This is a genomic window from Streptomyces sp. NPDC002835 (assembly GCF_053591995.1).
In genome coordinates, this window is record NZ_JBSFUW010000011.1 from 57,672 (window position 1) to 112,428 (window position 54,757).

55 protein-coding genes and 1 pseudogene (2 of these 56 only partly in view) are annotated in these 54,757 nt (G+C 73.2%); 16 read left to right on the forward strand and 40 right to left on the reverse strand.

Translation table 11 applies throughout. The annotated features are described in order from the left end of the window. The 9 genes from ACWD01_RS14580 to ACWD01_RS14620 form a co-directional block, all read right to left on the reverse strand. Positions 1–912 carry the 5' portion of a glycine C-acetyltransferase gene (locus ACWD01_RS14580; protein ID WP_451161621.1) on the reverse strand. Its footprint begins 282 nt before the window's first position, so the window shows 912 of its 1,194 coding nt (coding positions 1–912); it begins with the start codon at positions 910–912; its stop codon lies beyond the left edge, outside the window. Between the two features lie 54 nt (positions 913–966). After that, on the reverse strand, positions 967–1,995 hold the full coding sequence (tdh, locus tag ACWD01_RS14585; RefSeq protein ID WP_451161623.1) for an L-threonine 3-dehydrogenase: 1,029 nt from the start codon (positions 1,993–1,995) through the stop codon (positions 967–969). 145 nt (positions 1,996–2,140) lie between these two features. Further along, positions 2,141–3,115, reverse strand: coding sequence for a DUF6397 family protein (locus tag ACWD01_RS14590; RefSeq protein WP_451161625.1), 975 nt, complete (start codon positions 3,113–3,115; stop codon positions 2,141–2,143). Positions 3,116–3,240: 125 nt separating this feature from the next. Then, entirely contained in the window at positions 3,241–3,645 is a 405-nt protein-coding gene (locus tag ACWD01_RS14595) for a roadblock/LC7 domain-containing protein (RefSeq protein ID WP_451161627.1), read from the reverse strand. A gap of 102 nt (positions 3,646–3,747) precedes the next feature. After that, positions 3,748–4,368, reverse strand: a complete 621-nt coding sequence (locus ACWD01_RS14600) for a GTP-binding protein (protein WP_451161629.1) — start codon at positions 4,366–4,368, stop codon at positions 3,748–3,750. A gap of 97 nt (positions 4,369–4,465) precedes the next feature. Continuing rightward, positions 4,466–4,885 (reverse strand): DUF742 domain-containing protein, encoded by a 420-nt coding sequence (locus ACWD01_RS14605; protein ID WP_451161631.1) that lies wholly within the window; start codon positions 4,883–4,885, stop codon positions 4,466–4,468. Next, positions 4,882–5,313, reverse strand: coding sequence for a roadblock/LC7 domain-containing protein (locus tag ACWD01_RS14610; RefSeq protein ID WP_451161633.1), 432 nt, complete (start codon positions 5,311–5,313; stop codon positions 4,882–4,884). Before ACWD01_RS14610 ends, ACWD01_RS14605 begins: the two co-directional genes overlap by 4 nt. Next, positions 5,310–7,904, reverse strand: coding sequence for a nitrate- and nitrite sensing domain-containing protein (locus tag ACWD01_RS14615; protein ID WP_451161635.1), 2,595 nt, complete (start codon positions 7,902–7,904; stop codon positions 5,310–5,312). The genes ACWD01_RS14610 and ACWD01_RS14615 overlap by 4 nt, the downstream gene beginning before the upstream one ends. Positions 7,905–8,020: 116 nt before the next feature. Beyond that, positions 8,021–8,848, reverse strand: coding sequence for an MHYT domain-containing protein (locus tag ACWD01_RS14620; RefSeq protein ID WP_451161637.1), 828 nt, complete (start codon positions 8,846–8,848; stop codon positions 8,021–8,023). A 195-nt stretch (positions 8,849–9,043) separates the two neighbouring features. Here ACWD01_RS14620 and ACWD01_RS14625 point away from each other — a divergent pair, with 195 nt between their 5' ends. Then, on the forward strand, positions 9,044–9,670 hold the full coding sequence (locus ACWD01_RS14625) for a class I SAM-dependent methyltransferase (RefSeq protein ID WP_451161639.1): 627 nt from the start codon (positions 9,044–9,046) through the stop codon (positions 9,668–9,670). Between the two features lie 28 nt (positions 9,671–9,698). On the opposite strand, the gene ACWD01_RS14630 is transcribed toward ACWD01_RS14625, so the two are convergent. Further along, positions 9,699–10,454, reverse strand: coding sequence for an alpha/beta fold hydrolase (locus ACWD01_RS14630; RefSeq protein WP_451161641.1), 756 nt, complete (start codon positions 10,452–10,454; stop codon positions 9,699–9,701). 114 nt (positions 10,455–10,568) lie between these two features. On the opposite strand from ACWD01_RS14630, the gene ACWD01_RS14635 reads away from it, so the two are divergent. From ACWD01_RS14635 to ACWD01_RS14645, 3 genes are all read left to right on the forward strand, one after another. Then, complete coding sequence (locus tag ACWD01_RS14635; RefSeq protein WP_451161643.1) at positions 10,569–11,102, forward strand: PadR family transcriptional regulator; 534 nt, start codon at positions 10,569–10,571, stop codon at positions 11,100–11,102. Between the two features lie 85 nt (positions 11,103–11,187). Further along, entirely contained in the window at positions 11,188–11,520 is a 333-nt protein-coding gene (locus ACWD01_RS14640; RefSeq protein WP_451161645.1) for a hypothetical protein, read from the forward strand. A 75-nt stretch (positions 11,521–11,595) separates the two neighbouring features. Beyond that, positions 11,596–12,408 carry a hypothetical protein gene (locus tag ACWD01_RS14645; protein WP_451161647.1) on the forward strand — a complete coding sequence of 271 codons (813 nt, stop codon included), beginning with the start codon at positions 11,596–11,598 and terminating at the stop codon, positions 12,406–12,408. Between the two features lie 80 nt (positions 12,409–12,488). Here ACWD01_RS14645 and ACWD01_RS14650 read toward each other — a convergent pair whose 3' ends face one another. Together ACWD01_RS14650 and ACWD01_RS14655 are read right to left on the reverse strand one after the other, a co-directional pair. Continuing rightward, positions 12,489–12,671 (reverse strand): hypothetical protein, encoded by a 183-nt coding sequence (locus tag ACWD01_RS14650; RefSeq protein WP_451161649.1) that lies wholly within the window; start codon positions 12,669–12,671, stop codon positions 12,489–12,491. A 96-nt stretch (positions 12,672–12,767) separates the two neighbouring features. Then, complete coding sequence (locus tag ACWD01_RS14655) at positions 12,768–13,844, reverse strand: fatty acid desaturase family protein (protein ID WP_451161651.1); 1,077 nt, start codon at positions 13,842–13,844, stop codon at positions 12,768–12,770. Between the two features lie 331 nt (positions 13,845–14,175). On the opposite strand from ACWD01_RS14655, the gene ACWD01_RS14660 reads away from it, so the two are divergent. The 3 genes from ACWD01_RS14660 (at position 14,176) to ACWD01_RS14670 (ending at position 19,110) form a co-directional block, all read left to right on the forward strand. After that, positions 14,176–17,034, forward strand: coding sequence for an SNF2-related protein (locus ACWD01_RS14660; protein ID WP_451161653.1), 2,859 nt, complete (start codon positions 14,176–14,178; stop codon positions 17,032–17,034). Continuing rightward, on the forward strand, positions 17,031–18,320 hold the full coding sequence (locus ACWD01_RS14665) for an SWIM zinc finger family protein (RefSeq protein WP_451161655.1): 1,290 nt from the start codon (positions 17,031–17,033) through the stop codon (positions 18,318–18,320). The genes ACWD01_RS14660 and ACWD01_RS14665 overlap by 4 nt, the downstream gene beginning before the upstream one ends. Positions 18,321–18,528: 208 nt before the next feature. After that, the gene (locus ACWD01_RS14670) at positions 18,529–19,110 is read left to right on the forward strand and encodes an N-acetylmuramoyl-L-alanine amidase (protein WP_451161657.1); all 582 of its coding nucleotides are present in this window, start codon (positions 18,529–18,531) and stop codon (positions 19,108–19,110) included. Between the two features lie 54 nt (positions 19,111–19,164). Here ACWD01_RS14670 and ACWD01_RS14675 read toward each other — a convergent pair whose 3' ends face one another. The 7 genes from ACWD01_RS14675 to ACWD01_RS14705 form a co-directional block, all read right to left on the reverse strand. After that, on the reverse strand, positions 19,165–19,758 hold the full coding sequence (locus ACWD01_RS14675) for a GTP-binding protein (protein WP_451161659.1): 594 nt from the start codon (positions 19,756–19,758) through the stop codon (positions 19,165–19,167). Beyond that, on the reverse strand, positions 19,739–20,116 hold the full coding sequence (locus tag ACWD01_RS14680; RefSeq protein WP_451161661.1) for a DUF742 domain-containing protein: 378 nt from the start codon (positions 20,114–20,116) through the stop codon (positions 19,739–19,741). Before ACWD01_RS14680 ends, ACWD01_RS14675 begins: the two co-directional genes overlap by 20 nt. Further along, complete coding sequence (locus ACWD01_RS14685) at positions 20,109–20,540, reverse strand: roadblock/LC7 domain-containing protein (protein ID WP_356893462.1); 432 nt, start codon at positions 20,538–20,540, stop codon at positions 20,109–20,111. Before ACWD01_RS14685 ends, ACWD01_RS14680 begins: the two co-directional genes overlap by 8 nt. A 19-nt stretch (positions 20,541–20,559) precedes the next feature. Further along, positions 20,560–23,160, reverse strand: a complete 2,601-nt coding sequence (locus tag ACWD01_RS14690) for a sensor histidine kinase (RefSeq protein ID WP_451161663.1) — start codon at positions 23,158–23,160, stop codon at positions 20,560–20,562. Between the two features lie 222 nt (positions 23,161–23,382). Beyond that, entirely contained in the window at positions 23,383–24,567 is a 1,185-nt protein-coding gene (locus tag ACWD01_RS14695; RefSeq protein ID WP_451161665.1) for an NAD(P)/FAD-dependent oxidoreductase, read from the reverse strand. A gap of 85 nt (positions 24,568–24,652) precedes the next feature. Further along, the gene (locus ACWD01_RS14700) at positions 24,653–26,209 is read right to left on the reverse strand and encodes an amino acid adenylation domain-containing protein (RefSeq protein WP_451161667.1); all 1,557 of its coding nucleotides are present in this window, start codon (positions 26,207–26,209) and stop codon (positions 24,653–24,655) included. Beyond that, the gene (locus ACWD01_RS14705; RefSeq protein ID WP_451161669.1) at positions 26,206–28,167 is read right to left on the reverse strand and encodes a beta-ketoacyl synthase N-terminal-like domain-containing protein; all 1,962 of its coding nucleotides are present in this window, start codon (positions 28,165–28,167) and stop codon (positions 26,206–26,208) included. Before ACWD01_RS14705 ends, ACWD01_RS14700 begins: the two co-directional genes overlap by 4 nt. 842 nt (positions 28,168–29,009) lie before the next feature. On the opposite strand from ACWD01_RS14705, the gene ACWD01_RS14710 reads away from it, so the two are divergent. Continuing rightward, positions 29,010–30,029, forward strand: a complete 1,020-nt coding sequence (locus tag ACWD01_RS14710) for a GAF domain-containing protein (RefSeq protein ID WP_451161671.1) — start codon at positions 29,010–29,012, stop codon at positions 30,027–30,029. Between the two features lie 84 nt (positions 30,030–30,113). Here the strand turns inward: ACWD01_RS14710 and ACWD01_RS14715 are convergent, their stop codons facing one another. The 14 genes from ACWD01_RS14715 to ACWD01_RS14780 form a co-directional block, all read right to left on the reverse strand. After that, positions 30,114–30,560 carry a nitroreductase family deazaflavin-dependent oxidoreductase gene (locus ACWD01_RS14715; RefSeq protein WP_451161673.1) on the reverse strand — a complete coding sequence of 149 codons (447 nt, stop codon included), beginning with the start codon at positions 30,558–30,560 and terminating at the stop codon, positions 30,114–30,116. A gap of 86 nt (positions 30,561–30,646) precedes the next feature. Continuing rightward, positions 30,647–30,841 (reverse strand): hypothetical protein, encoded by a 195-nt coding sequence (locus ACWD01_RS14720; RefSeq protein WP_356893476.1) that lies wholly within the window; start codon positions 30,839–30,841, stop codon positions 30,647–30,649. A 120-nt stretch (positions 30,842–30,961) separates the two neighbouring features. Continuing rightward, positions 30,962–31,834: a phosphatidylinositol-specific phospholipase C/glycerophosphodiester phosphodiesterase family protein gene (locus ACWD01_RS14725; RefSeq protein WP_451161675.1), complete on the reverse strand. Its 873-nt coding sequence runs from the start codon at positions 31,832–31,834 to the stop codon at positions 30,962–30,964. A 124-nt stretch (positions 31,835–31,958) separates the two neighbouring features. Next, the gene (locus ACWD01_RS14730) at positions 31,959–32,630 is read right to left on the reverse strand and encodes an ABC transporter ATP-binding protein (protein ID WP_451161677.1); all 672 of its coding nucleotides are present in this window, start codon (positions 32,628–32,630) and stop codon (positions 31,959–31,961) included. Further along, positions 32,614–33,522 (reverse strand): ABC transporter ATP-binding protein, encoded by a 909-nt coding sequence (locus ACWD01_RS14735; protein WP_451161901.1) that lies wholly within the window; start codon positions 33,520–33,522, stop codon positions 32,614–32,616. Before ACWD01_RS14735 ends, ACWD01_RS14730 begins: the two co-directional genes overlap by 17 nt. Before the next feature lie 89 nt (positions 33,523–33,611). Then, the gene (locus ACWD01_RS14740) at positions 33,612–34,478 is read right to left on the reverse strand and encodes an ABC transporter permease (protein ID WP_451161679.1); all 867 of its coding nucleotides are present in this window, start codon (positions 34,476–34,478) and stop codon (positions 33,612–33,614) included. Beyond that, positions 34,471–35,463 carry an ABC transporter permease gene (locus tag ACWD01_RS14745; protein WP_451161903.1) on the reverse strand — a complete coding sequence of 331 codons (993 nt, stop codon included), beginning with the start codon at positions 35,461–35,463 and terminating at the stop codon, positions 34,471–34,473. The genes ACWD01_RS14740 and ACWD01_RS14745 overlap by 8 nt, the downstream gene beginning before the upstream one ends. After that, positions 35,460–37,046, reverse strand: a complete 1,587-nt coding sequence (locus ACWD01_RS14750; RefSeq protein WP_451161681.1) for an ABC transporter substrate-binding protein — start codon at positions 37,044–37,046, stop codon at positions 35,460–35,462. The genes ACWD01_RS14745 and ACWD01_RS14750 overlap by 4 nt, the downstream gene beginning before the upstream one ends. Before the next feature lie 106 nt (positions 37,047–37,152). Next, positions 37,153–38,226, reverse strand: coding sequence for an acyl-CoA dehydrogenase family protein (locus ACWD01_RS14755; protein WP_451161683.1), 1,074 nt, complete (start codon positions 38,224–38,226; stop codon positions 37,153–37,155). Continuing rightward, positions 38,223–39,410 carry an acyl-CoA dehydrogenase family protein gene (locus tag ACWD01_RS14760; protein ID WP_451161685.1) on the reverse strand — a complete coding sequence of 396 codons (1,188 nt, stop codon included), beginning with the start codon at positions 39,408–39,410 and terminating at the stop codon, positions 38,223–38,225. Before ACWD01_RS14760 ends, ACWD01_RS14755 begins: the two co-directional genes overlap by 4 nt. Continuing rightward, positions 39,407–40,375, reverse strand: a complete 969-nt coding sequence (locus tag ACWD01_RS14765; protein ID WP_451161687.1) for an NADPH:quinone oxidoreductase family protein — start codon at positions 40,373–40,375, stop codon at positions 39,407–39,409. Before ACWD01_RS14765 ends, ACWD01_RS14760 begins: the two co-directional genes overlap by 4 nt. Before the next feature lie 79 nt (positions 40,376–40,454). Beyond that, complete coding sequence (locus tag ACWD01_RS14770) at positions 40,455–41,069, reverse strand: helix-turn-helix domain-containing protein (protein WP_451161689.1); 615 nt, start codon at positions 41,067–41,069, stop codon at positions 40,455–40,457. A 64-nt stretch (positions 41,070–41,133) separates the two neighbouring features. Further along, the gene (locus ACWD01_RS14775) at positions 41,134–41,880 is read right to left on the reverse strand and encodes a PIG-L deacetylase family protein (protein WP_451161691.1); all 747 of its coding nucleotides are present in this window, start codon (positions 41,878–41,880) and stop codon (positions 41,134–41,136) included. Between the two features lie 32 nt (positions 41,881–41,912). Beyond that, positions 41,913–43,211: an alpha/beta fold hydrolase gene (locus ACWD01_RS14780; protein ID WP_451161693.1), complete on the reverse strand. Its 1,299-nt coding sequence runs from the start codon at positions 43,209–43,211 to the stop codon at positions 41,913–41,915. Positions 43,212–43,396: 185 nt separating this feature from the next. Between ACWD01_RS14780 and ACWD01_RS14785 the strand changes: the two genes are divergently transcribed. Further along, positions 43,397–44,368, forward strand: coding sequence for an acetylxylan esterase (locus tag ACWD01_RS14785; protein WP_451161695.1), 972 nt, complete (start codon positions 43,397–43,399; stop codon positions 44,366–44,368). Between the two features lie 132 nt (positions 44,369–44,500). Here the strand turns inward: ACWD01_RS14785 and ACWD01_RS14790 are convergent, their stop codons facing one another. After that, on the reverse strand, positions 44,501–45,004 hold the full coding sequence (locus tag ACWD01_RS14790; protein WP_451161697.1) for a metallophosphoesterase family protein: 504 nt from the start codon (positions 45,002–45,004) through the stop codon (positions 44,501–44,503). A gap of 485 nt (positions 45,005–45,489) precedes the next feature. Here ACWD01_RS14790 and ACWD01_RS14795 point away from each other — a divergent pair, with 485 nt between their 5' ends. Continuing rightward, a complete protein-coding gene (locus ACWD01_RS14795; protein WP_451161699.1) occupies positions 45,490–45,807 on the forward strand; it encodes a hypothetical protein in 318 nt (105 codons plus the stop codon). Positions 45,808–45,904: 97 nt separating this feature from the next. Here ACWD01_RS14795 and ACWD01_RS14800 read toward each other — a convergent pair. Then, positions 45,905–46,126 (reverse strand): annotated as a pseudogene (locus ACWD01_RS14800) (DUF6296 family protein); the annotation flags it as partial. 190 nt (positions 46,127–46,316) lie between these two features. Here ACWD01_RS14800 and ACWD01_RS14805 point away from each other — a divergent pair. Further along, the gene (locus ACWD01_RS14805) at positions 46,317–47,273 is read left to right on the forward strand and encodes an aldo/keto reductase (RefSeq protein ID WP_451161701.1); all 957 of its coding nucleotides are present in this window, start codon (positions 46,317–46,319) and stop codon (positions 47,271–47,273) included. 214 nt (positions 47,274–47,487) lie between these two features. Here the strand turns inward: ACWD01_RS14805 and ACWD01_RS14810 are convergent, their stop codons facing one another. Beyond that, positions 47,488–47,658, reverse strand: a complete 171-nt coding sequence (locus ACWD01_RS14810; RefSeq protein ID WP_451161703.1) for a CsbD family protein — start codon at positions 47,656–47,658, stop codon at positions 47,488–47,490. Positions 47,659–47,801: 143 nt separating this feature from the next. On the opposite strand from ACWD01_RS14810, the gene ACWD01_RS14815 reads away from it, so the two are divergent. Beyond that, entirely contained in the window at positions 47,802–48,089 is a 288-nt protein-coding gene (locus ACWD01_RS14815; RefSeq protein WP_451161705.1) for a hypothetical protein, read from the forward strand. A gap of 129 nt (positions 48,090–48,218) precedes the next feature. Then, positions 48,219–48,575, forward strand: a complete 357-nt coding sequence (locus tag ACWD01_RS14820) for a PRC-barrel domain containing protein (protein ID WP_451161905.1) — start codon at positions 48,219–48,221, stop codon at positions 48,573–48,575. Positions 48,576–48,613: 38 nt separating this feature from the next. Here ACWD01_RS14820 and ACWD01_RS14825 read toward each other — a convergent pair whose 3' ends face one another. After that, a complete protein-coding gene (locus ACWD01_RS14825; RefSeq protein WP_451161707.1) occupies positions 48,614–48,859 on the reverse strand; it encodes a WhiB family transcriptional regulator in 246 nt (81 codons plus the stop codon). Positions 48,860–49,105: 246 nt separating this feature from the next. On the opposite strand from ACWD01_RS14825, the gene ACWD01_RS14830 reads away from it, so the two are divergent. Continuing rightward, entirely contained in the window at positions 49,106–49,654 is a 549-nt protein-coding gene (locus tag ACWD01_RS14830) for a tellurite resistance TerB family protein (protein WP_451161907.1), read from the forward strand. Between the two features lie 105 nt (positions 49,655–49,759). Here the strand turns inward: ACWD01_RS14830 and ACWD01_RS14835 are convergent, their stop codons facing one another. Both ACWD01_RS14835 and ACWD01_RS14840 read right to left on the reverse strand, forming a co-directional pair. Beyond that, positions 49,760–51,700: a DUF2264 domain-containing protein gene (locus tag ACWD01_RS14835; protein ID WP_451161909.1), complete on the reverse strand. Its 1,941-nt coding sequence runs from the start codon at positions 51,698–51,700 to the stop codon at positions 49,760–49,762. Between the two features lie 266 nt (positions 51,701–51,966). Further along, positions 51,967–52,230 carry a hypothetical protein gene (locus ACWD01_RS14840; protein WP_451161709.1) on the reverse strand — a complete coding sequence of 88 codons (264 nt, stop codon included), beginning with the start codon at positions 52,228–52,230 and terminating at the stop codon, positions 51,967–51,969. A 156-nt stretch (positions 52,231–52,386) separates the two neighbouring features. Between ACWD01_RS14840 and ACWD01_RS14845 the strand changes: the two genes are divergently transcribed. Together ACWD01_RS14845 and ACWD01_RS14850 are read left to right on the forward strand one after the other, a co-directional pair. Then, positions 52,387–53,310, forward strand: coding sequence for an NADP-dependent oxidoreductase (locus ACWD01_RS14845; protein ID WP_451161711.1), 924 nt, complete (start codon positions 52,387–52,389; stop codon positions 53,308–53,310). Positions 53,311–53,433: 123 nt separating this feature from the next. Further along, positions 53,434–54,264 carry a class I SAM-dependent methyltransferase gene (locus ACWD01_RS14850; protein ID WP_451161713.1) on the forward strand — a complete coding sequence of 277 codons (831 nt, stop codon included), beginning with the start codon at positions 53,434–53,436 and terminating at the stop codon, positions 54,262–54,264. Between the two features lie 219 nt (positions 54,265–54,483). On the opposite strand, the gene ACWD01_RS14855 is transcribed toward ACWD01_RS14850, so the two are convergent. Next, a protein-coding gene (locus tag ACWD01_RS14855) for a glutamate--cysteine ligase 2 (protein ID WP_451161715.1) crosses the window boundary here: on the reverse strand, positions 54,484–54,757 show its final stretch. It continues 827 nt past the right edge of the window; only the last 274 of its 1,101 coding nucleotides appear in the window; its start codon lies beyond the right edge, outside the window — the gene reads right to left on this strand; the stop codon is at positions 54,484–54,486.

The window sequence follows — 54,757 nt, forward strand, 5'->3', positions numbered from 1 at the left end:
GGTGAGCTTCTCCCGCAGGTCGCCGGCGGACTCCAGCAGGTCGAGGACCTTGAGGGAGGCGGCGGCGATCACCGGGGCGAGGGAGTTGGAGAACAGGTACGGCCGGGAGCGCTGGCGCAGCAGCTCCACGATCTCCGCGCGGGCGGCGACGTAACCGCCGGAGGCGCCGCCGAGGGCCTTGCCGAGGGTGCCGGTGATGATGTCGACGCGGTCCATCACACCGTGCAGTTCGGGGGTGCCGCGGCCGCCGGGGCCGACGAAGCCGACGGCGTGCGAGTCGTCGACCATGACCATGGCGTCGTAGCGGTCGGCGAGGTCGCAGATCTCGGCGAGCGGGGCGACGTAGCCGTCCATGGAGAAGACGCCGTCGGTGACGATCAGCCGGCGGCGGGCGTCCTGCGTGTCCTTGAGCTGCTGCTCGAGGTCGGCGAGGTCGCGGTTGGCGTAGCGGTGGCGGCGGGCCTTGGACAGGCGGATGCCGTCGATGATGGAGGCGTGGTTGAGGGCGTCGGAGATGACCGCGTCCTCGGGGCCGAGGAGGGTCTCGAACACGCCGCCGTTCGCGTCGAAGCAGGAGGAGTAGAGGATCGTGTCCTCCTGGCCGAGGAAGGCGGCCAGCCGCTGCTCGAGCTCCTTGTGGATCTCCTGGGTGCCGCAGATGAAGCGGACGGACGCCATGCCGTAGCCCCAGCGGTCGAGCGCGTCCTTGGCGGCGGCGACGACCTCCGGGTGGTCGGCGAGGCCGAGGTAGTTGTTGGCGCAGAAGTTGAGGACGTCGCCGGGGGCCCCGCCGGCGGTGACGGCGACGGAGGCGCTCTGCGGGGTGCCGATGACCCGCTCGGGCTTGTAGAGACCGGCGTCGCGGATCTCGTCGATCGTGGCGCGCAGGTCGTCGCGGACGGACGCGTACATGAGGCTTCTCCTGGGTGCGTGAGCGCGGGGGCGCGGACGGTCAGACGGTCACGGTCAGACGGTCCAGTCGAGGATGATCTTGCCGCTGCGGGCGGTGGCGGCCTCGTCGAAGGCCGCGTCGAAGTCCTGGTAGCCGTAGCTTCCGGTGATCACCGGGCTGAGGTCGAGGCCGCCTTCGAGCAGGACCGTCATCGCGTACCAGGTCTCGAACATCTCGCGGCCGTAGATGCCCTTGATGGTGATCATCGAGGTGACGATCTTCGACCAGTCGACGGCGAACTCCTGCGCGGGCAGCCCGAGCATCGCGATGCGGCCGCCGTGCGTCATGTTGTCGACCATGTCGCGCACGGCCTCCGGGCGGCCGGACATCTCCAGACCGATGTCGAAACCCTCCTTGAGGCCGAGCTGCCGCTGCGCCGCCGCGATGTCGGTCTCAGAGACGTTGACCGCGAGGGTCGCTCCGACCTTGCGGGCGAGCTCGAGCCGGGACTCGCTGACGTCGGTGATGACGACGTTGCGCGCGCCGGCGTGCCGGGCGACGGCGGCGGCCATTATCCCGATGGGGCCGGCGCCGGTGATGAGGACGTCCTCGCCGACGAGGGGGAAGGACAGCGCGGTGTGCACCGCGTTGCCGAACGGGTCGAAGATGGCGGCGACATCGAGGTCCACCTGGGTGCGGTGCACCCACACGTTGGACGCGGGCAGTGCCACGTACTCGGCGAACGCGCCGTCGCGGCCGACGCCGAGGCCGATGGTGCTCCGGCACAGGTGGCGGCGGCCCGCCAGGCAGTTGCGGCACTTGCCGCAGACCAGATGGCCCTCGCCGCTGACGATGTCGCCGACCGCGATGTCGTTCACGTCCGCGCCGACCGCAGCGACCTCGCCCACGAACTCGTGGCCGAGAACCCTCGGCGTGGAGACGGCCTGCTGGGCCCAGCCGTCCCACGACCTGATGTGCAGGTCGGTGCCGCAGATGCCGGTGCGCAGCACCCTGATGAGCACGTCACCGGAGCCGGTCTCCGGCTCGGGGACGTCCATGAGCCACAGGCCGGGCTCGGCATGCTGCTTGACAAGTGCCTTCATCGATGCGGCTCCAGGCATGGGGTGACGGACGGTCGCGGTGACCGGATATCGAAAATACGGCCCCGGTCAGTGGACGGGCTCCAATTTGCCCAGCTCGGAGCGTCACGTCCATCGAGGTTTTCTTAAGCGGGCCCACAGCGCAGCTTCATGCCCGCGCCGGCCGTCTGCTCAGCAGCCGCCCGAGCAGGCTCCGGACCCTCCTCCGCGAGGGGCCCGGCCCGGCCTGGCGGCCGGGTGCGTGGCGGGGTGGGCGGCCCGGTGGATGGGCGAGTGAGCGGCCGGGTGGGTGCCACCGGCCGGAGCCCTCAGCCGCCGGCGCAGGCTCCGGCCGGTGGCCGGGGGCGGGGCGTGGGGCGGGGCGTGGGGCCGGGGAGTGTTCGCGCGCCTGCCGCAGCGCGTCGGCGAGGCTCGTCCGGTGCCACAGGATCTCGTCGGGGTCGTCGGCCCGCAGCAGCCGCTCCACGATCTCCTGCCCGGCGGGCGACTTGGGCCGGGCCGCTGCGAGCTCGGGACGGAGCACCCGCAGATACGAGCGTTCGTACGGATCGGGGACCACCTCGGCGATCGTCACCGGATCGAGCAGGGCCGCGATCGCGGCGGCCTGCTGCCACGGGTCGGCGGCGAGGCGCAGCAGTTGGCCGAGCCGCCGGCCACGCCAGTTCCGCGGGCGCCGGTCCTCGCCCGCCTCCAGTGCCGCGCGGGCCTGAGGCGGCGTCGCTCCCGTCAGCAGCGCCGGGTGGTCGCGGGCGAAGTCCCTGACCTCTTCGGCGAGGTAGAGCCACACCACGGCGTGGTAGCGGTTGACATAGAAACGGACCGGGGTGAGGTGGCCCGTGCGGGCGAGCCTGAGGAACCTGCCCGGACTGATCGAGGCGAGGGCCGCGCCGTCCGCCGTGCCGACGGTCCGCAGCCGGTCCCGGAGCGTGTCGGGAAAGCCCTGCCGTCCCCGGAGCCGCTCGATCTCCCTCCGGTCGAAGCGTGGTGGCCGGCCCCGCCCGTCCGGCAGCGCGGGCACCTGCCCGAGCTGGACCGCGAGGTCGAACTCGCCGCGCCGCAGGCCCAGTTCCTGGGCGGCCCGGCCGGACGCGAAGCTGGTCGTGACTGTCTGTCGTACCGTCATGTCGGTCTCCCCCGTGAGCGGTGAATACTCTCGGTGACGACCGTAGCCCGGGACGGGGACATCCCGCCGCGGCCTGTGGACAACTCGTTCCTGCCCTGTTCAAACGTGTCAGAGCTGTTCAAACGTCAGAAGGGACTGCCGCCCGGCTGTCGCGCGTCGACCGCCAGGTGCTCGCCGACCCGGTTGACCATGAGCGTCATCTCGTACGCGACCTGGCCTATGTCGGCCTCGGCGTCGCTGAGCACACACAGGCAGCTGCCCTCGCCCGCGGCGGTCACGAAGAGCAGCGCGTCGTCGAACTCGATCATCGTCTGGCGTGCCCGGCCGGCCCGGAAGTGGCGGCCCGATCCCCTCGCGAGGGAGTGCAGACCGGAGGAGACGGCGGCGAGGTGTTCGGCGTCCTCCCGCGCGAGGCCCGAACTCGCGCCGGTCACCAGGCCGTCGTTGGACAGCACGAGTGCGTGCCTGATGTGGTCGACCCGTTCCGTCAGGTCGTCCAGCAGCCAGTCGAGTCCCTTGTCCAACGCCATGGTCGATCGTCCTCCCCGCTGTTCCGTTCCCCGTGGCCTCGCGTTCGCCTCGCCAGCCTTTCGCACGCGGCGGCGCACGGCAAGGTGCCCCGGTCGGCGCTCTCATTGCTGCGGCCGCCCGCAGGCGTCGAGCATGCGGGTGGTGTGGACCCGCCCGGCGTACTCGACGAGGCGTACGAGGACCTCCTTGCCGGAGTCGCGTTCCCTGGCGTCGCACAGGACGACGGGTGTTCCGCCGTCGAGGTCGAGCGCGCGGGCGACGTGGTCGGCGGTGAACGTCCGGGCGCCGGGGAAGACGTTCACGGCGACGACGAACGGGATCCGGCGGTGCTCGAAGTAGTCGACGGCCGGGAAGCAGTCGTACAGCCGCCGGGTGTCGGCGAGGACCACCGCGCCGAGGGCGCCCTGCGCCAGCTCGTCCCACAGGAACCAGAAGCGGTCCTGGCCCGGTGTCCCGAACAGGTACAGGGACAGTCCGGAACGGATGGTGATGCGGCCGAAGTCCATGGCCACGGTCGTCGTGGTCTTGCGGTCGACCCCGTCCGTGTCGTCCACGGTGCGGCCGGCGCTGCTGAGCCGTTCCTCCGTCCGCAGCGGCCGGATCTCGCTGACCGCGCCGACCAGGGTGGTCTTGCCGACGCCGAAGCCGCCGGCGACCAGGATCTTCAGCGCAAGGGCGGTGGTGTCCTCACCGGTGCCGTGGTCGAGGGTCTGGGAGTCCATCGGTCGCTTCTCTCGTGTCGAGGGGTGAGGGTCGAGGGGTGAGGGGTGGCGGGAAGTGAAGGTGGCGGGGAGGGCACGGGCCCCGGTCGACGTGGCGTCACAGCGCTCTCAGTCCCTCGATCACCTCCCGGAGGATGCGCTCGTCCGGCAGCTGCGCCGGCGGCACGGGCCGGCTGACCTTCACGAACCCGGCTTCGAGCAGGTCGCCGAGGAGCACCCGTACGACGCCGACGGGCAGATCGGCGTCGGCGGCGAGCTCCGCCACGGACTGCGTCTCGCAGAGGCACAGCTTCAGCAGTACCCGGTGCTCGGGGCCGAGCAGGGACTCCTCGCCGGGCCGGGGGCCGTCGGGCTCGACGACGACCAGGGCGATGAGGTCGAACCGCACGTTGCTCGGTCCCGGTATCGTGCGCCCGCCGGTCATCGCGTACGGGCGGACCAGCGGGCCGGCCTCCGCGTCGTACCACTGGCTTCCCGTGGGCCCGGTTCCGCCGGGCCCGGTGTCCGTGCCGCTCATGTCGCGTCGACGCGCGGTGGGGTGCGCAGGTGTTCGCCGACACGTTTGACGAGGCGGGCCATCTCGTAGGCGACCAGGCCGATGTCGGCCGTGACGGAGGTGAGCACGGCGAGGCAGGACCCGTCACCGGCGGCGGCCACGAACAGGAAGCCGTCGTCCATCTCGACCATCGTCTGGCGCACCCCTCCGGCGTGGAAGTGCCGCCCTGCGCCCTTGGCCAGGCTGTGGAAGCCGGAGGCGACGGCGGCCAGGTGCTCGGCGTCCGCACGGCTCAGCGCGTGGGACGCTCCCACCGGCAGGCCGTCGTTGGACAGCACGATCGCGTGCCGCACCTCCCCGGCGCGCTGTACGAGGTCGTCCAGCAGCCAGTCCAGGTCGCCGAACCGGTGGTGGTAACGGTGCGCCGCGGCCGTGTCGTACTCGGTCATGCGTGGTCTCCTTCGATGCCTGGGGCCGCCGGACCCGGCACGCTGCCGCCGCCTCTGGTCCAGCCGTTGCGGTACGCGGTCATCCGGTCGCGGACCAGTTCGGGGGTGCGCTCCGCGGGGCCGTCGTCCGCGGGCGCGGCACTGCGGGGCTCCTCCCGGCGAGGCGCTTCGCGCAGCTGCGGGACGAGGTGGGACTGCCGCACCCGCCGGGGGAGTTCGCCGTCGCCGGCCTCTGCCGCCGACTCCCGCAGCCGCAGCGCCCGCAGGGTGGGGGGCGCGGTCGGCGGGGAGCCGATGGCAGAGCGGGCCCCGCTGACGGAGTGGGGCAGTGACGGGACGGTGGGCGTGGGGGCGGGGTGCCGTGGCTCCGGGCTCCGGGACACGTCGTAGGGACGGGGCAGGTCGCGGGGCCCGGGCACGTCGTGCGGCCAGGTGTCCGGGGCGTGGGCTCCCTCGGCGTGGAGGACGGCGCGCGTGTCCGGGACGTCCTGAGCGTCGTCGGCGGCGACGGGCAGCGCACTCTGCAGCAGCGCGGTCGGCAGCAGGATCACCGCGGTGCTGCCCCCGTACGGCGAGGCGCGCAGGTGGACCTTGATGCTGTGGCGGGCGGCGAGCCGGCTGACGACGAACAGGCCGAGCCGGTCGCTGTCGAAGAGATCGAGGGCCTCCGACTCCTCCAGCCGGCGGTTGGCCTCCGCCAGGACGTCCCTGCCCATGCCGAGTCCCCGGTCCTCGATCTCCAGGACGTAGCCGTTCCCGACGGGCTCGCCGTTGACCCGCACCTTGGTGTGCGGGGGCGAGAACTGGGCGGCGTTCTCGATCAGTTCGGCGAGCAGGTGGGTGATGTCGGCGACGGCGGCGCCGGTGACGGCGGTCTCCGGCAGCTGCGGCACCTCGACGCGTGCGTAGTCCTCGATCTCCGAGACCGCGGCCCGGACGACGGCGGTCAGCGGCACGGGCCTGCTCCAGGCCCGGCCCGGGGCGGCGCCGGAGAGGATGATCAGGCTCTCCGCGTGGCGGCGCATCCGGGTGGTGAGGTGGTCGAGCCGGAAGAGGTCGCCCAGTTCGCCGGGGTCGTCGGCGCGGCGTTCCATGGCGTCGAGCAGGGTGAGCTGGCGGTGGACGAGGGTCTGGCTGCGGCGGGCGAGGTTGACGAAGACGCCCGAGATGCCGTCGGCGAGTTCGGCGCGCTCGACGGCGGCGCCGAGGGCCGCCCGGTGCACGGTGGCCAGCGCCTCCGAGACCTGTCCGATCTCGTCCTCCGCCGGGAAGCCGGGCGGGGCCTCCGCGTGGATGTCGATCTGCCGGCCGGTGCGCAGCCGGCGCATGGCATGGGGCAGTTTGCGCCGGGCTATCTCCAGTGCGCTGTTGCGCAGGGTGACGAGCTCGACGACGAGGCCCCGCCCGATGCGTACGGAGATGACGAGCGAGGCCACGACGGCGACGAGGCCGAGGAGGACGGCGCCGCCCGCGCCGGTGAGGACTCCTCCGCCGAGCGGGTCGGAGCGGTCGGCGGCGCCGCGGCGCGCCCGGTCGGCGATGGCACGCATCCCGTCGGCGACGGCCGTGTACGCCTGGTCCCAGGCGTCGGCGGGGACTGCCGTGGCCGCCTTGCGGCCGGGCGGGGCGGCGACCAACCGGTCCTCGGCGGCGCGCAGTCGCCGGTACTCGGACCGTGCGGTGAGTTCGCGCCAGGCCGCTCGCTCCGGGCCGCGCAGGTCCGCGGCGGCTCCCTCGGCGAGTGCGGTACGGGTGGCGACGGCGCCGGTGAACGTCCGCAGCCGCGTCGCGTCGAAGGTCCCGGCGCTCTGTGCGGAGGTCACCAGGACGTCCTCGCGTGCCAGCATCTCGCCCGCCCTGGCGAACTCCAGCAGCACGCGGGCGTCCGACCCCGGCCCGTAGTCCTGTACGCCCGCGACGGCGCCGGTCACGTCCAGCCCGGCGGTGACGGCGTCGGTGTAAATCCCGTACGCCGTGTCCCAGTGGGCCTCGCCGTCGAGGACGGCGGTGCGCGCGTCCCGCACCGCCGCGGCCCGCGCGACGAACCGGCCGAGCCGCTGCGCGACGGTGCCGGGCATGTCGCCGCCGTCGGCGACGGTGTGCTCGTCGCCGAGGCGGAGCCTGCCGACCGCGTCGTCGGCGCGGCGGGCCGCGAGCCGGAGGACGGACTCGCGCTCGTCGGACGGGTCGGCCAGGTGCCGCAGGGCGGCCCGCCGTTCCGTCTGGAGGGCGGTCACGGCCGTGGCGGCGGGGGCCGTCACCTCCTCCTCGATGCGCTGGGTCTGCCGCAGCCTGGCCATGTCCTGGGCCGTGGTGACGGTGGCGAACCCCCACAGGGCCAGCAGCGAGACGACGGGAACCATGAGCAGCGAGATGACCTTCGCCCGTACGGTCCGCGGACGCCTCGGCAGCCACCGCCGGGAGTCGTGCGACGGGGCCGGCGCGGCGGGCGGTTCCTGTCCGGTGTGCTGTCCGGTGTGTTCGACGGCCGGCCGGCCGGCGTGGGCGCGCCGTCCGCGGACCGCCGGCCCGGCCGGCGGTGGGGGCGGGAGCGGCGTCCGGCCGCCCGGGTTCGTACGGGGTGTGGGCATGAGCTCCTCGTTCCGGAGGCGTCCTGGGCGCGGCAGCGTCGCCCGGACCGGTCCAGGGCCTGTCCGGCGGCCTCCACGCCCGGGGCGGACCTGGGCGTGGCGACGGCCGGCGGACGTCAGACGGTGGTGGTGTTCGTGGCGGGCGTGGCCGCGGCCGGGGCCCCGGGACCGGACGCGTAATCGGACGCGGGATCGGACGCCGCCCAGGTGGAGGCGTCGCGTTCGCCGGCCGCCGGGGACAGTGCGACGAAGGCGGCGGTGACGAAGAGGTACGAGCCCAGACCGACGGTGAGCGGGAAGATGAACTGCATCGCGGTGGCCCCGGCCAGGTCCCCGGCGCCCGGGGCGACCTCGACGCTGACGGCGAGCATTCCCGTGTAGTGCATGCTGCTGACGGCCGCCCCCATGACGAGCGACGCGGCGGCCACCGCGACGGGCGACTTGATGTTGAGTGCCGCCCACAGCGCCGCGGTCGCGGCGACCACCGCGATCACCACGGACAGCGCCACCAGGAGCGGGTCGTAGTGCACGGTGCCGTGCAACCGCAGTGCGGCCATGCCCACGTAGTGCATGCTGGCGACGCCGATCCCGGTGGAGAGGCCGCCGATCAGCAGCGGCCCGATCCGGTCGTGGCCGTGGCCGACGCAGAAGACACCGCCGCCGACGACGAGCATCGCGACGACGAGGCTGACGATGGTCAGCGGCACGTTGTAGCGGATGTCGGTGCCGCGTACGGCGAAGCCGAGCATGGCGACGAAGTGCATCGTCCAGATGCCGGTGCCGATGGCGGAGGCGGCGGTGATCAGCCAGTTGCGCCGGGATCGGCCGGTGGCCGAAAGAGCGCGCACGGTGCAGCGCAGCCCGAGGGCGGCGCCGACGACAGCCATCAGGTACGACAGCGCGGGTGTCAGCAGGCCGAAGGCGGCGTGGTCCAGGTGTCCCATGAGTCAGGGACGCTAACCCCCAAGGGGGAGCGCGTTCGGGGCGCAGTTCGAAAGCTGGCGAAATATGACAGAGAGATGTTTCTGAACGATCGTGCCGCGCTCGAACGTGTGCGCAGTGGACCGCGTACGGAGCGGCGGCGGGCGGGTTACGGCCGGCCGTGACGGCCCGGGCGCCCATGGCGGATCATGGTGGCCATGGCCGACGATCGCAGTGACGACCACACCCGGGTGCAGGAGTTCTTCGGGGCCCGGGCAGCCGACTGGGACAGCCGCTTCCCCGACGACGGCCCCGCCTATGCCGCCGCCGTCGGCGAGATGGGGCTGCGCGCCGGTCAACTCGTACTCGACGCGGGCTGCGGCACGGGCCGCGCCCTCGAATCGCTGAGGTCGGCCGTGGGCCCGTCCGGCACGGTCCTCGGCTGCGACCTGACACCCGAGATGCTGTCCGCGGCCCGGCGCGCGGGACGCGACCGCAGCGGACACCTGCTGCTCGCCGACGTGGCCCGGCTGCCGCTGCGCACCGGTGCGCTCGACGCGGTCTTCGGCGCCGGGCTGATCTCCCACCTGGCGCAGCCTGCGGAGAACCTGCGTGAGCTGGCCCGCGTGGTGCGGCCGGGCGGCCTGCTGGCGTTGTTCCACCCGATCGGCCGGGCCGCGCTCGCCGCACGCCAGGGCCGGCAGATCACCCCGGACGACCTCCGCGCCGAGCCCACTCTGCGCCCCCTGCTCGCCCGCTCGGGCTGGCGGCTCACCTCCTACACCGACGAGGACGACCGCTTCCTCGCCCTGGCGGTACGCGAGCCTCCAGCCGCGGCAGGCTGACCGACGCGGGACGGCCGGGCGGGCGTGCTCAGCGCGACGCGAGCGCCGCCGCAAAGGCGTCCGGATTGTCGAACATGACGTTGTGGCCCGCACCCGGGACGGTCACCACCCGCACGCCGTGGGCCACCAGTTCGTCGTGGCCGGGCAGTTCACCGCTGCGCTCCCCCTGGAGGTAGGTACGGTCGACCGCGGCAGCCATGAGCATCCGGCGCATGGTGGGCCGCGTGCCCCGGACCAGACCCGTGGCGCTGCGGTGCAGTGCGAGGGGGTCGGCGAGCCGCATGGTGGCCGCCCAGAGCGGACCGCCCCGTTCCAGCACCCGGTCGAAGCCGCCGCCGTGCACGAACTCGTCCTCGGTGCACGACGCGATGCCGCTGCTGCCCGCGGTGCTCGGCGGATCGGGGTCCAGGTTGGCCTCGGTGAGCGTGAGCGCGGCGACCAGGTCCGGCCTGCGGTGCGCGAGGACGACGGCCACCGCGCCGCCCATACTGTGGCCGACGATCTCCGCGGGGCCGGTGTCCGCCGTGTCGAGGACGGCCGCCAGAGCCGCCGCGTGGTCCTCGAGGGTGTACCCGAACTCGGCCGGCCGGTCGCTGATCCCGTGGCCCGGCAGATCGACGAAGAGCGAACGGCGGCCCGCCAGTGCCGGCCGCGCGGCGATGTGCGCGTGGTACGGGGCGGACGCGGCGCCCAGTCCGTGCACGTACACCCGCGGGACCCCGCCGCCGGCGGCCTCCGTCCACCGGATCATGCCACCTCGTCCGTCGAAGCCGGTCTGCCGCACTGCCACTCCCCTGTTCGCCGCCCGGTGGTCCCGAGATCCGAGACTATACATCGGCACCGATGTATAGCGCTACGGAAATACAACCCCGGCGATCCGGTGCGGCAGAATGCGGGCATGCTCGAGCTCGCCATCCTCGGATTCCTTTACGAGACACCGCTGCACGGCTACGAACTGCGGAAACGCATCGCCGCACTGACCGGTCATGTGCGGCCGGTGGCGGAGAGCACGCTCTACCCGGCGATCAAGCGGCTGGAGAAGGCGGGACTGCTGGCCCGGGAGACCCGGCCCGGAGCCGTCGCCGCGCCCCGCCACGTCCTGACGCTGACCGACAGCGGGCGGCGGGAGCTGCTGCGCAGGCTCGCCGAGCCCGCCGAGGCCGAGATCACGGACGAGAACCGCTGGTTCACCGTGCTCGCGTTCCTGCGGCATCTGACGGACGGCGCGGCGCAGGCACGTGTGCTGCGCCGCCGGCTGGCCTTCCTGGAGGAGCCGGCGAGCTTCTTCTACGACGGTGGACGGCCCTTGCGGGCGGAGGAGCTGGACGACCCCTTCCGGCGCGGCATCCTCACCGTCGCGCGGGCCACGACCGCGGCCGAGCTCGGATGGCTCCGGGAGACCCTCGACACGCTGGAGCCGCGGGACCGGTAGGCGAGGAAGGCTCCGAGGCCTTCTCGTCAGCGTTCGGGCGCGGTGCGAAAATAGGAGGCTTCACAAGTCGGCGGCGGCTGCCGCCATGGAGAAGGTGGTCCCCGTGCTAGCTCGGCTCCGTAGCTTCATGGCCTCGCGTCCCGCCCCGGCGAAGGCGGACGCGCCCTCCCGGCAGCACAACATGTTCGAGGCGGCCGCGACGTATGTGACGGCGTGCGTGGCGGACGACGACGAGCGGATGAGCGAGGCGGCGGGGTGGGTCGATCCGGACGCGCTCGTCTTCGGTCTCAACGAGCTCGCCTGCCGTGCCGTGACGGCGCTCGCCCGGGAGCGGAACGTGCCGGTGGAGGCCGTGGCAAGGGAGCTGCTCGGCCTGCCGCGGGCGGAGCGGGCCGAGCGGGCGCTGGGCGCGAATTAGCCGCCGCCCACCCTCGACGTGCGGGTTACCCACTGGTTAAGGTGCGCCGACGAAACGATGGGCGGGGAGGTGGCCGTGGCCGGCGCGGAAGACACCGTCGACGACGACTCGCTGTACGTGCTGACCGCGGTGCTGCTCACAGCCGCGCAGTTCCCGAGCGTGCTCGGCGACGACTACCCGGCCGCCTGCGAGGCGCTGGGCCTCGAGCCGTACGCCGAGGGGTACGGGCTGGTCCTCGGGCAGAGCTCCGACGGGGCCCGCTGGACGGTCGTGGTCGACGACGTGTCGCTCGTCGCCGTCGCCATCGCCTCGTGGGACTGCGGGATGGACTACGACCTCTCCCCCGACGAGCAGAGCATGGTGGCGGCGCTGCCGGGCTGGCCGCTGGCCGTCGCGGTCGCCGCGCCGGGGGTGCCGGCGCCGCACGACCCGGTCCCCGAGGAGGGCGACCGGGCGCCGCTCGCCCCGCCCGACCCGGACACCTGGGGCCCCGCGCAGCGCCGGCTCGGCGCGGACGAGGTGGCGCTGCAGTGGACGCAGTGGCGGGCCCGGATCGACGACGCGGCGGCCGGAACCGCGCCCGACGCGACGGGGGCCGGGACCGCGGAGCCCGCGCCGCCGCGTGAGACGGTCCGCCGCGTTCTGGAGGAGGCCCGGTCGTACGTGGAGTCCGCACCGCCGCCGGGACGGGTGCGCTCGTCCTTCGCGCCGGGCGGGGCCAGGACGCTGCGTGCGGACGGCCCCGGGTGGTCGCTGGTGGCCAGGACCGACGACATCGCCTTCCTGCTGCTGGACGAGGAGCCGGGCGAGGTCGTCCCGGTGGGGCGCGGCCCGCAGCTGCCGGGGCTGCTGGAGGCGCTGGAGAAGGTGGCCGTCCACCCCTCGTAGGACGCGTGCGCCGGCGAACGCGAAGGCACCCGGGCCCTGAGGGCCGGGTGCCTTGGGTCAGCGGGTCGCCGGCGCGGTGGTCAGCGGCCGATCTCCTTGCGGGACACACGCCGCAGCCTGCGGCGCTGGCTCGGGTCGAGCATCAGGTACGCCACCGCCGGCAAACCGAGCACCACCAGCAGCGAGAGCCAGAATCCGAGCAGCGGCATCAGGAGCAGGCCGACGGCCACTCCCCCGATCACGATCTTCGTACGTGTCGTCATTTCCGACGCCTCCTCCGCGGCCGTGGCCGCTCCTGCTGTGAAGAACGTGCGCACTCGCCCCAGAGTTCCACTATGCGGCAGTTCCGCGGTGCGGCACTACGCGGCGGCACGCAGCGGCGCGCCGACCTCGTGCAGGTGGGCGAGTGCCTGGCGGTACGACTCCACGAGCCCGGTCTCCGTGAAGGGGATACCCAGCGACCGGCAGTGCGCACGCACCAGCGGCTGGGCGAGCTTCAGGTGCGGGCGGGGCATGCTCGGGAAGAGGTGGTGCTCGATCTGGTAGTTCAGACCGCCGAGGAACCAGTCCGTGACGTGGCCGCCGCGGATGTTCCGGGAGGTGAGGACCTGGCGGCGCAGATGGCCCCAGGACTTGCCGGTCTCCTCGTCGGGCATCTCCATCCCCTTGTGGTTCGGGGCGAAGGCCATGCCGAGGTGGAGGCCGAGGACCATCTGGTGCACGAGCGCGAAGAGCACGGCCTGTCCGACGGGCATGACGGTCAGCAGCAGCGCCCCGTAGGCGGTGACGTGCGCGACCAGCAGCGCGGCCTCGACGACGCGCTCCCGGCGGGACTGGCGGCCGCCCGGGTTCTTGGAGAAGACGGCCCGGAAGCCGTAGACCTTGAGCGCGATGCCCTCGAGCGTGGTGAGCGGGAAGAACAGCCACGCCTGGTGACGGGTGAGCCAGGCGCTCAGTCCCGCGCGGCCGGCGGTGTGCTTCTCGTTGAAGACCAGGACGTCGGCCGCGACGTCGGGGTCCTTGTCGAGGTGGTTCGGGTTGGCGTGGTGCCGGTTGTGCTTGTCGTTCCACCACTCCTGGCTCATCCCGAGCAGCAGGTTGGCGTGGATCAGCTGGACGAACCGGTTGGTGCGGCGCTCCGCGGCGATCTGCGCGTGTCCGGCGTCGTGGCCGAAGAAGGCGGCGCGGGTGGAGAAGAGGGCCAGCAGGGGCGCGAGGAGCAGGGCCCACCAGGAGCCGCCGGTCAGCGCCACGCCGGTGACGACGGCGGCGAGCGCCGCGAGGTTCACGATGATGCCGCGCGCGTACCAGCCGGTGCGGCGCTCCAGCAGCCCTTGTTCCTTGACGGTCCGCAGCAGCGGTCCGAATTCACTGCCGGCGGGCCGGGCGGGAGCAGGGGCGGGGGGCGGTACGAGGAGGGCGGTGCCCTGGGGCATGGTGGGTCTCCGGTCTGTGGATGACGGGTGCGCCGGATACGCGCGAGCGCGAAAAGCGGGGGTGCGCCGGATGCGCGTACTGTCCGACTGCTCCGGCCTGACAAACGTATGGACCGGGGGCCCTTCTGGGCGATGGCGCCACCACCCGGGTCCTGCGGGGGCAATCCCGCTGCCCGGGGTGGCGCTGACTCCACCCTTGACGGTACGGCAGACGGGGCACGGCCGCGGAGTGAGCCATGTCACCGGTTCCGGACGACCTGAACAGGGCGGGGTGCTGTACCCTCGGCGCTTCGGCCTTCGCACTAGTCAAATTTGAGGACACATCATCGCTGTGCATGTCGACCTGCCCGCGCCCTCCGCACTCATCCCCTGCTCGGCCGTGTTCCTCCCCGGCGACCCCGCCCGCACCGGCCGTATCGCGTTCTGGCATCCGGACGGCGGCGCACTGCCCGTCGACGACGCCGCGCTGGGGTCGCTGACCGTCGTCACCGACGGCGTCCGCACCGCCGAAGTACCCGCGCTGCTGCTGCCCGTACGGGACGCGCTGCCGGTGCTGACCCGGGCCCGCGCCGCCGCCGGCGCGTCCGGTTCCGCGGCCTTCTGGGGCGCGGCGGCCGTGCTGGCGCTCCAACTGGCCGCACGCGGACTGCTGCTGCCCGGTCTGAGCCCCACCGACCGGGACGCCTGGCGGGCGGGCCCGCTGGCGGCCGAGGACCTGGAGCGGCTGCGGACGCTGGCGGCCTCCATGCCGCCCGCCGCGCACGCCGTGCCGCTGGACGCGTCGGCGGGGACGCTGCTGGTGCCCGAACCGGAGGGCCTGCTGCGCCGGTTCCTCGACGCGGTCTCGGACGGCCTGCCCCGCTCGCCCGCCGCGCCACTGGCCACCGGGGGCCCGGCGTTCGCCGCCCCGGAGCCGCAGCAGCTGCCCGGACTGCGGTCCTGGGCCGCGGACATCGCCGCCGGCTACGACGCGGGCGTACGCCTCTCGCTGCGGATCGAACCGACGGGCCCGGGTGCCGAAGCGGCGGACGAGGCGCCGTCGTTCCGCGCGGTCCTGCAGATCCACAGCGTCAACGACCCCGCGCTCGTGGCCGACGCCGCCGACGTGTGGGCCAACGCCACCGCCGCGGCGGCCGGGTTCGGGCCGCGGGCCCGGCTGGACGCGCTCCTGGCGCTGCGCCGCGCGGCGCACGCCTGGCCGGCGCTGGCGCCCCTCCTCCAGGCCGCCGTGCCCGACGCCGTCGAACTCGCCGACGAGGAGATCACGGAGCTGCTGGGCGAGGCGTCACGCGCGCTGGCGGCCACCGGCGTCCAGGTGCACTGGCCGCGGCACTTCGCCCGTCAGCTGACCGCACGGGCGGTGATCGGCCCGCCCGGCGGAGGCGGGGACGGAGACGGGGACGGCCGGGACGTGCGTTCGTCCGGCCTGCCGTCCTTCCTGTCCGCGGACGCCCTGCTCTCCTTCGACTGGCGTTTCGCCGTGGGCGGCCACCAGCTCTCCCGCGCCGAACTGGACCGGCTCGCCGAGGCGGGCCGGCCGGTGGTGCGGCTGCGCGACGAGTGGGTGCTGATCGACCCGGCCGAGGCGCGGCGCGCCCGGGAGAGCCAGGACCGCAAGCTCTCCCCCGTCGACGCGCTCGGCGCCGTACTGACCGGGTCCGCGGAGGTGGACGGGCGGACGGTCGAAGTGGCGGCGTCCGGGGCGCTGGAGCGGCTGCGCGAGCGGCTGGCGGAGCCGGAGGGCGGGCCGCAGGAGGTCGCCCAGCCGGCGGCGCTCGCGGCCACCCTGCGCGACTACCAGCTGCGCGGCCTGAACTGGCTGCACCGGATGACGTCCCTGGGCCTCGGCGGCTGCCTCGCCGACGACATGGGACTCGGCAAGACCATCACGCTCATCGCGCTCCATCTGCACCGGCAGACCGACGCCTCCGCCGCCGGCCCCACCCTCGTCGTCTGCCCGACGTCCCTGATGGGCAACTGGCAGCGCGAGGTGGAGCGGTTCGCGCCCGGCACCCCCGTACGGCGCTTCCACGGCGCCGCACGCTCCCTGGAGGGCCTGGCGGACGGCGAGTTCGTCCTGACGACGTACGGCACGATGCGGCTGGACGCGGAGCGGCTCGCCGGGGCGGCGTGGGGCCTGGTCGTCGCCGACGAGGCGCAGCACGTCAAGAACCCGTACTCGGCGACCGCCCGGCAGCTGCGCACGATCGGCGCCAAGGCACGGGTCGCCCTCACCGGCACGCCGGTGGAGAACAACCTGTCCGAGCTGTGGGCGATCCTCGACTGGACCACCCCCGGACTGCTCGGGCGGCTCGGCACGTTCCGCAGCCGTTTCGCGCAGGCGGTCGAGGGCGGCGCGGACCCGGCGGCCGCCCGCCGGCTGGCCGCGCTGGTCCGGCCGTTCCTGCTGCGCAGGCGCAAGTCCGATCCGGGCATCGCGCCCGAACTGCCGCCCAAGACCGAGACGGACCGGGCCGTGTCGCTGACACCGGAGCAGACCGGGCTGTACGAGGCGGTGGTGCGCGAGACCCTGGCCGCGATCTCCGAGGCGGACGGCATGGAGCGGCGCGGTCTGGTGGTGAAGCTGATGACCTCGCTCAAGCAGATCTGCAACCACCCGGCGCAGTACCTCAAGGAGGAGCGGCCCAGGATCGCGGACCGCTCCGGAAAGCTGGAGCTGCTCGACGAACTGCTGGACACCATCCTGGCCGAGGACGCGAGCGTGCTCGTCTTCACCCAGTACGTGCGGATGGCCCGGCTGCTCGAAGAGCATCTCGCCGAACGCGGCGTGCCGACGCAGTTCCTGCACGGCGGCACCCCGGTGCCGGAGCGGGAGGCGATGGTGGCCCGCTTCCAGGATGGTGACGTCCCGGTGTTCCTGCTGTCGTTGAAGGCTGCGGGCACGGGCCTGAACCTCACCCGGGCCGAGCATGTGGTGCATTACGACCGCTGGTGGAATCCGGCCGTCGAGGCGCAGGCCACCGACCGCGCCTACCGGATCGGGCAGGACCGCCCGGTGCAGGTGCACCGGCTGATCGCCGAGGGCACGATCGAGGACCGGATCGCCCGGATGCTGGAACGGAAGAAGGACCTGGCGGACTCGGTCCTCGGCTCCGGAGAGGCCGCCCTCACCGAACTGACCGACGACGAACTGGCCGAGCTGGTGGAACTGCGGGGAGCTGGACGATGAACGCATCCGACGGACCGGACCGCCTCGAGCGGACCTTCGACGCGCTGCCGCCCGCCCAGGGCCGGGGTTTCGCGCAGACGTGGTGGGGCCTGGCCTGGATCAAGGCACTGCAGGACACGGCGCTCGACGGCGAGCAGTTGAAGAAGGGCCGCCGGCACGCCCGGCAGGGCTCGGTCGGGGCGGTCACCGTACGGCCCGGACGGATCACCGCGGTGGTACGGGACCGCGACGGCACGGCGTACCGCAGTGACGTGCTGCTCCAGGAGCTCGGCGAGCAGGAGTGGGAACGGTTCCTGGACATGGCCACGGACCGGGCGGGGCACATCGCGGCGCTGCTCGACCGGGACATGCCGCCGCATCTGGTGGAGGACGCCGCCGCGGCCGGTGTGGAGCTGCTCCCGGGGATCGGCGACCTGGAGCCCGAGTGCACGTGCGAGGCGTGGGACCACTGTCCGCACACGGCGGCGCTCTGCTACCAGGTGGCCCGGCTGCTCGACCAGGACCCGTTCGTACTGCTGCTGATGCGCGGACGCGGGGAGCGCCGGGTGCTGGACGAACTGCAGTCGCGGAGCGCGGCGCGGGCGGCGGAGCCGGCGGCCGAGGAGGAGCCGGCGGCGGGCGGGGTGCGTGCGGACGAGGCGTTCGGGGCGGGGAGCATACTGCCGCCGCTGCCCGCGCCACCCCCGCTGCCCGACGAGCCCGGACCCGCGCCGGCCCTCGGCACGCCGACGCCTCCGGGGGACGGACTCGACACCGAGGCACTGGAGTTCCTCGTCGCGGACGCGGCGGCGCGCGCCCGGCTCATGCTGGCGCAGGCGCTCGCACCCGGTCATGACGAGCAGCCGGTGGAGCCGGCATTGACCCGGGACCGGGACGCGGTGCGGATGGCCGCGTCGATCCCCGGTCCGGTGATCGCCGGCCGGCTCGCCGCCGGGACGGGGCGCACGCGCGCCGAAGCCCAACTGGCCGTCTGTGCATGGCGGTTGGGCCAGGCCGCCGGACTGGCGGCGCTGGAGGAGGACTTCACTCCCGACGCGGCGCAGCAGGCCCGGGCGGCGCACGCGCTCGCGGCCGCCTGGGCGGAGGTCGCGGAGGCGGACCGGCCGCGGCTGCGTCCCGCGGGGCCGGCCCGCTGGACGGTGGTGGGCGCCGGGACGCAACTGCGCCTGGGCCCGGACGGGCAGTGGTGGCCGTTCCGCAAGGAACGGGGCGGGTGGGCGCCGGCCGGCCCGGCCTCCGCCGATCCCGCGGAGGCGCTGGCGGGTGCGCTGACCCAGAGCGCGTGACGGACCGCGTGACACACCGTGCGACGGACCGGGTTTCGAACCGTGTTCCGAACCGCCTGAGCCCCAACTGCCGTTCATATCAATAACAGTTGGCGGCCGACGTGTCCTTCCGCAGGCCACTCGGCCGCCAGTACCGTAGGGCCGCGAGGCTCTGCCGGGCCTTGTCCTGCCGCACTCCCGTGTTTTCCCCCACCAGGAGATGGCCCGCATGGACCGCAGAACCGTGCTCCGGGGCGCCGCCGTCGCGGCGTCCGCCCCTGCGCTGCTCGCCGTGCCCGGTGCGCGGGCCGCCGTCCGGGCCAGTCCCGACTACCCGTCCGCGGAGTGGATTCCGGCCTCCTCCGCCAACTTCACGGCTTCGAGCAGGCCGTCGTCCTACCCGGTGCGGTACGTCGTCGTGCACGTCACACAGGAGAACTACGCCGACACCCTGGGCATCTTCCGCGACCCCGCGAAAAAGGTCTCGGCGCACTATGTGGTGCGCTCGTCCGACGGGCATGTCGCGCAGTGCGTACGCGAGCGCGACGTCGCGTGGCACGCGGGCAACTGGAACTACAACACCTGGAGCATCGGCATCGAGCACGAGGGCTGGGTGGACCGGCCCGCGTACTTCACCCATGCCATGTACGAGCGGTCGGCGGCGCTCACCGCGTCGATCTGCGACCGGTACGGCATCCCGAAGGACCGGGCGCACATCATCGCCCACTCCGAGGTGCCCGGCGCCACCCACACCGACCCGGGTCCGCTCTGGGACTGGGTGCGCTACATCCGTCTCGTCAACTTCGCGTGACGGGGCCGCCGGCCACGGGAGTTCCGGCGGGCGGCGGCCCGGTCGTCAGGGACACTAGCGTCCGGCCGGTGTCATCCGGGCGTACGCCTGCGCCCTCGCCGCTTCCAGCAGCGCGAGCAGCACCGCCTTGCTGGAGCCGCGGTCGCGGACGTCGCACATCATGACGGGCGTGGCGGGGTCGAGGGCCAGCGCGGATCTGACCTCCTGGGCGGTGCACTCCCGTCTGCCGTCGAAGCAGTTGACGCCCACCGCGAACGGGATCTGACGCTCCTCGAAGAAGTCCACCGAGGCGAACGAGGCGTCCAGCCGCCGGGTGTCGGCCAGGACCACGGCGCCCAGCGCGCCCAGCGCCAGGTCGTCCCACATGAACCAGAAACGGTCCTGGCCGGGGGTGCCGAACAGATAGAGCACCAGCTGCGGGGAGACGGTGATCCGACCGAAGTCCATCGCGACGGTGGTCGAGTGCTTGCCCTCCACACCCGCCAGGTCGTCGATCCCGTAGCTGGCCTCGGTGATGCGCTCCTCGGTCTCCAGGGGAGGCACCTCGCTGACCGAGCCGACCATGGTGGTCTTGCCCACGCCGAAGCCGCCCGCGATGAGGATCTTCAGAGCCGTCGGCATGACCGGCTCAGAGCTGGCGGATAGCATCCATCACCCTTTCGATGAGTTCCACGCTCGGCTTCTCAGACTCGTCGGGCGGGGACTGGACCAGGATCAACGAGGAGTTCAGCAGGTCCCCGCAGAGGACTTTCACCACACTGACCGGCAGATCCAGGTGAGCGGCGATCTCCGCCACCGCCACCGCGCGCTCCCGGCAGATCGCCAGGATCTCGGCGGACTCCGGCTCCAGCGGCTCGTGTCCCGCGTCGTCCAGCGACTTGGTGACCACGAGCGTGATCAGCGCGAAGGCGTGCTGGCTGTGGCGGGTACGGCCGCCGGTGATGGCGTACGGCCGGACGTGGCGTCCGGCCCCCTCGTCGTCGTCGTGCCACGGCGCCTCAGGCATCCTGGATATGACCGTGGAAGGAAGCCTGCACGCGGGGTGCGGCGCTGAGGTACTTGCCCACCTGCTTGACGAGCGTGCCCATTTCGAACGCCATCATCCCGACATCCACTTCCTCTGAGGCGATCGCGGCCAGTCTCGCTCCCCGGCCGGCCGCGGTGACGAACAGGAACGCCTTGTCCATCTGGATGACCGTCTGCTGGACCTCGCCGCCGTGGAAGTGGCGCGCGGCGCCACGGGCCAGGCTGTGCATGCCGGATCCGACCGCCGACAGATGCTCGGCGTCGTCCCGGGCGAGGCCCTTCGATTTACCGATAAGAAGGCCGTCCCCGGACAGGACGATGGCGCAGCGGATCTCAGGGATCTGCTCGACGAGGCTGTCCAGCAGCCAGTCCAGCTGGGGAGTGGCTCTTACCTGCTCAGTCATTACTGTCTTTCCCTCACAGTTAGTTGGCGCTGGGGTCGGGCGACTGAGCCTGACCGTCCGCGCCAGCCGACTCGTCGGTGTCCGAGTTCCGGGCCCGCTTCATTCCCTGCTGGATGGCCATCATCGTGCGGGCCGATTCGCCGGGGGACAGGCCGCCGCTCTCGTCGTCGGGAGCCTCGCCCTCCGCCTCGGCTGCCTCCTTGCGCAACTGCTGCGCCAGGCTGGCGCCACGGGTGCGCTGCGGCAGCACGCGGGGTGTCGTCAGGGGCGAGGAACCGGCCCGGGGGTCCCCGTGGCCGACGGGCCCGGGAGGCGCGGCCTCGGGCTCGGGATGTCCTTGGGGCGGCAGCCACTCCGCGGCCGGGGCCGGGGCGGGCGCCGGAGGCGGAACGGGAGCCGGGGCGGGCGCCGGAGTCCGGACCGGAGCGGGTGCCCCTTGCATGACCCCGGCACCGGGGCCGGGACCGGGAGGCTGGTGAGCGGATACGGCCGGCAACAGACCTGCACCTCCGTACTCGGGGTACCCCTGGGTGTCGCGGGGCCTGTCCTGCACCGCGGGGGCCGCGGCGCCGCCCGCCATGGCGGGCACCCGGACCTCCGCGTGGAGTTCGGGCGCGGGCGGCGGGGCGGGCGCGGGCGTGGGCTGCGGTTCGGGCTCCGCGGCCGCCGACTTGAGGTGCTCCATCAGCGGGGAGTCCTGCTCGTCGAGCAGCGCTGTCGGCACGAGCACGATCGCGAGCGTCCCGCCGTAGACGGACTCGCGCAGCTCCACCTTGATCTTGTGCCGCTCCGCGAGCCTGGCCACCACGAAGTGGCCGAGCCGCGGGTCCTCGCCCAGGGTCATCATGTCGAGCTTGGGCGGGTTCACCAGCAGCCGGTTGGCCCGGGCGCGGTGCTCCTCCGGCATCCCGAGACCGTGGTCCTCGACGTGCAGGGCCAGTCCCCTGGCGACCTTCGTCGCGCTGACGAACACCTGGGTGTCCGGCGGCGAGAAGTTGGTCCCGTTCTCGATGAGTTCGGCCAGCAGGTGGGTGACGTCGGCGACGGCCCGGCCCGCGAGGGACACCCGCCGTCCCGGCGGGAGGTTCTTCACCTTGACGCGGGTGTAGTGCTCGGTCTCCGCCACGGCGCTGCGCATCACGTCGGTGATGGAGACGGGCGCGGTCATCCGCCGGGTGGGCGGCGAGCCGCCGAGGATGACCAGGTTCTCGGAGTGGCGGCGCACGCGGGTGGCGAGGTGGTCGACCCTGAAGATGTCCTTCAGCAGGTCGGAGTCCTCGTGCTTGCGCTCGAGGTCGTCCAGGAGCGAGATGAGGCGGTGGATCAGCGTCTGGGTACGGCGGATGAGCTTGGCGAAGACCTTCTCCGCGCCCTCGCGGCCGAGGGACTGGCGGACCGCGGTCTCCGCGGCGACCCGGGCCAGCTGCTCGATGGCCGCGTCGAGCCGACCCAGTTCGTCGCCCGTCCGCTGTCCCTGGGCGGGCAGTTGGGCCGGGTCCAGCGGTTCGCCCCGCTCGAGCCGGGCCAGCGCCTCCGGCAGCCGGTGGTTCGCCAGGTCCTCGGCCTTGCGCTGCAGCTCCGAGAGGCGTCCGAGCACGGACCGCCGTACGCGCAGGGCCAGTACGGCGACGAGCCCGAGGGCGGCCGCGGTGCCGGCGCTCCCGAGGGCGACGCCCAGCAGCAGGCCGTCGGCGCGGTCCGAGCCGGCCTCTGCCAGGTCCTCCAGGAACGCCGAGTTGAGCTCCTGGAGGTCTTTGACAACGCTGCCGGCGTCGTCCGGCCAGGCCGTGGCCCGGTCCGGCAGCTCGCTGTCGCCGGCGGCGGCCACGGCGTCCTCGACCGACGCCAGCTCTTTCCACGGCCGGCTGTCGGTGACGTCCTCGTACGCGGCGCCGCCGGAGGGCAGGTCGGGAGCGTGCATGGAGCCCGCAGCCTCCCGGCGCAGCGCCGTGTACTGGCCGAACCGGGCGCGCTCGGCGGCGGCCATCCGGCCGGACGGGAGAGCCCCGGAGATCATCGCGTCCTCCCGCGACAGCATCTCCGTGACCTGCACCAAAGAGGCCGCGGCGGCGACGCTGTTCGCGACGGCCCCGTCACCGGTCCGGGTGGCGGCGGAGAGCACGCCCGCCGCGTCGGTGACGGTGTCCGTGAAGTACTGGAAGGCGTCGTTGACGGAGAGGCTGCGCGCGTCGATCGCCTTGCGGCGCTCGGCGAGCTTGCCCAGCGCCTTGTCCAGCGCCGTGGCGCGGTTCTTCAGCGCGTCCGTGTCCAGCGCGGGCGGCGCGGCGCTGCGATAGTCGTCGATCGCGGCGTCGGTCCTGCCCCGGGCGCTGTCCAGGACGGCGCGGGAGGCAGGTGTGCGGTCCGCCTGCCAGACGGCGGTGAGACGGCGTTCGTCCTGCAGGCTGGCCAGCACACCGTGCGCGGGCCGGCCGACGGAGACGAGCCGGTCCACGTCGGCGCCGACCTGCATCCGCTCGTCGACGAGCCCGGTCGCCGTGTAGCCCCACAGTCCCGTGAGGCACAGGGCCGGGACGACGAAGGGCACGGCGAAGGACGTGCGGAGAGATCTGCGCGGGGCGGACCTGTGAGTTGTCCGCTGGGCGCGGGTGCCTGGCATCTGATTCCTCATACGCAGCGAAACACACCACTCATGGCAGTAAGGGACGATTCAATGTCCAAGTACCCCCCACGCTCGGAAGTCTGATGGATCGTCACTCAGGGCGGCGGGGCGGTTGAACCGTACCAGGATCATGCCGTACCTTCACCCGCGCCGTTCAGCCGTATGGATCTTGCCGCCCGGCGGGCGCCGGGAAGGCCGGGACGGACCGGGACGAGCAGGTCACAGCAGTGCCAGCAGCTTGGGGGTGTAGAGGGCCCCGATCGTCCCGATACCGGCGACCATGTCGAAGTAGATCGCCGTCAGTTCGGGGTCCTTGCCGACCGCCCGCAGCAGCGAGAGCCGCTGCTCGTGGGGTGCCAGTTGCGCCACCGACAGCGTGGCCTGGTACCCGGCGGCGAGGAAGGTGTCGCGCTCCTCCGCGTAGTTCCGCAGCGCCTCGTCGAGCTTGCCGGGGTCACCGCCGAGCTGACCGCCCACCTGCCGCACCAGCGCCTCGGCCTGGAGGAACGCGTCGCTGATGCCGCGCGCGGTGATCGAGTCCTTGTGGTGGCCTGCGTCGCCCACCAGGGCCCAGCCGGGTCCGGTCGCCTGCCGGAAGAAGTTCTGCTGGTCGCCGGTGCCGCGCAGCCGCTCGACCCGTCGTTTGCCGTCCAGCCGGTCGTACAGGGCCGGGGCGGTCGCCCTGACCTGCCGCAGATGGGCCGCGCGCGGATCGGTCCGCACCTCGTCGAACCGGGACTGCGGGAAGTACGTGAGCACGAGCGTCGCCCCGTTGTTGGTGGGTACGGCGGCGACCCAGCTGCCGGGACTCTCGTACAGCTCGAGGGTGGCCGGCACGTCCTCCCAGTAGCCGTAGTACGCGCAGGTCAGCCGGTCGTCCCTGGTCGTGAAGGGGGCTTTGGCCAGTCTGCCGACCGTGGAGCGCATTCCGTCGGCGCCGATCACCAGGGCCGCCCGTTCGGTGAAGGGGCGGCCCTGATGGGTGCCTTCGACGCCGATGACGCGTCCGGTGTCGTCGTGCAGCAGCCGCGTCACGGCGGACCGTTCGCGGAAGTCGACCCCGGCGGCGACGGCCGCGTCGATCAAGAGGGCGTCCAGGACGTGCCGGCGGGGGGCGTAGCCGGCCCGCTGCCCCTCGACTCCCCGGCCGCAGCCCTCGAGACGGATGTCGGCCACCTCGTACACCGCGCGGTCCAGGGGCGGGCATCCGGTGGCGCGTACGGCGTCGAGGACTCCCCAGCGGGCGAGCGCGGCCACGCCGGGCTGGTGGACGAGGTGGGTGGAGAGGGTGTCGGAGGGGAAACCGGCGCGGTCGAGCATCAGCACCCGGTGCCCGGCGCGGGCGAGCAGCATGGCTGTGGGGGCTCCGGCGCAGCGCGCCCCTACCACGATGGCGTCGAACATGGACGTGCGTACCTCACAGACGTGGGGAGGAAGGGGGACGGGGACGGCACGGACGCCGTGGCGTGCGCGCCGTCCGTCGCGGGGTTCAGCGGCCGCTCCCGAGCCGGGCGAGCAGCGCCTGCCGGTCGATCTTGCCGTTCGCGTTGAGCGGCAGTTCCTCCAGGGTCACGATCCTGCGGGGCAGCATGTACGGCGGCAGCCGCTCGCTCAGGGCGGAGTACAGCTGCTGGTCGGAGCAGTCGGCGCCGCTGACGGCGGCCTCCAGCTCCGGTTCGCCGTCGGACGCCCGCACCGCGAGCACGACCGCGTCGCGCACGCCCGGCTGCTGCCTCAGCATGGCCTCGATCTCGCCGAGTTCGATCCGGTGGCCGCGTATCTTCACCTGGTGGTCGGTGCGTCCCAGGTGGACCAGGTGGCCGTCGTGCATGGCGGCCCGGTCACCCGTTCGGTACCAGTGCTTCTCGGTCGGCGTGAGGTCCGCGCCATCACGGGCCGCGGCCGCGCCGGCGCCGTCGGAGGGCAGGAACCGGCCCGCGTTGTTGGCCGGGTCCAGGTAGCCGGGGAAGCGCTGCGGACCGCGGACGTACAGCTCGCCGGCCTCGGCGGGCCGGCCGCCGTCGTCCAGGAGCAGGATGTCCAGCGTCGGGTAGCCGGTGCCGATCGGCACCGTCCCGTTGGCCGTGCGGGGCCAGTCCGCCCGGTGCCGGGGCAGCCGGTAGGCGGTGCAGGAGATGGTCAGTTCGGTGGGCCCGTACAGCACCTCCAGGGCGCTGTCCGGGGCGGCCGTCTGCCATTCCGCCGCCGCGGCCAGGGTCAGCGGCTCGCCGCCGAACACGCTCCAGCGCAGCGTGGGCATGCTGCCGGGCTTCAGGGTGCCGAGGCGGGACGCGAAGGTGATCAGCGACGGTACGGAGAACCAGTGCGTGAGCCGGAGCGCGTTGACCGTCTTCACCGGTGACAGGAGCTGACCGCGCCTCGGCACGACCAGGGTGCCACCGGACGCCCAGGCGACGAACAGGTCGTGCACCGAACCGTCGAAGGTGAGCTCGAAGGTCTGGGAGAGCCGGCTGCCCGGGCCGATGTCGTACCGGGAGGCGACATGGCCGAGGTAGGCGCAGAGGTTGGCCTGCGAGACGGGAACGCCCTTGGGGGCGCCGGTCGATCCGGACGTGAAGATGATGTAGGCGAGGTCGTCCGGACCGGTCCTCGGGTCAGGCAGCCCGTCGGGGGAACCGGCCGCCGGTGACGCCAGGTCGGCGGGGTCCACCACGAGCAGTGGCACCCCGGGGTCGGTGTCGGCCCCGGAGGGGTCGGCGAGCACCAGGTCGAGGCCCGCGGTCTCGGCGATCCGGGCCGTACGGGCGGGCGGATGCTCAGGGTTGAGGGGCACGACGGCCGCGCCGCAGCGCAGCACGGCGAGGTAGCCGGCGTACGCGGTAACCGAGCGGTTCGCGAGCAGGCCGACCCTGCGGGGGGCCGCACCGCCGTTGAACGCGACGAGCCGGGCGGCGATCCGCTCGGCCAGCTCGCGCAGTTCGCGGTAGGTCAGCTGCTCCTCGCCCACTTCGAGGGCGGTGCAGTCGTCCCCGAAGACGGTGGCCGAACGGTCGAACCAGCCGTACACGGTCTGGGGTTCGCTCACGGGGTCCGCGCCTCCATCGCCTGGATCCACTGGCGCAGGGCGCCGACCGTGCGCAGCCCGCCCAGCTCCTCGGGGTCGACCTCGCGGCCGGTCTGCTCGGACAGTTCGACGATGATCCGCAGCTTGGCCAGCGAGTCGATCCCGACGTCGACGAGTGTGGAGTCGTCGTCGAAGGAGGTGCGCGCGTGCTCGCGCAGCACCCAGTCGGCCAGGTCGCCGGTGCGCTCCGCCCGCTCGTCGTCGGGCCAGTAGCGCTTGGTCTGCCAGGGGTAGCGGGGCAGCGGGACGTAGCGGCCGCTCTCGCCGGCCAGCGCCGGCCAGTCCACGGCGCCGTCGTCGCGGTAGCGGTCCGCGGCCTCGGCCAGCTTCTTCGGCGCCTTCTTGCCCGGGGCCGCGTCCGCCGCGCCGTTCAACGCCGCGGCCATCTCCTCGTGCGACGACGCGACGAGGGCCAGCCGGTGTTCATGGTGCTGGCGGCGGGTGGCCGCGCTGTAGCAGAGGTCCCGGAGGCTGTACGCGGCGCCGGGCCCGTCAGGTCCGAGGTACGCCGCCCAGGAGCGGCGGAGCGCGGCCAGGGCGTCGGGCGTACGGGCGGAGAGCGTCAGCAGGTACGGCCCGCCGGCCGGCTCCGCCGCGGCGGCGTCGGGCCGCGGGTCTGCCTGGCGGATCACCACGTGCGCGTTGAGGGCGGAGGAGCCCTGCCCCGAGACCCCGGCGCGGTGCGGCCGTCCCTGGTCGGGCAGGTCCTGGAGCTTCTCCGGTACGAGGACGGGCAGTTCGTCCCAGGCGACCCGGGGGGTGGCGGTGTCGAGATGCAGACTCGCCGGGACCTGGCCGTGTTCCAGGCACAGTACGGTCTTGATCAGCCCGGCGATGCCGCCGGCGGCCTCCGCGTGGCCGATGTTGGTCTTCACGGAGCCGACGAGCAGCGGCCGGTCCGAGGGCCGGTCCGCGCCCAGCACTTCACCGAGCGCGCTGATCTCCAGGGCGTCGAGCTCCGGCGAGCCGGATCCGTGCGCCTCCACGTAGTCCACCTCGGCCGGTGACACGCCGGCGTCCTCGTACGCCCAGCGGAGCACCTCGATCTGGCCGGTCAGCGACGGGTTCAGCACCGAGTCGCTGGTGCGTCCGTCGTTGCCGATCGCGCTGCCCTCGATGACGGCCCGGATCGGGTCGCCGTCGGCCAGGGCGTCGGCGAGGCGCTTGAGGACGACGACGCCCACCGCGTCGCCCGGGGTGTGGCCGTCGGCGCCCGCGTCGGCGAACCTGCTCCGGCCGTCGGCGGCGAGCGCGCCGGCCTGGGTCATCATGACGCCCTCGTCGGGGCGGAGGACGAGGTTCACTCCGGCGACGAGGGTCAGGGGGCTCTCCCGGGCGCGCAGGCTCTGCACCGCGCCGTGCACGGCCGCCAGCGAGGAGGAACAGGCCGTGTCGATCAGGACGCTGGGGCCGCGCAGGTCGAGGACGTAGGACAGGCGGGCGGGCAGCAGGGAGCGGTAGTTGTTGAGCTGTGAGGCGGTCGCCGTCTGCAGGCCCTGGCGGAAGTGGTTCTCGAGGTAGTCGCCCCGCGCGTTGCCGACGAAGACGCCGGTCCTGGTGCCCGCCAGTTCGTCGGGCCGCCGGCCCGCGTCCTCCAGCGCGTCCCAGGCCGTCATGAGCAGCAGCCGCTGCTGCGGGTCGAGTTCGAGCGCCTCGGTGGGCGACATCCCGAAGAACTCCGCGTCGAAGTCGGCCATGCCGTCCAGGTAGCCGGCCCGTCGGCTGCCGATCATTCCCGGGCCCGGCTGTTCGGAATGCAGGGCGTCCACGTCGTAGCGATCAGGTGGTGTCTCGCTCGTGGCGTCCACACCGCCTCGCAGCAGGTCCCACAGCTCGTCGGGTCCGTCGGCGCCGGGCAGCCTGCAGGCCATGCCGATCACCGCGACCGACCGTGCGTCGACGTCGTCCGTCCTGTTCATCAGACCACTCCTTAAGATGCTTCGCTTCGTGACGCCGATGCACGAACGCGCTGTTCACTGCTCCATGGGGTGCCGGGGAGAACGGCGGCCGGCCCGTGTCCCGGGGCGGTCGGCGCCGCGCGTCGCCGCGCCGCACCGGCCTGCCCGGACGGCACGGCTCACCCGGTGGGACGAACTCCGGCGTCGTGCTGCCGGGTTCGCTACCGGCATGGGTGTCCGGCCTGTCGCGGACTCTCACGGACAGGCAGCACTGACGCTGCTCACGGACGGCGGGGACGGCGCCGGGCCCGTGGCTCGAAGTGCTGCCCATAACGACGTCACCGTGCGGCGGGCGGGGCGCCGCGCGACGGTGCGCGGCGCCGGCGGGCCGGCCGCACGGGGGGCACGGGGGAAATCCCGGGCCCCGCCCCACGGAGCCGGGACCACGACCGCGGGTCCCGGGGCAGGGCGGCTTGCCTGCGTGACATCGAGCGGTACACGGCCGACGGCAGGACTGTGCTGCCCGTGCCCGCGGCAGTGTCCCCGCTGTCCGAACCGCACTTGCCCCACTGCCTGTTCCCCTCCCCGCGGCCCCACGGCGCTGTCCGCCGCATGGATACCCACCGCACGATTGTCATATGTAAAACCGCCACGACCGATTCCGGCTGATGGATTGGCGGGAAGTGATCGATCAAGGTCGAAATCTCGCCCGCTTCGGGCGAAATGCGCGGTTCGGCCTGCGGGAAGAGTGCCCTGTGGACGACCCTCGCCCACCCCTGCGACGATGCGCGCATCACAAGCGAAACGGAAAAGAACGAACTTGGTTAGTGCGCGGTACCGCTGATCTGGTTTCATCTGGTCGCATGGACCCCCTGACACCCGATCAGACCCGGCACTCTGGCGAGCAGCGCAGGCTCCGGCTGCAGGTGCTCGGCCTCAACACCGTTGAGGCCGAGGCCACGTTCGACCGTGTGGCACGGCTCGCGGCGAGCTTCACCCAGTCGCCCCTCGCCATGGTCAACTTCATCAACGACGAACGACAGATGTTCCGGGGCATGTACGTGCCGCCGAGCTCCCCCGACGGCGACACCGACACCGAGAGCCGGGGCATCGTCTTCGACCTCAGCGACATAGCCCGTGAGGCCCCCAACGACTACGGCTTCTGCCCCCACGTGGTCGCCCAGGGGTCGCAGCTGGCCCTGGACGACGTCTTCGACTATCCCCGGTTCCGGGGCAACGCCCTGGTCAACGACATGGGCGTGCGCTCCTACCTGGGCACCCCGCTGCGGGACAACACCGGCATGATCCTCGGCACGGTGTGCGTGGCCGACGTGGTGGCCCGCAACTGGGACCGCAAGATCAAGGAGGGGATGCAGGAACTCACCGAGACCCTGCTGTCCGAGTTCAAGCTGCGGGACAGCCTGCTCGCCCAGCAGAGCGAGCTGTTCGCCGTCTTCGACGGCGCGCCCTTCCCCATCATGCTCACCGAGGGGCCGCACCACCTGCTGCGCTACGCCAACGGCAAGCAGGGCGCGGCCTTCGGCATGGTCCCCCAGTTCAGCCCGGGGCGGCAGGTCCTGTCCGGGCTCGACTCCGTCGGCGTCTTCAACGCGATGGACGAGGCGTTCCACACCGGCCGCACCACCACCCTCCCCCACGCGGCGATCACCACCTACGACTCGCCCTCGCCGCAGGCCTTCAGCTTCCTCTGCACCCCCGTGCGAACCTCGCCGACCGCGCCGGTCAGCGGAGTGCTGACGGTGGCCATGAACAGCCACGAGTCCTATCCCGCCGCCGAGCAGCGGGTGTTCGCGGCCAACGTCCAGGAGCGGTTCGAACAGCTCGGCACCAACGGCTTCGGCAGCGCGGTCCCCGGCCGCTAGTCCGCCCCTGTCCCCCGTACCCCCGTCCCCCGTCCCCCCGAATCCGGACCGGTACGCCCGCCGGCGTACCGGTCCCCCGCTCTCTCAGCGGTCCCGGTCCGGCACCTCCGCGACGAAGACGGGGATCTCCCGGTCCGTCTTCTTCTGGTAGTCGTCGTAGTCGGGATACGCCTCGACGGCGCGCCCCCACCACAGCGCCTTCTCCTCGCCGGTCACCTCACGCGTCGTCATGTCCCTGCGCACCGGGCCGTCCTGGAGCTCGATCTGCGGGTCGGCCTTCAGATTGTGGTACCACGTCGGATGCCGGTCCGAGCCGCCCAGGGAGGCGACCAGGGCGTAGGCGCCCGCGTGTTCGACCCGCATCAGCGGGGTCTTGCGGATCTTGCCGCTCTTGGCCCCGCGGGTGGTGAGCACCACGACCGGCATCCCGCGCAGCGTCGTCCCGCGCCGGCCGCCCGAACTCTCGTACTCCTCCACCTGTTCGCGCACCCAGGCTTCGGGGCTCGGCTCGTACTCGCCTTCAAGAGGCATCGCACACGTCCCATCGTTCGTCGCATGAAGTCGGCCGCGGACGGGCCGCGGCTGTGCTGCCGTCCCCCGAACTGCCACCGTACCGATCAGGGCCGGAGGCTGCCCACGACGTTGGCCGTGGCCGCGATGCCCTCCTGGATGGTCGGCGCCATGCTGGTGCCCGCCAGGAAGAAGCCGAGCAGTGCGCAGACCACCGCGTGGCTCAGCTTCAGCCCGCCGCTGCGCAGGAAGATCACTGCGAGCACCAGCAGGAGCAGCACCACCGAGATCGAAATGGCCATCGCCAACCTCCTTCGCCGCGCCGGAATTGCGGCATTCGGCGGCCAGTCTGGCGCAGCGGAGGTCCCGTACGGCCGACTGGCGTGTCCGCCGTACGGGTGCACCTCGTCGAAGTCCCGGTTCTAGCGGTCGTGGCGACGCAGGAAGCTCTCGAGGCCCGCCAGGTCGTCGGTGTTGACGTGGTCGACGCCCGCGGTGAGCAGTCCGTGCCAGACCGCGTCGCGGGCCGGCCCGGGGAGGTCGGGGGTGGCCCAGAAGCGGACCCCCTGGGAGCGGCTGTGGGCGGTGGAGACGAGGGTGTGGAGCTTCTGCCGTTCGGCGGCCGGGAATTCACCCTCGCCGCGCCAGCCGAAGCTGTGGGTCCAGTTGCCGGAGATCAGCGGGACGAAGGACGCCGGGGCCGGGTCGGCGGCGGCGAGGTCGTCGAGGCGGCCGTCGTAGAAGGCGTACCGGACCCGCTGCGCCTCCATCGGGGCGCGCGCCGAGCGGTCGCCGGATATGACGGGGGTGACGGCTCCGAGGTGTACGCGGCCGTTGGTGAAGCAGCTGAGCATCCGCCGGTAGTGCCGCAGTTGGCGGTCGAGTTCGAGGTAGGCGGCGACGCCGTCCGTCTTGATGTCGATCAGCAGCTGGAAGGGGCGGCGGTGCCCCGCGTACACGCTGCCGTGGTGGGCGCGGACCCGGTCGAGCAGCGGGTCCAGATACAGGACGCGCAGGGTGCGGGCGGGGTCGAGTTCGGCCGGTTCATGGGCGACGAGCAGTTCGCCGTCGACCAGGAAGATGTCGGCCTCGACGCTGGTGAAGCCGTGGGACAGCGCGTCGTAAAGGGGGCGTTCGTGCAGATAGTCGTTGTGGGCGTGGGCCCTGCGCAGCGGCTTCGGGCCGCCGGCGCCGCCGTTTCCGGCAACGGCGGCGGCGTGGGCGGGTGCTCCGACGGCACCGGTGAGTGCGGCGGCGGCAAGGGCGGTGAGTGCTGCGCGACGGGTGGTCGGCACGATGACCTCCGGGCTCTGAGGGTCGGGAGGGACACCGGTGAGTATCCGCCGGACCGGGCCCGAACCGGCAGGCGCGTACGGAGAGTTCGGCCGCCCGTCATGTGCCGTACGCGAGGACGGCGGCTCAGTCCTCCGCGATCTCGGACCAGTCGACGGTCCGGTCGCACCAGCGGTTCAGCAGGACGTGGTCGTGGCCGACGGCGAGGAGCCCGGCGCCGTGCTCGCGGCGGTAGTCCTCGACGACGGCCACCAGCGCGGCGGTCGTCGACGCGTCGAGCATGGCCGTCATCTCGTCGCAGACCAGCCAGCGCGGCCGCAGCACCAGCGCCCGTGCGAGACAGGCGCGTTGGAGCTGGCCGTCGCTGACTTCGTGGGGGCGCCGGCCGAGGAGTTCGCCGGTGAGGCCGACGGCCGCGGCGGGCCCCTCGGCGCGGGCGGCGGCCTCGGACCGCCGGTGGCCCGTGGCGCGCAGCGGTTCCGCGATCAGCTCCCGCAGCGAGAGCCGCGGGTCGGCGGACAGCCGCGGCTGCTGGAACACCACGCCGACGGCGGTGCGCAGGGCGCGCGGTGCGCGGTGACGCCACCCGTCTCCCGGTTCCACGGCGGCGCCGTCCATCACGACACGGCCGGCGTCGGGCCGGTGCAGCAGGGCCGCGACCTTGGCGAGGGTGGACTTGCCGCAGCCGCTGGGACCGAGCAGCCCGACCGCCTCGCCGGGGGCGACGGTCAGGGAGGCACCGCGTACGACGGGCCTGCGGCGGTCGTAGCCGGCGGTGATGTCACACAGTTCGAACACGCTGCGGCTCCTCGGCGTGGTGGCAGGCGGTGCCGTCGGTGAGGCGGGGAAGCACGGTGCAGGCGTCGTCGGCCCGCGCGCAGCGTGGCGCGAAGGCGCAGCCGTCCGGGAGGTCGCCCAGCTCGGGCGGCAGCCCGGGGATCGGGGCGAACTCCCGCTCCGGCAGGGCGTTCAGCAGGCCCCGGGCGTACGGGTGGCGCGGGCCGGGGCCGCCGAAGAAGTCGCCGGCGGCGGTGAGTTCGACGATCCGTCCCGCGTACATGACGGCGACCCGGTCGGCGATGCGTTCCGCGGCGGCGAGGTCGTGCGTGATCAGGAGTAGTGCGCGCCCTTCGTCCGCGTGGCGGCGCAGTTCGTCGGCGGTGTGGTCGATGAGCGCGCGGTCCAGACCGGTGGTCGGCTCGTCGGCGAGCAGCAGCGGCGCGTCGCCGACGAGCGCGATCGCGGTGGCGGCGCGCTGTGCGAGTCCGCCGGAGAGTTCGTGCGGGTGGCGGTCGAGGTGGCCGGCGGGGAACGCGGCGCGTTCCGCCGCCGCTGTGACGGCCTCGCGTGCCGCTGGGCCGCGTAGCCCGGTCAGAGCCCGTACGGTCTCGGCGAGTTGCGCGCCGACGGTGCGCACCGGGGTGAGGTGGGCGGCGGGGCTCTGCGGCACCAGCCCGACGAGACGGCCCCGGACGGTGCGTGCGAGGGTGCGTTCGTCGGCGCCGAGCAGTTCGACGCCGCCGACGACGGCAGAGCCGGCCGTCTGGGCGTTGGCGGGCAGCAGTCCGAGGAGCGCGGAGGCGAGGACGGACTTGCCGCAGCCGCTCTCGCCGACGAGCGCCAGGCACTCCCCGGCCGCGAGGTCGAACGAGACGTCGCTGACGGCGGCCACATGACGGCCGTCGCGCATCCGGAAGCGCGCCGACAGTCCGCGTACGGCGAGCACGGTGCGCGCCGCGCCGGCGGCCGGCGCGGACCCGGTGGTCGCGGATCGCGGGCTCACAGCATCAGCTCCGATCGGCGGCGGGGGTTGATCCGTTCGCGCCAGGCGCCGGCCAGGCCGGCCACGGCGAGGGTGGGGACGATCAGGAACAGGCCGGGGAACAGCGTCGGCCACCAGTCGCCCGCGAGCAGCGAACCCCGCGCGGACTGCACGAGGTTGCCCAGGCTGGCCTGGTGGGTGGGCAGTCCGAGGCCCAGGAACGACAGCGCCGACTCGTGCCACATGGCGTGCGGCACCATCAGCACGGCCGCGAGCCCGGCCTGCGGCAGTACGCCCGGCAGCAGATGCCGTACGGCCACCCGCCGCCGGCTCGCGCCGCCGCTGATCGCCGCGTCGATGTACGGGCGTGAGCGCAGCGACAGCACCTCGGAGCGGACGATCCGGGCCGTGGACAGCCAGTGCGTGAGCGCGACGGACACGATCACCGGCCCCACGCCGGGCCGGAACATGGCCACGACGAAGATGCCGAGCAGCAGGTGCGGCACGGAGGAGAAGGCGTCGACCAGCCGCATCAGCACCCGGTCCGTCCAGCCGCCCGCGACGGCGGCCGCCGCGCCCACCACCGTGCCGATCACGGTGGCGACCAGGGCCGCGACCAGCCCCACGAGCAGCGAGACGCGCAGCCCGTAGACGCAGCGCAGCAGCAGGTCGCGGCCGACGTCGTCGGTGCCGAACGGGTGGGCGAGGGACGGCGGTCGCAGCTTCATCGACAGATCGACGGCCTGCTGGTCGAGCTGGGCGAGCGGCGGTACGAGCAGCACCGCCAGCGCCACCGCCGCGACGGTTGCGGCGGAGACCGTGACGCGTACGGTCCGGGTGGAGCGACGCGTACGGCCGTGGGACTTCCAGGCGAGGTCAGCCATCGAAGCCCACCCTCGGGTCGGCCAGTCCGTAGAGAAGGTCGGACAGCAGGTTGCCGAGCAGCACGGCCGCCGTCGCGAGGACGGTGAGCGCGGCGAGCAGCGGGAAGTCGACGGAGGTGGCGGCCTGCACGGTGGCGGCGGCGATGCCGGGCCAGCTGAAGACGGTCTCCACGAGCAGTGCTCCGGTGATGAGTTCGGGTACGCGGGAGCCGACGAGGGTGAGCATCGGCAGCATCCCGGAGCGCAGCGCGTGGCCGACGAGGACGGTGCGCTCGCCCAGGCCGCGGGCGCGGGCGCCGCGTACCGGGTCCTCGTCGAGGGCGTCGCCGACGCCCTGGCGCACGTACAGGAAGAACCACGGCAGCTGGCTGAGGCCGAGGACCGCGGCGGGGAGCACCAGGTGGGTGGCGACCTGGCCGGCGGTCACGGTGTCGGACGCGGTGTCGGTGAGGCCGCCGGCCGGCAGTACGCCGAGTTCGAGTGCGAAGAACCAGATGGCGAGGAGTCCGAGCCAGAAGGCGGGCGCCGCCTCCAGGATGTAGGCGAGTGAGCTGACGCACCGGTCGAGGTGGCCGCCGCGGCGGCGGGCGGCGAGCACGCCGAGGGCGGTGCCGAGCGCGATGGCCAGGACGAAGGCGGTGGCGGCGAGGAGCACGGACCAGCCGACGCGTTCGGCGATGACGTCGGCGACGGGCCGGCGCATGAGGCTGGAGTCGCCGAGGTCGCCGGTGAGCGCGCCGGTCAGCCAGTTCCACCAGCGGCTGACGAGGGGCTGGTCGACACCGAGGTTGGCCCGGATCTGGTCGAGGTTGTCCTGCGAGGCGGTGAGCCCGGCGGTGCCGGTGTACGCCTTGACGGGGTCGAAGGGCGAGGCGGCGGCGACGGCGAAGACCGCGAAGGTCACGGTGAGGAGCACGGGGACGGCGGACAGGGCCCGCCGTCCCGTCATCCGCGCCATCGCCCGGAGGGGCAGGGCGCGTATCACTTCTTCGGCGTCCAGTCCTCGACGTTCCACCAGGGCCCGGAGGCGAGGCCGTGGTCGTGCGGCTCGACCTGGGTGGTGAGACCGTCCCACCGGTCGCTGACGACGTAGACGTGGTCGATGTGGGTGAGGAAGGTGTAGCCCGGGTTCTTGACCAGTTCGCGCTGAACGGTGTCGTAGGCGGCCTTGCGTTCGGCCTTCTTCCCGCTGCGGCGGCCGGCTTCGAGGGCCCGGTCGACGGCGGGGTTGTCGTAGTGGGCCATGTTGTTGAAGCCGTCGCCGGCGAGGGAGGACTTCAGCAGCAGGTACTGGTCGAAGTCGGGGTCGCCGGGCGCCCCGCCGCCGGCGAGGACGGCGTCGTGCGCCATGCGCGGTTCGATGACCTCCCAGCTGCCGGCCTTGGTGGTGATGTCGATGCCGGCCTTCTTGGCGTCGGACGCGTAGGCGAGGGCGTGGTCCTGGCGGAGCTTGTCGCCGGTGAGGTACCAGAGCGGGAAGGCGGCGCGTACGCCGTTCCTGACCCGGATGCCGTCCTCGCCGGGCTTCCAGCCGGCCTCGTCGAGGATCTTCCTCGCCCCGGCGAGGTCGTGGCGGCGCTCGGTGCCCCGGGTGAACCACTCGCTGCCGGTGGGGACGGGGCCGTAGGCGGGTTTGCCCGCGCCTTCGAGGATGCTGTCCACCATGGCCCGGCGGTCGACTGCGATGTCGAGCGCCCGGCGCACCGCGGTGTCGCCGGTGACCTTGTTGCCGGTGGGCAGGGTGACGGTGCGGTAGTCGTAGGTGGTGGCCCGGTACGTCTTCCTGCCCTGCTCGTTCTTGAAGCCCCGTGCGAGGTTGGGCGGCAGCACGGCGCCGTCGAGGTCGCCGGCGCGCAGCCGGGTGGCGCGGACGTCGTCGTCCTTGATGATCGCCATGGTGAACTTCTTCACCGCGGGCGCGCCGCCCCAGTAGTCGGGGTTGGCCCGGAAGCTGATCTTCTCGCCCCTGGACCAGCCGGTGAGGACGTACGGGCCGGTGCCGACCGGCTTCGTGGTGAACGGGCCGGTGTTGACGTCCTGTCCGCCCGCGATGTGCTTCGGCGCGATGGGCAGCACGGTGCGCTGGGCGAACGGCGCGTAGGGGTACTTGAGGGTGAAGGCCACGGTGTGGTCGCCGACGGCCCTGACGTCCTCGACGGCGTCGAGTTCGGTGCGGGACGGGTTGTTCGTCTTCTCGTCGAGGACGGTCCGGTAGGTGAAGACGACGTCCTCTGCGCCGAACGGCTCGCCGTCGCTGAACTTCACGCCCCGGCGGAGTTCGTAGGTGTAGGTGAGGCCGTCGGCGCTGACCTTCGGCAGTTCGGCGGCGAGCGCGGGCCGCAGCTTCATGTGCCGGTCGAAGGCGAGCAGCCCGTCGAAGATCTTGGAGTTGCCGTCCTTGCCGTAACCGAGCAGCGGGCTGAGGCTGTCGGGTTCGTAGGCGATGCCGACGACCACCGAGTCCTTGGCCCCGGCGCCGCCGCCCGGAGCGGCGCAGGCCGCCGCGCCGAAGGTCAGCGCGGCGGCCATGGCCGCGGCGGCCGCGGTCCGTATCGATCGGCCTGTCATATCCGTACACCCCTGTTGAAGATCAGCCGCTATTGCAAACTGCTCGCAATTAAACCGCATGTAAAGGGTGCGACGGAATCAGGGGTGTTACGCGACGACGGGCCTCCTACGGCGCCCGGAGGTCGACGAGCCCGGCGAGCGCCTCCTTGTGGCGTCCTGGCGAGCCGAGGGCGATCTCGTCGGCCTTGGCGCGCTTGAGGTACAGATGGGCCGGGTGTTCCCAGGTCATGCCGATGCCGCCGTGCAACTGCACGCACTCCTCGGCCGCGTGGACCGCGACCCGTGAGCAGTACGCCTGGGCGACCGCGACCAGGAGCGGCGTCTCCGGACTCCCGGTCGCCAGCGCGTCCGCGGCGGCGCGGGCCGCCGCCCGCGCGGAGACCACCTCGAGCCACAGCTGCGCCATGCGGTGCTTGAGCGCCTGGAACGAGCCGATCGGGCGGTTGAACTGGTGGCGTTCTGCGGTGTGCCGGACGGTCTCCTGAAGGCACCATTCGGCGAGGCCCAGTTGCTCGGAGGCGAGCAGTCCGGCCCCGGCGAGCAGACCGCGGCGCACCGCCGCCTCGCCCGCCGCCGCGTCGGCGAGGAGCGTCCCGCCCTCGGAAGCGGTGACCGCCGCGAGCGGGCGGGTGAGGTCGAGCGGGGTCTGCGCCTCGATCGCGGCCTCCGCCGCCTCCACCGCGTACAGTCCGTCGGCCCGCGGCACCAGCAGCACATCGGCGCTCGCCGCGTCCGCGACGCCGGCGATGCGGCCGCCGCCGTCGGGCAGCGGGCCGTCGGGGGCCGTGGAGAGCGGCACCGCGAGGGCGGCCGTGCGGCTGCCGTCGGCCAGCGCGCCGAGCAGTCCGGCCACCGCCTCCGGCTGCGTCCCGAGGGCCAGCAGCACCTCGGTGGCGACGACCGAGCTGGTGAGGTACGGCGCGGCGACGACGCCGCGGCCCAGTTCCTCCAGCACGACCGCGGCCTCGCGGTGGCTCGCGCCCTGGCCACCGAGCTTCTCGGGCACCAGCAGGCCGGCGGCGCCCATCTCGGCGGCGAGCGAGGTCCACAGCCGCGGGTCGTGGGGTGAGCCGGCCTCGGCGCGGACGGCGAGTTCGGTGGTGTCGCCGCGGGCGGCGACGAGGGACCGTACGGCGGCGCGCAGGTCGTCCTCGGTCTCCGAGTAGAGCAGATCCGTCATCGCGCGAGGTCCTTCCAGGCGACGTCCTTGTCGTTGCGCGGCTCGGAGGGCAGCCCGAGGACGCGTTCTGCGACGATGTTCAGCAGCACCTCGGTGGTGCCGCCCTCGATCGAGTTGCCCTTGGACCGCAGGTAGCGGTACCCGGCGTCGCGACCGGTGAAGTCGACCAGCTCGGGCCGGCGCATGGTCCAGTCGTCGTACAGCAGCCCTTCCTCGCCCAGCAGTTCGACCTCCAGGCCGCTGATCTCCTGGTTGAGGCGGGCGAAGGCGAGTTTCATCGCGCTGCCCTCCGGGCCGGGCTGGCCGGCGACGAGCTGCTGGCGCAGCCGCTCCCCCGCGAGGCGGGAGACCTCGGCGTCGACCCACAGGGTCAGCAGCCGCTGGTGCAGGTCGTGGGTGCGCAGTTCGGGGCGTTCGCGCCAGGTCTTCGCGATCGTGCCGATCATGCCGCCCTCGCGGGGCAGCCGCATGCCGCCGATGGCGACGCGTTCGTTGTTGAGCGTGGTCTGGGCGACCTTCCAGCCGGCGCCGATCTCGCCGAGGCGGTGCGCGTCGGGGATGCGGACCTCGGTGAGGAAGACCTCGTTGAACTCGGCCTCGCCGGTGATCTGGCGCAGCGGCCTGACCTCCACGCCGGGGTCGGTCATGTCGCAGATGAAGTAGGTGATGCCCCGGTGCTTGGGCAGGTCGGGGTCGGTGCGGGCGATCAGGATGGCCCAGCGGGCGACGTGCGCGCTGGAGGTCCACACCTTCTGGCCGGTGACGATCCAGTCGCCGCTGTCGCCGTCACGGACGGCGCGGGTGCCGAGCGCCGCGAGGTCGGAGCCGGCGCCGGGCTCGCTGAACAGCTGGCACCACACCTCCTCGCCGATCCACAGGGGGCGCAGGAAGCGCTCCTTGACCTCCTGGGAGCCGTACTTGAGGATCGTCGGCGCGGCCATGCCGAGGCCGATGCCGATACGGCGGGGGTCGTTGTCGGGTGCGCCGGCGGCGGTGAGTTCGGCGTCGACGACGGCCTGGAGGGAGCGGGGGGCGTCGAGCCCGCCGAGGCCCTTCGGGAAGTGGACCCAGGCGAGGCCGGCGTCGAAACGCGCCTTGAGGAAGTCGGTGCGGTCGGTGGTGGCCGGCGGGTGGTCGGCCAGCAGCTTCCGGGTCAGGTCGAGGAGTCCGGCGGCGTCGGTCATCGGGCAGCTCCGTCCGGGACGACGACCAGGCGGCCCGTGGTGGTGCCGTCGGCGACACGCTGCACGGCGCCCGCGGCGTCCTTGAAGGGGACCCGCTCACTGATGAGCGGCTTGATCAGGCCCTTGGCCGCGTACTCGGTCAGCGTCCGGTGGCAGCGGCCGATGGAGGCCGGGTCCTTGGTGGCGTACAGGCCCCAGTGCAGGCCCATGATCGAGTAGTTCTTGACCAGGGCGTGGTTGAGCGCGGGGGCCGGGATGTCGCCGCTGGCGAAGCCGACGACGACGATGCGGCCCTCGAAGGCCACGCACTTGGCGGACTTGGCGTAGGCGTCGCCGCCGACCGGGTCGTAGACCACGTCCGCACCGCGCCCGCCGGTCGCGTCCTTCACGGCGGCGACGATGTCGTCGGCGCGGCGGTCGATGACGACGTCGCAGCCCAGTTCGCGGGCGACGGCGGCCTTCTCCGGCCCGCCGGCGACGCCGATCACCCGGGCCCCGGCCGCCTTGCCGAGCTGTACGGCGGCGCTGCCGACCCCGCCGGCGGCGGCGTGGACCAGCAGGGTCTCGCCCTCCTTGAGCGCGGCCCTGCGGTGCAGTCCGAACCAGCCCGTCTGGTAGCCGATGTGCATCGCCGCGGCCTCGGCGTCGTCGAGCGACTCGGGCGCCGGGAGCACGGCGGCCGCGTCGGCGACCACGTACTCGGCGAGCCCGCCGCCCGGCAGGACCGGGTTGGCGATGACGCGGCGGCCGTCCTCGGTCTCGCCGCAGACCTCGACCCCGGGGGTGAAGGGCAGCGGGGGCCGCACCTGGTACTGCCCGCGGCAGAGCAGGGCGTCCGGGAAGTTGATGTTCGCGGCTCGGACCCTGAGCAGGAGCTGTCCTTCGCCGGGCGTCGGCCGGTCCACCTCTTCGAGCCGCATCACCTCACTCGGCTCGCCGTTGCGGTGCACTTGCCATGCCTGCATCTCGGGGCCTCCCACACGTAGGGCAGTACTGTGCTGCGCTCCGCATACTAAGCGGTCGCTTGCCCGGCGGGAAGCCCCCTCAGTCGCCCTTCGGCCTGGCCCGTACGTGCATCCGCTCCCCCTGCGGGCCGAAGAGGCTCAGGAACTCGACCGGCTTGTCGTCGGCGCAGCCGAACCAGTGCGGCACCCGGGTGTCGAACTCGGCCGCCTCCCCCGCGCCGAGCACCACGTCGTGGTCGCCGAGCACCAGTCGCAGCCGGCCGGAGAGGACGTACATCCACTCGTACCCCTCATGGGTACGGGGCTCCGGCTCCTCGCCGAAGACCTTGTGGACCACCTTGTACGCCTGGAGGCCGCCGGGCCGCGCCGTGAGCGGGTACATGGTCCGGCCGCCGCGGACGATGGGCTTGGCGCGCACCCGCGGATCGCCGACCGGGGGCGCGCCGACCAGTTCGTCCAGCGGGACCTGGTGGGCGCGGGCGATCGGCAGCAGCAGTTCCAGGCTGGGCCGCCGGCCGCCGGACTCCAGGCGGGAGAGGGTGCTCACGGAGATGCCGGTCGCCTCGGAGAGCGCGCCGAGGGTGGCCCCCCGCTCGCGCCGGATGCGGCGGAGGCGTGGGCCGACCTCGTTCAGGACGGCGTCGAGCCGCGCATCCTCGGGTCCGTCGTGTGCGTCGTGCTGGTCGTCACTCATCCTTCTATTGCAGAAACAGCAACACCTTTTGTCAAATGCGCACGTGACAGAGCGCGGCCGGGGCTCACCGCGGGAAGAGTTCGAACGTGACGGCGGGACGGCCGCCGAAGCGGGGCGCCGCCATCTGCGCCATGCCGGTGAGGAAGGTCCGGCAGTACTCCTCGGGGTCCTGGTCCGTCAGCCCCTCGATGTAGAGCCGGTGCGCCAGAAGGGAGGCCACGGACCGTTCGAGGCCGGGGCCCGCGTCGACCGCGTGGGTCGGGCTCGTCGACCCCGCGACGGCCACCCAGCGCACGCCGCCCCACGGTTCGAGGCCCTGCTCGGAGATCAGCTCGGGAAAGATCCAGCGGTTGCCCGCGTCGGCGACCGCGTCGAGCGTCGCCCGGCCGACCGCACGGTGGTCGGCCGTGTTCCAGGCGGTGCCGCCCCACGTGTCGCGGTGGTTGAGGGTGATCACCAGCTCCGGCCGGTGCCGGCGGACGGCCGCGGCGATGTCCCGCCGCAGCGCGGTCCCGTACTCGATCACACCGTCCCTGTGGTCCAGGAACTCCACGGTGGGGACACCGACGACGGCCGCACTGGCCCGCTGCTCCGCCTCGCGCAGCGGCGCGCACTCCTCGGGGGCGATGCCGTCGATCCCGGCCTCGCCGCGCGTGGCCAGCAGATAGACGATGTCACGTCCCCCGTCGGTCCACCCCGCGACGGCGGCCGCGCAGCCGTACTCGAGGTCGTCGGGGTGGGCGACGACCGCGAGCGCGCGCTGCCAGTCGGCCGGCATCTCCTGGAGCTGTTCGGTCTTGGGATCAGTCATGTCCCGCAGGATACGGAGCCCCTGACCGCATGTCAGAGCTCCTGGCGGGCGAGCCCCAGCAGTCGGTCGAGCACCCGCGGTCCGCCCGCCCGCACCCCGTCGTGCTCGTACTCGTCGGTGACCCACGTCCGCAGGCCGCGCACGGCGCGGGCGGTGCGCAGCGAGTCGGCGGTGTCCACGTACATGTCGTCGTGGTAGACGGCCGCCGCGACGGGCACGTCGTTGGCCGCGAGCCGCGCGGGATCGTAGAGCGGCGCCCAGTCGGTGCAGGCGGCCAGCAGTTCGGCGCAGTCGCGCAGCGGACGCAGGGCCGGGTCCACCTCGAAGTGCCAGGGGTGAATGGTCTCGCCGGTGAACAGCAGCGGCTCGTCGCCCGCGAGCGCCGCCCGCGCGTCGAACTCCGGGAACTCTGCGCGCACCCGCTCGGCCGCCCAGTTCGTCGGCCGGCCGCCCTGGGCGTAGATGGCCTCGTGGAGCACCGCGTACAGCGGGTGGCCGGCGAAGGAGAGGACGGGGCGTACGCCTTCCTGGAAGGCGTCGGAGAGTTCATGGCCGGACGCCGTGCGCACGAAGGCGTTCTCCAGCAGGTAGTGGAGCTGGTGGCTGCCGTCCCCGCCGCCGAGCAGGATGCCGAGGGACTGGAACGCTTCGACGGTGAGCGTGTAGCCGCCGGGCAGCCGTGCCGGCCGCTCGGCGAGGTGGGCGGCGATCCGCCGGGCGCGCTCCACGTCCTGCGGATAGCGGGCGTAGTGGGCCTCGGCCTTGCGGCGGATACGGGGATAGGCGGCCCGGTAGACGTCGTCGGCGTGGGCGTCGAGGGAGGGCAGGCCGCCGGTGATGAGGACGGTGTCCAGCCCTTCGGGCGCGACGGAAAGATAATGCGTGGCGCAGAAGCCGCCGAAGCTCTGCCCGAGCACCGTCCACGGCGCTCCACCGGTCAGCCGCTGCCGGACGCTCTCGCAGTCGCGGACGATGCTGTCGGCGCGGAAGAGCGCGAGGTGCTCCGCCTGCGCCGCCGGCCCGCCCCGCTGCGGAAGCGTCTGCCGGCTCTGCGGCGTGGAGCGTCCGGTGCCGCGCTGGTCGAGCAGGAGTACGCGGAAGTCCTGTACGGCCCGCCCGAGCCAGGCCGGCTTTCCGACGAAGCGGCGCACCGCGTTGCCGGGGCCGCCCTCCAGGTAGACCAGCCACGGCCGGAACCTGTCCGCGTGGGCGGCGGAGACGACCTCGCGGCCGTAGAGCTCGATCTGCTCGCCCGCCGGGTCTTCGTGGTCGAGCGGGACGGTGAAGTGGTGGTCCGTGAGGACGACTCCCGGCTGCCGATAGCTGGCCACTGCTGCTCCTGTTCCTGTGCGCCCCCGCACGTCCAGTGGATCACAGCGGCCGGTCGAGGACGCGTACCGGGACGGGGATCAGCCGGTTCCGTCGGACCGGTCCGTCCGCGTTCCGGGCGGCACTTGCCCCGCCGTGGGCGCCCGTGTTGATCTGCTCACCCATCCCGTACGGAAGGCGGTCCCCTGTGGCCCTGTTCGATCTGCCCCTTGCCGAGCTGCGCACATACCGCAGCCTCTCCCCCGAGCCCGAGGACTTCGACGCGTTCTGGGCGAAGACCCTCGACGAGGCGCGCAGCCATGATCTCGACGCCCGGTTCGAACGGGTGGAGTGCGGCCTGACCTCGGTCGAGGTGCACGACGTGACCTTCGCGGGGTTCGGCGGTCACCCGGTGAAGGGGTGGCTGATACTGCCCGCCGGTGCGGACGAACCGATGCCGGTGGTGGTCGAGTTCGTCGGCTACGGCGGCGGCCGGGGGCTGCCGCACACGCATCTGCTGTGGGCGTCGGCCGGCTTCGCGCACTTCGTGATGGACACCCGGGGCCAGGGCAGCGGCTGGTCGACCGGGGACACGCCGGACCCGGTGGGCAGCGCGCCGTCCCATCCGGGCTTCCTGACGAGGGGCATCGAGGACCCGCACGCGTTCTACTACCGCCGGGTGTTCACCGACGCGGTACGCGCCGTCGAGGCCGCCCGCTCCCACCCCGCGACCGACGCCTCCCGCACCGCCGCGATCGGCGGCAGCCAGGGCGGCGGGATCACCCTGGCCGCCGCCGGGCTCGTACCGGACCTCGCCGCGATCGCACCCGACGTCCCGTTCCTGTGCGACTTCCCCCGCGCCACGACCGTCACGGACCGCGACCCGTACCGGGAGGTGGGCAAGTACCTCAAGATGCACCGGGGACGGGTTGAGCAGACGGCGCGGACGCTCGCCTACTTCGACGGCGTCCACTTCGCGGCACGCGGGCGCGCGCCGGCCCTGTTCTCCGTGGCGCTGGAGGACCAGACCTGTCCGCCGTCGACGGTGTTCGCCGCCTTCAACGCGTACGCCCACGAGGACAAGCAGATAGAGGTCTACGACTTCAACGACCACGAAGGCGGCGGCCCGTTCCAGCAGGCGGCCCAGCTGCGCTGGCTGCCGAAGCGGCTGACGGCCTGACGGTCTGACGGCCGCCTGACGACGGTGTGACGGCCGGTCGCGCGGCGGCGCGCCCCCTCCTGAGCATTTTTCCGTGGCGGTCTGCGCTGCTCAGGAGAAAGCGCTTACCCGCGGCCGGCCGGGTCGTCTCGGTCAGCGACGGCCGGCCATGCGGTGCAGGTCCACCTCAGAGAGCCGGCCGTCGGACACCCGGGCCGTCATGTAGGTGCAGTGGGGCTGCCGCCGGCGGTCGGTCGGCGAGCCAGGGTTGAGCAGCCGCAGCCCGGCCGGCGCCGTCGTGTCCCAGGGAATGTGGCTGTGCCCGAACACCAGGACGTCGAGGCCGGGAAACCGCTCCTCGCAGCGGCGTTCGCGCCCGTGGGCGGGGCCGGTCTCGTGGACGACCCCGAACCGCACTCCGCCGAGCTCGGCCCGGGCCACCTCCGGCAGCCGGGTCCGCAGCTCGGGCCCGTCGTTGTTCCCGTACACCGCGAGGAGGCGCGCGGACCGGGACTCGAAGAGATCGAGGGTCGCGGCGTCGATCCAGTCGCCGGCATGGATCACCACGTCCGCCGCGGCCATGGACTCCATCAGCTCCGCGGGCAGTTGGCGCGCGCGGGCGGGCACATGGGTGTCGGAGGTCAGCAGCAGCCGCATGTCTCCACGATGCGCCGCGCGGCGGCCGTACGCAGCCCGTCCGCGCGCGGCAGCTCCGCACCCGCTCGCGAACAACCGGAACAACCGCTCCCGTATGCCGCACGAAGTCGTACGCATACCCGGTCGCGGACCGGGCAGGCGAAGGGTGAACGCTCGCCCGGCCTACCCCCCCGGCCGGCTGCGAGGCGTCGCGGCCCCGTCCTCGTCCCCCCCGGAGGCGGGGCCGCTCTCTGTCTGCCACCGCCCTTCGAGGGATCGATACGCCGTCCCGCGCGGGCCGCTTGTTCGCCGGGGAAACACCTGTTCGCGGCTTTCCGGTGGAATCGGGGCCCGATGCGGGTACCCGACAGTGATCTGCCGCCGACGGGCCGCCCGACCGCGGCCGTCCGCCGGTGGCTCCCGCCGATACGGCCCGCAGCGGGCCGGAAGGACAGGTGACATCAGTGACCGCACCTACGCGATCACAGCGGGACGAAGGGCAGCCCGTGGGAGTCAGGGCCTACGCCGACGCGGAGGCGGCGGAGCGGGAGCTGCCCGCGCTGCTCTCCGACCGTGACGAGCCGCCCGAGTACCGCGCCGGAGTGGCCGCGGGATACAGCTGGGCCCTGGGACGCGACGCCCGCGGGCCCGTCACCGGGGCGGGCGCGGCCGGTGTGCCGGACATGGGCCTGCTGACCGCGGAGATCGACGCCGCGGTGGTACGGGAGGACGAGGCCGTGGCGGACCCGGCCACCCGGGACTACGTCCAGGGTGTGCACTCCGCCCTTGCCTGGATCTGCGGCTTCAGCGACCGGCGTGCGTAGGACGGCGTCCCGCGTGCGACGTCCCGCTCATCCGCCCGTCGGTCATCCGCGCGTCGGTCATCTGCTCGGGGTCGATGCCGTCACCGACGACAGCCGGTACTCTCCGGGCCGTCACCGGGAGCTCATGCGCCTGGTGGCCGCCGCTCGCCAGCATCCGGACCTCGCCGCGGGTGCTGATCTCCGCGCGCACGATCCCTGTCTCGTCCTCGTAGACCGGGCTGCCTCCCGCTCCCGACATGTCGGTGCGCCGGACGACGACCACGTCGTCGACGGCCGACGCCTGGAAAATGAGTTCGTAGGTCTCCGCGTAATCCTCCATGACCGCCTCCCGGGCGCTCTACGCGGCAGGGAAACGCGTGCCGGCCGTGCGGCGCCCTCCCTTCCATCGTCACTCCGCTCCGGGCGCGGCGCACGGCCGCCTGTACCGCCCGCCTCACTGCCCGCCTCGCGATACGGGTTCTCGCGATACGGGTTTGGGCGGACCCGAGCGCCCATGGAAGGCTGCCCGCGTGACGACGAACGCGGAAACGGGTGGGGAGCGGCTGCTCTACGGCTGCATGGGGCTGGGCGGGAGCTGGGACACCACGCCCTACGGCGCCGGGGACATCGACGCCGCTCAAGCAGCGGTTGAGGCGGCCCTCGACAGCGGGATCACGGTCTTCGACCATGCCGACATCTACCGGCACGGGAAGGCCGAGGCCGTCTTCGGTGAGGTCCTCGCCCGCGCGCCCGGTCTGCGTGAGCGCATCGTCCTGCAGACCAAGTGCGGCATCCGGCTCGCCGACGGCGAGCGCCCGGGTATCTACGACCTGCGGGGCGCGAGCATCGTCCGGCGCGTCGAGGAGAGCCTCGGCCGCCTGCGCACCGACGTCCTCGACGTACTCCTGCTGCACCGGCCGGACCCGCTGGCCGACCCGGAGGACGTCGCGGAGGCCCTGACGTCACTGCACCGCCAGGGGCTGGTGCGCCGCTTCGGGGTCTCCAACATGAGCGCCGCGCAGATCTCACTGCTGCAGAGCTGCCTCGACCGGCCCCTGGTCGCCAACCAGCTGGAGATGAGTCTCCACCGGCGCGACTGGCTCGAAGCGGGTGTCCTGGTCAACACCCCGGAGGCCGCGGCGAACGGCTTCCCGCTCGGGACGCTGGAGCACTGCCGGGCGCACGGTGTCAGCCTGCAGGCGTGGGGCGCGCTCGCCCAGGGGCGCTTCACGGGCCGGCAGGAGACGGCGTCGGAGCAGGCGACGGCGCAGCTCGTCACCGCGCTCGCCGAGGCGAAGGGCACCACACCGGAGACGATCCTGCTGTGGTGGCTCCAGCGGCATCCTGCCCGGATCGCACCAGTCATCGGCAGCGCACGCCCCGAACGCGTCCGCGCCTGCGCCGACGCGGCCCGGCGCGAACCCGAGCTCACCCACGAGGAGTGGTACGGCCTCTGGATCACGGCCAGGGGCACGGCACTTCCCTAGCCCGCCGGGCCCGCGACGGGCGCTTTCGGCCCTGGGGGCGCGGGACGCGCCGTGCTTCCCGGGCGGGCCGGCGCCCACCTGAACCGCTCCCTGCGCGGCGCCGTATGTCCGGGCCGGGGCAGGCCGCCGCGCGCCACGACAGGGAAGCACGGCCGCCGAAGGGCCGGGCCCGTCGCGGCGTCGCGACGGGCCCGGCCCCGGCCGTGCGCGCACGTCAGTGGCGGAAGACGTCCTTCGCCTTCTCCTTGGCCTGCCGGGCGTCGCCCTTCGCCTGTTCCGCGCGGCCCTCGGCCTCGAGCCGCTCGTTGCCGACGGTGCGGCCCGCGGCTTCCTTCGTCTTGCCCTTCGCCTGCTCGATCTTCGAGCGGGACTTCTTCTTGGCCATGAGACTCACATCCCACCTGCATCCGACGTCATGGCTTGTTACTTCGGCTGTCCGTCTGCGCGCTCCCCAAACGTCGCCGGCCCTCTGACCAGGCACCGGGGCGGTCGGTCGCGTTTCCGCGGCCGTGGTGTGACGCTGGAGGCATGAGCTGGGCGTCATGGACAACTCGCAATGTCTACACAGGGCGTGGCGGTGCGCTCACGGAGGAGACCGGTGTCATGACGGGCAATCTCACGGTGCACACCACGTGGGCAGACGGCACGGCACAGGTCGCTCTGCAGTTCACCGACGCGACCGACTGGTTCACGATGACGGGCAGCCCCACTCCCTGCCCCTCGGAAGAGGCGAGCCGGGCGCTGCACGACGCGGTGGTGCAGGCGGTCCGGAACGGCGCGGGGGCGGTGGTCCCCGTCTGGGCGCCGCAGGAGTGAGCGCGGCCCTGCGCGGTGCCGCCGCCCCACAGGGCGCGCGGCCCCGTGGGCGGACGGGGCTGCCCGGAAGTGCCGCGGCCGGTACGCGGCCGCGTTCGACGATCATCAGGAGGCTGCACGGTGCAGGACATGTGGGTCTACTCGACCGACAGCGGCTACGCCCCGGCCCGGGACCTGACGGGTTTCACGGTCGAGGCACCGGACGGGGTGCTGGGTCGTGTCGACCGCCAGTCCGACAGGCCGGGGATGCAGCACCTGGTCGTCGACACCGGGGCATGGGTCTTCGGGCGGAGCGTGCTGGTCCCGGCCGGCTTCGTCCGGCGGATCAACGCCAGTGAGCGGCGCGTCACCGTGATCGCCACCAAGGAGCAGATCAAGGACGCTCCCCGGTTCACCACCGACAGCCAGACAACGGACGGCGCCTATCTGACCGAGGTGGCCCGCTACTACGCCGGACTCGGCCTCGCGGACACGCCCGCCGACTGACCGGGCGCCCTCTTGAAGATGCGCCGCGCGGCCGTGCGTCAGCGGCTGCGGCGGGCGGCACGCCGCTTCAGCCTGCGGCGTTCGGTCTCGTTCGTACCTCCCCACACGCCGATGTCCTGGCCTGCCTCCATCGCCCACCGCAGACACGGCTCCCGCACCGGGCAGCGCCCGCAGATCGCCTTGGCCTCCGCCTCCTGTATGAGTGCGGGGCCGGTGGTGCCGATGGGGAAGAAGAGGTCGGGGTCCGCGTCGCGGCATGCCGCTTCGTCACGCCAGTCGTCCATGTGTCGCCTCGTAACGGTCTTGGGGCGTACGGGTGTTCGGCCGTTTCTGTGCCGTCCTACCGGGTGACCGCCGTGCGGGCGACGAAACGGGCCGGCGCGGGTCCCGGTGACGTGGGCCCGGCGCGGCGGCGCCGGTTCCCGCGTCAGGACCCGGAACGCGTGGCGGTGCCCGCGCGTTGGTGGGGTGAGCACCGTGCGACGCGCGCGGTGCCACGGACGTATTGAGAAGAAGCCGAGGTGGCACCAGTGGCAATGTGGGACCGGATCAAGGACCAGGCCAAGAATCTGCAGCAGGCCCAGGGCACCAGCCGCGGCGCGGGCGGTCACGGCACCGGCTCGCGTTCCGGAGGTGGCTCCCGCGCCCAGTTGGTGAGCACCTTCAAGACCCAGCTCACCTCCTTGAAGGCCGAGTTGAAGAGCGGCGCCTTCAGGGACGCCAGCATGGCGATGTGCGCGCTGGTGGCTGCCGCCGACGGGCATGTGGACCAGGCGGAGCGCCAGCATGTGGAGTCGCTGATCCTGAGCAACGACGTCCTGCAGAACTTCCCGGCGGACCAGCTCCGCCAGCGGTTCAACAAGCACGCCGACCAGCTCTCCGCCAACTTCCTGCTGGGCAAGGCAGGCGTGATGCAGGAGATCGCGAAGGCCGCCAAGAAGCCGACGGAGGCCAGGGCGGTCGTCCAGACGGGCCTCGTCATCGCCGGCGCCGACGGGCATGTCGAGCAGTCGGAGCTGGACGTCATCCGGGAGGCCTGCGCCGCACTGGGCCTGTCCCCCACGGAGTTCGGCATCTGAGAACCGGCATCTGAGGACCTGAGGACACACCGGTGCCGGCCGCTCACGGCCCAGGCGGGTCCACGGGCAGCCGGCGCGACCGGCAGGCCGGGACCCGACCGGCAGTCAGGGGCGGGGCGCGGGCTCCCGGCCGGCGGTGCGGTGCACGGTGACCGGGTCGAACGTGACGCCGGTCCGTGAGCCGTCGCCGGCCCAGCGGACCTCGACGCGGTCGCCGTCCACGGTCACTTCGTCGACGGCACCGGCGAGCGGCTCGGGGTCCGGTCCTGTGGCGGTGAGCGTCGCCAGTGCCGCGTAGAGCGCCGTGCCCTCCGCCGGCGCGGTGAGCCGGGGCAGCACCGCCTGCGGGGTGTACGCCGTCCCGTGCGGGGCCCGTACGTCGTCCTGTGCGCGCCAGCCGTGCAGCGGATGCAGCGCCGAGTGCAGCGGTTCGCCGGGGCCGGTCGCCCAGCCCGTCTGCTCGACCCCGGCGCCCGGCGGGGCCCCGACCACCCGGTGGACGCGCAGTTCGAGACGCCCGTGTGCGACGGTGACGCTCTCCACCCGCAGCCCGGGCACCATCGGCGGCCCGGCGGGGAACACCGGCCGGTGCCACGAGGCCGCCCAGCCCCAGCCGTCACCGCCTCCGGCGCCGAGCGGGTGGATACGGCGGCGGACGCTGCGCCTGCCGTCGACCACGACGGCGAGGTGGTTGTCCGCCGTGTCGGCGGTCGCGGTGGGGCCGGTCCGGGTGGAGTACGCCTGACGGCCGTAGAGCGGATCGTCGGCGTCGGACGACTCCCCCTCGTGCGGGCGGACATGGTCGCTGCCGTGGTTGTGGAGCCGGACGACCCCGTCGTCGCGGGTGCTCTGGATCAGCAGCCCGGGCGCGGGCAGCGCGAGCACCCGGTCGGGCCCCTCGCTCGGTGCGGCCTCCTCCGTGGCGGTCCACAGCGGGTGCCCGGCCGGGGCCAGCAGGCAGACGAACGCCTTCGACGCCCAATAGGGCGAAGCCGGACCGGAGTAGCGCTGCAGCGTCCCCTCGTGCGGACCGTGCCAGCCGAGGCCGAGCAGGCCGTCCGGTCCGACGGCGCCGCGGTCGAGGAAGTACCGCAGCGATCCGCTGATCAGCCGGCGGGAGACACCCGGCGGGAAAGGGGTGTGGCCGGTGACGGCGCCGAGGCCCACGGCCGACGCGGCGGCGAAGCGGTAGGTGAGCGAGCGGCCGAAGTGGACGGGCGCGCCGTCGCCGCCGAAGAGCAGCCCGAGGCTTTCCAGGTGCTCGCGCAGCCGCTCCCCGTACGGGCCCGTCCCGGCGCCGCCGAGCAGGGCGTCGAGCACCGGATACAGGTGCAGGGCCCAGCCGTTGTAGTGGTCGAAGGCGCGGCCGTCGCCGTCGGCGTACCAGCCCTGGCCGCGGTACCAGCTCTCCAGCAGGCCGAGGGCGCGTTCCCGGGCACGGGCGGTCTCCGCGTCACCGCGGCCGACTGACTCCAGGAACCCGGCCACCGTGTACGGGAAGAGGTACCAGTTGTTCGGCGACGGCACATGGCGCAGGGCGCCCCTCAGCCACTCCTCCGCCCGGTCCCGGACGTCCTCGTCCAGCCGGTCCCACAGCCAGGGCCGGGTCATCCGCAACCCGAGGGCCACGGAGGCGGATTCGACCATCGGCTGGCCCGCGACGTCGTGGCCGAGGACCGGCGGCCACGACTCGGTGTCGTCCCGGCCGGGGGTTCGGGTGCCGGCCGCGAGTCCTTCCGCGTACCGCTCGAGCCGGCCGTGCGGATCCTCACCCCCGGCGCCCGCCACCCGGAACGCGGCGGCGAGGAACGTACGGGCGTACCCCTCGAGGCCGTCGGAGCGGACGCCGGACGCCGAGGCGCGGCCGGGCAGGTGGAGCAGGGCGCCGCGTGGCGTGGCCCACTTCCAGGCGGCGGCCAGCAGCCCGTCGGCGGCGGCCTCCCAGTGGCCGCGGGTGTAGCCGGTGTACGGGCTCCGCGCGCGGTCGTCGCCGGGCAGTCGGAGGGCGGCCGGGGCGGCGGGGTCGAGCACCAGGGCGGCCTCCATGGCGAGCGCGGCACGGGGACGCCGGCCTGCGGGACCGGGGGCGGCTGCGTTGCGGGCCATCTCGCTCCTGGACGGTGTCGTCGGAACGGACCGCTGCGGAGCAGGGCCGACGTGGACACCGGTCATCCTGGGCGACGGATCGGAACGAGGTCAACGGATCGATCAGCGGTGACGAAAAGCGGTCGGCCGTACGCCACGACCGAGCAGTCCTGCGGCACCCGTACGCCGCCGGCCGGCGCGTGCCCCGTCGAAGTGCCTTCCCCGGGTCAGCCGGGCGACTCCTCGGGCGCCGGCACTCCGGGACCGCCGGCTTCCTGGCTCCCGCGGCGCCCGGCCCCGGCCTCGTCGACGTCGGGCACGTCCTCCCCGGTCGCGCCGGACTCGCCCTCGCCGCCGCCCTCCCCGGCCCGCCGGTCCGCGGTCTCCTCCCGCTGCGGCGGCTCCTGCGCACCGGCCTGCTGGTCCTGCATGTCGCGCGGCAGCGGGTCGTGGCTGTCCTCGAAACCCTCCGGGCGGTAGTCGTCGCTCATGGCGGCCTCCCTCGTGGCGTGGGTGTGTCGTGCGTTCGGCGCGTGGTTCGTGGTCGGCGGCGTTGTCCGGATGTCGCGGGTACCCGCGCGAACCGTGCCGACACGAGGGAGGCGGCACTCCCGCGACCCGGCCCGCGGCACGTGTAGAAAGAGGCGATGCGAGCCATCACAGTCAACCGCTACGGCGGCCCCGAGGTTCTGGAGTTCACCGAGACCGCCGATCCCAAGGTCGCGCCCGACGCCGTCCTCGTCCGGGTGAAGGCCGCCGGCGTGAACCCCGTCGACTGGAAGATCGTCGGCGGATATCTCGATCCGATCATGAACGTCCACTTCCCGTTGATCCCCGGCTGGGACGTGTCGGGGGTCGTCGAGGCGGTCGGCCTGGACGCGACCGAGTTCGCCGTGGGCGACGAGGTCTGCGGGTATGTGCGCAAGGACGAGGTGCAGCACGGCACGTTCGCCGAGTTGGTCGCGGCTCCGGTCCGCACACTGGCGGCCAAGCCGGCCTCCCTGAACTGGCAGCAGGCCGCGGGCCTCCCGCTCGCCGGCCTCACGGCCTTCCAGTCGCTGGCGCGCATCGGCGTCACACGCGGCGACACGGTCCTGGTGCACGCCGCCGCCGGCGGTGTGGGCGCCTTCGCCGTACAGATCGCCGTCGCACAGGGCGCACGGGTCATCGGCACGGCGAGCGAACGCAACCACGACTTCCTGCGCTCGCTGGGCGCGGAGCCGGTCGTCTACGGAGAGGGCCTCGCCGACCGCGTACGCGCACTGGCGCCCGACGGCATCACCGCGGCCGTCGACTACGTCGGCGAGGATGCGGTGGAGGTCTCCCAGCAGCTCCTCACCGACCCGTCCCGGGTGGCGTCCGTCGTGGACGCCTCGGTCACCGAGCGCGGCGGTCACCATGTCTGGGTACGGCCCAGCAGCACCGATCTGGCGGCACTGGGGCGCCTCGCCGACGCGGGCTCTCTCACCGTGCACATCGACACCGCGCTGCCCCTGGCCGAGGCGGCGGAGGCGTTCCGTCTGAACGCGGCCGGCCGCACCCGCGGCAAAATCGTGCTCGAAGTCGCCTGAGCAGCGCAAACGGTCCACACCGGCCTATCGTTGGATGGACATATCGGCGCAAGCGGTGATCAAGGGTCGGAACGGGCTCTCCTCCGAGCGGCCGTCCGACCGGGCTCCCCGAGGAGATCTGTCATGACGGACGCGACCGAGGCCGACCAGGCCCTGAAAGAGAAGCACCGGAAGATGTGGGCGCTGGGCGACTACCCCGCGGTGGCCGGCGATCTCATCCCCGGCCTGGGCGCCACCCTGGTCCGCGCGTGCGGGGTGAAGGCGGGCGACCGCGTGCTCGACGTCGCCGCCGGTACGGGCAACGCGGCGATTCCGGCGGCCCTGGCCGGCGCCGACGCCGTGGCCTGCGACCTGACGCCCGAGCTGCTGGACGCCGGGCGGCGGCTGGCGGAGCAGCAGGGCGTCGACCTCGTCTGGCAGGAGGCCGATGCCGAGGCGCTTCCGTTCGGCGACGGCGAGTTCGACACGGTCATGTCGTGCGTCGGGGTGATGTTCGCCCCGCACCACGAGGCGGCCGCCGGTGAACTCGTCCGGGTCTGCCGCCCCGGCGGCACCATCGGCCTGCTCAACTGGACCGCCGAGGGCTTCATCGGCCAGATGTTCGCCGTGATGCGGCCGTACGCGCCCGCTCCGCCGCCCGGTGCCCAGCCACCGCCGCTGTGGGGGAACGAGGACCATGTCCGCGCGCTGCTCGGGGACCGGGTGACCGATGTCGAGACGCGCAGGGCGACCGTGGAAGTGGACCGCTTCGAGCGGCCGGAGGCCTTCCGCGACTACTTCAAGACCGCCTACGGCCCGACCATCGCGGTCTACCGGAACATCGCCGACTCCCCGGACCGGGTCGCGGAGCTGGACAGCTCCCTCGTGGAACTCGCCCGGCAGCACGGCTGCGGCACGGGGTTGTCGACCATGGAGTGGGAGTACCTGCTGCTGACCGGCCACCGGAGCGGGTGACCGCGGGCGACCCGCGCCCGTGAGCGCCGTCGATCCTGCCTGACCTCCGTCGACGAGGGAACCCCGCCGCGACGGGGGAGACGCGGCGGGGCCCGGTGGACGTATGCCCGTCTGGCGGCGATGCACACATCGGGGCCCGGGGCGGTACCGGCGATGTCCGCAGAGCCGCTCACCCCTGGACTCCGCCCCTTCCCGGACCGGCGCACGGGCGAGGCGGGCTCAGCCTCCGGAGGTCCTGCGCACACAGGCGGCCACCACGTCCCGCAGGTTCCCCGTACGGCTCATCAGCTCGCGCTGGAATCGGGCCCCGTTGCCGGTTTCCCCCAGCGCGGCTGCCGCCTCCCGCACCCGGCGCACGTCGCCCGAGTCCTCCAGGGCGTCGCTGACGTGGCCGATCAGCGCCCGGACCACGTCGGCCGCGGGCTCGGGGCGCATGGTGAGCGGATGGACCAGCCGCTCCTCCAGTCCGGAGCGGCCCGCCCGCCACGAGGCC

Excerpts from the sequence above, each read along its gene's own strand:
- ACWD01_RS14665 (WP_451161655.1), top strand. The coding sequence starts at position 17,031 with ATGAACGCATCCGACGGACCGGACCGCCTCGAGCGGACCTTCGACGCG.
- ACWD01_RS14825 (WP_451161707.1), bottom strand. The coding sequence starts at position 48,859 with ATGGACGACTGGCGTGACGAAGCGGCATGCCGCGACGCGGACCCCGAC.
- ACWD01_RS14685 (WP_356893462.1), bottom strand. The coding sequence starts at position 20,540 with ATGACTGAGCAGGTAAGAGCCACTCCCCAGCTGGACTGGCTGCTGGAC.
- ACWD01_RS14635 (WP_451161643.1), top strand. The coding sequence starts at position 10,569 with ATGCTCGAGCTCGCCATCCTCGGATTCCTTTACGAGACACCGCTGCAC.
- ACWD01_RS14690 (WP_451161663.1), bottom strand. The coding sequence starts at position 23,160 with ATGCCAGGCACCCGCGCCCAGCGGACAACTCACAGGTCCGCCCCGCGC.
- ACWD01_RS14675 (WP_451161659.1), bottom strand. The coding sequence starts at position 19,758 with ATGCTATCCGCCAGCTCTGAGCCGGTCATGCCGACGGCTCTGAAGATC.
- ACWD01_RS14810 (WP_451161703.1), bottom strand. The coding sequence starts at position 47,658 with ATGGCCAAGAAGAAGTCCCGCTCGAAGATCGAGCAGGCGAAGGGCAAG.
- ACWD01_RS14615 (WP_451161635.1), bottom strand. The coding sequence starts at position 7,904 with ATGCCCACACCCCGTACGAACCCGGGCGGCCGGACGCCGCTCCCGCCC.
- ACWD01_RS14705 (WP_451161669.1), bottom strand. The coding sequence starts at position 28,167 with ATGAACAGGACGGACGACGTCGACGCACGGTCGGTCGCGGTGATCGGC.
- ACWD01_RS14650 (WP_451161649.1), bottom strand. The coding sequence starts at position 12,671 with ATGACGACACGTACGAAGATCGTGATCGGGGGAGTGGCCGTCGGCCTG.
- tdh (WP_451161623.1), bottom strand. The coding sequence starts at position 1,995 with ATGAAGGCACTTGTCAAGCAGCATGCCGAGCCCGGCCTGTGGCTCATG.
- ACWD01_RS14605 (WP_451161631.1), bottom strand. The coding sequence starts at position 4,885 with ATGAGCGGCACGGACACCGGGCCCGGCGGAACCGGGCCCACGGGAAGC.
- ACWD01_RS14815 (WP_451161705.1), top strand. The coding sequence starts at position 47,802 with ATGAGCTGGGCGTCATGGACAACTCGCAATGTCTACACAGGGCGTGGC.
- ACWD01_RS14680 (WP_451161661.1), bottom strand. The coding sequence starts at position 20,116 with ATGCCTGAGGCGCCGTGGCACGACGACGACGAGGGGGCCGGACGCCAC.
- ACWD01_RS14845 (WP_451161711.1), top strand. The coding sequence starts at position 52,387 with ATGCGAGCCATCACAGTCAACCGCTACGGCGGCCCCGAGGTTCTGGAG.
- ACWD01_RS14750 (WP_451161681.1), bottom strand. The coding sequence starts at position 37,046 with ATGACAGGCCGATCGATACGGACCGCGGCCGCCGCGGCCATGGCCGCC.
- ACWD01_RS14695 (WP_451161665.1), bottom strand. The coding sequence starts at position 24,567 with ATGTTCGACGCCATCGTGGTAGGGGCGCGCTGCGCCGGAGCCCCCACA.
- ACWD01_RS14625 (WP_451161639.1), top strand. The coding sequence starts at position 9,044 with ATGGCCGACGATCGCAGTGACGACCACACCCGGGTGCAGGAGTTCTTC.
- ACWD01_RS14595 (WP_451161627.1), bottom strand. The coding sequence starts at position 3,645 with ATGGCGTTGGACAAGGGACTCGACTGGCTGCTGGACGACCTGACGGAA.
- ACWD01_RS14850 (WP_451161713.1), top strand. The coding sequence starts at position 53,434 with ATGACGGACGCGACCGAGGCCGACCAGGCCCTGAAAGAGAAGCACCGG.
- ACWD01_RS14735 (WP_451161901.1), bottom strand. The coding sequence starts at position 33,522 with ATGCGCGACGGCCGTCATGTGGCCGCCGTCAGCGACGTCTCGTTCGAC.
- ACWD01_RS14640 (WP_451161645.1), top strand. The coding sequence starts at position 11,188 with ATGGAGAAGGTGGTCCCCGTGCTAGCTCGGCTCCGTAGCTTCATGGCC.
- ACWD01_RS14775 (WP_451161691.1), bottom strand. The coding sequence starts at position 41,880 with ATGACTGATCCCAAGACCGAACAGCTCCAGGAGATGCCGGCCGACTGG.
- ACWD01_RS14770 (WP_451161689.1), bottom strand. The coding sequence starts at position 41,069 with ATGAGTGACGACCAGCACGACGCACACGACGGACCCGAGGATGCGCGG.
- ACWD01_RS14835 (WP_451161909.1), bottom strand. The coding sequence starts at position 51,700 with ATGGAGGCCGCCCTGGTGCTCGACCCCGCCGCCCCGGCCGCCCTCCGA.
- ACWD01_RS14840 (WP_451161709.1), bottom strand. The coding sequence starts at position 52,230 with ATGAGCGACGACTACCGCCCGGAGGGTTTCGAGGACAGCCACGACCCG.
- ACWD01_RS14790 (WP_451161697.1), bottom strand. The coding sequence starts at position 45,004 with ATGCGGCTGCTGCTGACCTCCGACACCCATGTGCCCGCCCGCGCGCGC.
- ACWD01_RS14820 (WP_451161905.1), top strand. The coding sequence starts at position 48,219 with ATGTGGGTCTACTCGACCGACAGCGGCTACGCCCCGGCCCGGGACCTG.
- ACWD01_RS14710 (WP_451161671.1), top strand. The coding sequence starts at position 29,010 with ATGGACCCCCTGACACCCGATCAGACCCGGCACTCTGGCGAGCAGCGC.
- ACWD01_RS14655 (WP_451161651.1), bottom strand. The coding sequence starts at position 13,844 with ATGCCCCAGGGCACCGCCCTCCTCGTACCGCCCCCCGCCCCTGCTCCC.
- ACWD01_RS14765 (WP_451161687.1), bottom strand. The coding sequence starts at position 40,375 with ATGCAGGCATGGCAAGTGCACCGCAACGGCGAGCCGAGTGAGGTGATG.
- ACWD01_RS14740 (WP_451161679.1), bottom strand. The coding sequence starts at position 34,478 with ATGGCTGACCTCGCCTGGAAGTCCCACGGCCGTACGCGTCGCTCCACC.
- ACWD01_RS14670 (WP_451161657.1), top strand. The coding sequence starts at position 18,529 with ATGGACCGCAGAACCGTGCTCCGGGGCGCCGCCGTCGCGGCGTCCGCC.
- ACWD01_RS14610 (WP_451161633.1), bottom strand. The coding sequence starts at position 5,313 with ATGACCGAGTACGACACGGCCGCGGCGCACCGTTACCACCACCGGTTC.
- ACWD01_RS14755 (WP_451161683.1), bottom strand. The coding sequence starts at position 38,226 with ATGACGGATCTGCTCTACTCGGAGACCGAGGACGACCTGCGCGCCGCC.
- ACWD01_RS14600 (WP_451161629.1), bottom strand. The coding sequence starts at position 4,368 with ATGGACTCCCAGACCCTCGACCACGGCACCGGTGAGGACACCACCGCC.
- ACWD01_RS14720 (WP_356893476.1), bottom strand. The coding sequence starts at position 30,841 with ATGGCCATTTCGATCTCGGTGGTGCTGCTCCTGCTGGTGCTCGCAGTG.
- ACWD01_RS14760 (WP_451161685.1), bottom strand. The coding sequence starts at position 39,410 with ATGACCGACGCCGCCGGACTCCTCGACCTGACCCGGAAGCTGCTGGCC.
- ACWD01_RS14590 (WP_451161625.1), bottom strand. The coding sequence starts at position 3,115 with ATGACGGTACGACAGACAGTCACGACCAGCTTCGCGTCCGGCCGGGCC.
- ACWD01_RS14620 (WP_451161637.1), bottom strand. The coding sequence starts at position 8,848 with ATGGGACACCTGGACCACGCCGCCTTCGGCCTGCTGACACCCGCGCTG.
- ACWD01_RS14715 (WP_451161673.1), bottom strand. The coding sequence starts at position 30,560 with ATGCCTCTTGAAGGCGAGTACGAGCCGAGCCCCGAAGCCTGGGTGCGC.